General features: G+C 67.9%; 54 protein-coding genes and 2 tRNA genes (1 of these 56 running past the window's edge). 19 read left to right on the plus strand and 37 right to left on the minus strand.

What is annotated here, in order from left to right:
* The 5 genes from CBM2588_RS22760 to CBM2588_RS22780 all read right to left on the minus strand — a co-directional run.
* Window positions 1-1,050 carry the 5' portion of an ABC transporter ATP-binding protein gene (locus tag CBM2588_RS22760; RefSeq protein WP_115682606.1) on the minus strand. 693 nt of this gene lie to the left of the window's left edge, so 1,050 of the gene's 1,743 nt are visible here — the first part of the coding sequence; the start codon lies at window positions 1,048-1,050; the stop codon falls past the left edge of the window.
* Between the two features lie 16 nt (window positions 1,051-1,066).
* Window positions 1,067-1,615 carry a carboxymuconolactone decarboxylase family protein gene (locus CBM2588_RS22765; RefSeq protein WP_115682607.1) on the minus strand — a complete coding sequence of 183 codons (549 nt, stop codon included), beginning with the start codon at window positions 1,613-1,615 and terminating at the stop codon, window positions 1,067-1,069.
* A gap of 49 nt (window positions 1,616-1,664) precedes the next feature.
* The gene (locus CBM2588_RS22770) at window positions 1,665-2,522 is read right to left on the minus strand and encodes an ABC transporter permease (protein WP_115683696.1); all 858 of its coding nucleotides are present in this window, start codon (window positions 2,520-2,522) and stop codon (window positions 1,665-1,667) included.
* A gap of 112 nt (window positions 2,523-2,634) precedes the next feature.
* On the minus strand, window positions 2,635-3,666 hold the full coding sequence (locus CBM2588_RS22775) for an ABC transporter permease (protein WP_269462435.1): 1,032 nt from the start codon (window positions 3,664-3,666) through the stop codon (window positions 2,635-2,637).
* Window positions 3,667-3,675: 9 nt separating this feature from the next.
* Window positions 3,676-5,412, minus strand: coding sequence for an ABC transporter substrate-binding protein (locus tag CBM2588_RS22780; RefSeq protein ID WP_231942243.1), 1,737 nt, complete (start codon window positions 5,410-5,412; stop codon window positions 3,676-3,678).
* A gap of 230 nt (window positions 5,413-5,642) precedes the next feature.
* Here CBM2588_RS22780 and msuE point away from each other — a divergent pair, with 230 nt between their 5' ends.
* From msuE to CBM2588_RS22820, 8 genes are all read left to right on the plus strand, one after another.
* The gene (gene msuE, locus CBM2588_RS22785; protein ID WP_115682608.1) at window positions 5,643-6,206 is read left to right on the plus strand and encodes an FMN reductase; all 564 of its coding nucleotides are present in this window, start codon (window positions 5,643-5,645) and stop codon (window positions 6,204-6,206) included.
* Window positions 6,207-6,224: 18 nt separating this feature from the next.
* On the plus strand, window positions 6,225-7,463 hold the full coding sequence (locus tag CBM2588_RS22790; RefSeq protein ID WP_115682609.1) for an acyl-CoA dehydrogenase family protein: 1,239 nt from the start codon (window positions 6,225-6,227) through the stop codon (window positions 7,461-7,463).
* Window positions 7,464-7,690: 227 nt separating this feature from the next.
* Window positions 7,691-8,959, plus strand: coding sequence for an SfnB family sulfur acquisition oxidoreductase (locus tag CBM2588_RS22795; RefSeq protein ID WP_115682610.1), 1,269 nt, complete (start codon window positions 7,691-7,693; stop codon window positions 8,957-8,959).
* Between the two features lies 1 nt (window position 8,960).
* On the plus strand, window positions 8,961-10,211 hold the full coding sequence (locus tag CBM2588_RS22800) for an SfnB family sulfur acquisition oxidoreductase (RefSeq protein ID WP_115682611.1): 1,251 nt from the start codon (window positions 8,961-8,963) through the stop codon (window positions 10,209-10,211).
* Window positions 10,211-11,578 carry an LLM class flavin-dependent oxidoreductase gene (locus CBM2588_RS22805; RefSeq protein ID WP_115682612.1) on the plus strand — a complete coding sequence of 456 codons (1,368 nt, stop codon included), beginning with the start codon at window positions 10,211-10,213 and terminating at the stop codon, window positions 11,576-11,578. The genes CBM2588_RS22800 and CBM2588_RS22805 overlap by 1 nt, the downstream gene beginning before the upstream one ends.
* Before the next feature lie 36 nt (window positions 11,579-11,614).
* Entirely contained in the window at window positions 11,615-12,442 is an 828-nt protein-coding gene (locus CBM2588_RS22810; protein ID WP_115682613.1) for a MetQ/NlpA family ABC transporter substrate-binding protein, read from the plus strand.
* 16 nt (window positions 12,443-12,458) lie between these two features.
* Window positions 12,459-13,598: a methionine ABC transporter ATP-binding protein gene (locus CBM2588_RS22815; protein ID WP_115682614.1), complete on the plus strand. Its 1,140-nt coding sequence runs from the start codon at window positions 12,459-12,461 to the stop codon at window positions 13,596-13,598.
* On the plus strand, window positions 13,579-14,232 hold the full coding sequence (locus tag CBM2588_RS22820) for a methionine ABC transporter permease (protein WP_115682615.1): 654 nt from the start codon (window positions 13,579-13,581) through the stop codon (window positions 14,230-14,232). Before CBM2588_RS22815 ends, CBM2588_RS22820 begins: the two co-directional genes overlap by 20 nt.
* A gap of 72 nt (window positions 14,233-14,304) precedes the next feature.
* On the opposite strand, the gene CBM2588_RS22825 is transcribed toward CBM2588_RS22820, so the two are convergent.
* Window positions 14,305-14,862, minus strand: coding sequence for a DUF5625 family protein (locus CBM2588_RS22825; RefSeq protein WP_147298427.1), 558 nt, complete (start codon window positions 14,860-14,862; stop codon window positions 14,305-14,307).
* A 556-nt stretch (window positions 14,863-15,418) separates the two neighbouring features.
* On the opposite strand from CBM2588_RS22825, the gene CBM2588_RS22830 reads away from it, so the two are divergent.
* Together CBM2588_RS22830 and CBM2588_RS22835 are read left to right on the plus strand one after the other, a co-directional pair.
* Entirely contained in the window at window positions 15,419-15,802 is a 384-nt protein-coding gene (locus CBM2588_RS22830) for a hypothetical protein (RefSeq protein ID WP_115682617.1), read from the plus strand.
* Window positions 15,799-16,257 carry a DUF2846 domain-containing protein gene (locus CBM2588_RS22835; protein ID WP_115682618.1) on the plus strand — a complete coding sequence of 153 codons (459 nt, stop codon included), beginning with the start codon at window positions 15,799-15,801 and terminating at the stop codon, window positions 16,255-16,257. The genes CBM2588_RS22830 and CBM2588_RS22835 overlap by 4 nt, the downstream gene beginning before the upstream one ends.
* Window positions 16,258-16,521: 264 nt before the next feature.
* On the opposite strand, the gene CBM2588_RS22840 is transcribed toward CBM2588_RS22835, so the two are convergent.
* From CBM2588_RS22840 to ribA, 13 genes are all read right to left on the minus strand, one after another.
* On the minus strand, window positions 16,522-17,520 hold the full coding sequence (locus CBM2588_RS22840; RefSeq protein ID WP_115682619.1) for an alpha/beta fold hydrolase: 999 nt from the start codon (window positions 17,518-17,520) through the stop codon (window positions 16,522-16,524).
* 514 nt (window positions 17,521-18,034) lie between these two features.
* A complete protein-coding gene (locus CBM2588_RS22845) occupies window positions 18,035-19,066 on the minus strand; it encodes a LacI family DNA-binding transcriptional regulator (protein WP_231942244.1) in 1,032 nt (343 codons plus the stop codon).
* An 84-nt stretch (window positions 19,067-19,150) separates the two neighbouring features.
* Window positions 19,151-20,134 carry a tripartite tricarboxylate transporter substrate binding protein gene (locus CBM2588_RS22850; RefSeq protein WP_115682621.1) on the minus strand — a complete coding sequence of 328 codons (984 nt, stop codon included), beginning with the start codon at window positions 20,132-20,134 and terminating at the stop codon, window positions 19,151-19,153.
* Window positions 20,135-20,176: 42 nt separating this feature from the next.
* Complete coding sequence (locus CBM2588_RS22855) at window positions 20,177-21,271, minus strand: porin (protein ID WP_115682622.1); 1,095 nt, start codon at window positions 21,269-21,271, stop codon at window positions 20,177-20,179.
* A 114-nt stretch (window positions 21,272-21,385) separates the two neighbouring features.
* Entirely contained in the window at window positions 21,386-21,727 is a 342-nt protein-coding gene (locus CBM2588_RS22860) for a cupin domain-containing protein (protein ID WP_115682623.1), read from the minus strand.
* Entirely contained in the window at window positions 21,724-22,701 is a 978-nt protein-coding gene (locus CBM2588_RS22865) for a quinone oxidoreductase family protein (protein ID WP_115682624.1), read from the minus strand. The genes CBM2588_RS22860 and CBM2588_RS22865 overlap by 4 nt, the downstream gene beginning before the upstream one ends.
* A gap of 39 nt (window positions 22,702-22,740) precedes the next feature.
* Window positions 22,741-23,625, minus strand: coding sequence for a 3-keto-5-aminohexanoate cleavage protein (locus CBM2588_RS22870; RefSeq protein ID WP_115682625.1), 885 nt, complete (start codon window positions 23,623-23,625; stop codon window positions 22,741-22,743).
* Window positions 23,626-23,662: 37 nt separating this feature from the next.
* Entirely contained in the window at window positions 23,663-24,412 is a 750-nt protein-coding gene (locus CBM2588_RS22875; RefSeq protein ID WP_115682626.1) for an SDR family NAD(P)-dependent oxidoreductase, read from the minus strand.
* A gap of 42 nt (window positions 24,413-24,454) precedes the next feature.
* Window positions 24,455-25,297: a dioxygenase family protein gene (locus tag CBM2588_RS22880; RefSeq protein WP_231942322.1), complete on the minus strand. Its 843-nt coding sequence runs from the start codon at window positions 25,295-25,297 to the stop codon at window positions 24,455-24,457.
* 330 nt (window positions 25,298-25,627) lie between these two features.
* Window positions 25,628-26,998, minus strand: coding sequence for a serine hydrolase domain-containing protein (locus CBM2588_RS22885; protein ID WP_115682628.1), 1,371 nt, complete (start codon window positions 26,996-26,998; stop codon window positions 25,628-25,630).
* A 45-nt stretch (window positions 26,999-27,043) separates the two neighbouring features.
* Window positions 27,044-27,481: a MarR family winged helix-turn-helix transcriptional regulator gene (locus tag CBM2588_RS22890; RefSeq protein ID WP_439897462.1), complete on the minus strand. Its 438-nt coding sequence runs from the start codon at window positions 27,479-27,481 to the stop codon at window positions 27,044-27,046.
* A 138-nt stretch (window positions 27,482-27,619) separates the two neighbouring features.
* On the minus strand, window positions 27,620-28,984 hold the full coding sequence (locus CBM2588_RS22895; RefSeq protein WP_115682630.1) for a hypothetical protein: 1,365 nt from the start codon (window positions 28,982-28,984) through the stop codon (window positions 27,620-27,622).
* Window positions 28,985-29,042: 58 nt separating this feature from the next.
* Window positions 29,043-29,639 carry a GTP cyclohydrolase II gene (gene ribA / locus CBM2588_RS22900; protein WP_062802974.1) on the minus strand — a complete coding sequence of 199 codons (597 nt, stop codon included), beginning with the start codon at window positions 29,637-29,639 and terminating at the stop codon, window positions 29,043-29,045.
* Window positions 29,640-29,901: 262 nt separating this feature from the next.
* Between ribA and CBM2588_RS22905 the strand changes: the two genes are divergently transcribed.
* Complete coding sequence (locus CBM2588_RS22905; protein ID WP_115682631.1) at window positions 29,902-30,432, plus strand: riboflavin biosynthesis protein RibA; 531 nt, start codon at window positions 29,902-29,904, stop codon at window positions 30,430-30,432.
* Here CBM2588_RS22905 and CBM2588_RS22910 read toward each other — a convergent pair whose 3' ends face one another.
* Entirely contained in the window at window positions 30,433-30,903 is a 471-nt protein-coding gene (locus CBM2588_RS22910; RefSeq protein ID WP_115682632.1) for an Lrp/AsnC family transcriptional regulator, read from the minus strand.
* Window positions 30,904-31,055: 152 nt separating this feature from the next.
* On the opposite strand from CBM2588_RS22910, the gene CBM2588_RS22915 reads away from it, so the two are divergent.
* A complete protein-coding gene (locus CBM2588_RS22915; RefSeq protein WP_115682633.1) occupies window positions 31,056-31,397 on the plus strand; it encodes an AsnC family transcriptional regulator in 342 nt (113 codons plus the stop codon).
* A gap of 14 nt (window positions 31,398-31,411) precedes the next feature.
* On the opposite strand, the gene CBM2588_RS22920 is transcribed toward CBM2588_RS22915, so the two are convergent.
* Window positions 31,412-32,335 (minus strand): LysR family transcriptional regulator, encoded by a 924-nt coding sequence (locus CBM2588_RS22920; RefSeq protein ID WP_115682634.1) that lies wholly within the window; start codon window positions 32,333-32,335, stop codon window positions 31,412-31,414.
* Between the two features lie 130 nt (window positions 32,336-32,465).
* Between CBM2588_RS22920 and metE the strand changes: the two genes are divergently transcribed.
* A complete protein-coding gene (gene metE, locus CBM2588_RS22925; RefSeq protein ID WP_115682635.1) occupies window positions 32,466-34,856 on the plus strand; it encodes a 5-methyltetrahydropteroyltriglutamate--homocysteine S-methyltransferase in 2,391 nt (796 codons plus the stop codon).
* Between the two features lie 94 nt (window positions 34,857-34,950).
* On the opposite strand, the gene CBM2588_RS22930 is transcribed toward metE, so the two are convergent.
* From CBM2588_RS22930 to CBM2588_RS22945, 4 genes are all read right to left on the minus strand, one after another.
* A complete protein-coding gene (locus CBM2588_RS22930) occupies window positions 34,951-36,363 on the minus strand; it encodes a DUF1254 domain-containing protein (protein ID WP_115682636.1) in 1,413 nt (470 codons plus the stop codon).
* A gap of 260 nt (window positions 36,364-36,623) precedes the next feature.
* Window positions 36,624-36,908: a muconolactone Delta-isomerase gene (catC, locus tag CBM2588_RS22935; RefSeq protein WP_115682637.1), complete on the minus strand. Its 285-nt coding sequence runs from the start codon at window positions 36,906-36,908 to the stop codon at window positions 36,624-36,626.
* Between the two features lie 47 nt (window positions 36,909-36,955).
* Window positions 36,956-37,252, minus strand: coding sequence for a YciI family protein (locus CBM2588_RS22940; protein WP_115682638.1), 297 nt, complete (start codon window positions 37,250-37,252; stop codon window positions 36,956-36,958).
* A gap of 98 nt (window positions 37,253-37,350) precedes the next feature.
* Complete coding sequence (locus CBM2588_RS22945; RefSeq protein WP_115682639.1) at window positions 37,351-37,728, minus strand: short-chain fatty acid transporter; 378 nt, start codon at window positions 37,726-37,728, stop codon at window positions 37,351-37,353.
* A 256-nt stretch (window positions 37,729-37,984) separates the two neighbouring features.
* On the opposite strand from CBM2588_RS22945, the gene CBM2588_RS22950 reads away from it, so the two are divergent.
* On the plus strand, window positions 37,985-39,682 hold the full coding sequence (locus CBM2588_RS22950; RefSeq protein WP_115682640.1) for an MBL fold metallo-hydrolase: 1,698 nt from the start codon (window positions 37,985-37,987) through the stop codon (window positions 39,680-39,682).
* 81 nt (window positions 39,683-39,763) lie between these two features.
* Window positions 39,764-39,840, plus strand: a tRNA-Arg gene (locus tag CBM2588_RS22955).
* 84 nt (window positions 39,841-39,924) lie between these two features.
* Here CBM2588_RS22955 and CBM2588_RS22960 read toward each other — a convergent pair.
* Entirely contained in the window at window positions 39,925-40,845 is a 921-nt protein-coding gene (locus CBM2588_RS22960; protein ID WP_115682641.1) for a hydrolase, read from the minus strand.
* Window positions 40,846-41,096: 251 nt separating this feature from the next.
* Here CBM2588_RS22960 and CBM2588_RS22965 point away from each other — a divergent pair, with 251 nt between their 5' ends.
* Window positions 41,097-42,923 (plus strand): GGDEF domain-containing protein, encoded by a 1,827-nt coding sequence (locus tag CBM2588_RS22965; protein ID WP_115682642.1) that lies wholly within the window; start codon window positions 41,097-41,099, stop codon window positions 42,921-42,923.
* Window positions 42,924-43,162: 239 nt separating this feature from the next.
* On the opposite strand, the gene CBM2588_RS22970 is transcribed toward CBM2588_RS22965, so the two are convergent.
* The 9 genes from CBM2588_RS22970 to CBM2588_RS23010 form a co-directional block, all read right to left on the minus strand.
* Window positions 43,163-43,249: transfer RNA gene (locus CBM2588_RS22970), tRNA-Leu, on the minus strand.
* 96 nt (window positions 43,250-43,345) lie between these two features.
* Window positions 43,346-44,632, minus strand: a complete 1,287-nt coding sequence (locus CBM2588_RS22975) for an amidohydrolase family protein (protein ID WP_115682643.1) — start codon at window positions 44,630-44,632, stop codon at window positions 43,346-43,348.
* Window positions 44,633-44,674: 42 nt separating this feature from the next.
* Window positions 44,675-45,355 (minus strand): TetR/AcrR family transcriptional regulator, encoded by a 681-nt coding sequence (locus tag CBM2588_RS22980; protein WP_231942245.1) that lies wholly within the window; start codon window positions 45,353-45,355, stop codon window positions 44,675-44,677.
* Window positions 45,355-46,050, minus strand: a complete 696-nt coding sequence (gene upp / locus CBM2588_RS22985) for a uracil phosphoribosyltransferase (RefSeq protein WP_115682644.1) — start codon at window positions 46,048-46,050, stop codon at window positions 45,355-45,357. Before upp ends, CBM2588_RS22980 begins: the two co-directional genes overlap by 1 nt.
* A gap of 71 nt (window positions 46,051-46,121) precedes the next feature.
* Window positions 46,122-47,414 (minus strand): URC4/urg3 family protein, encoded by a 1,293-nt coding sequence (locus CBM2588_RS22990; RefSeq protein WP_115682645.1) that lies wholly within the window; start codon window positions 47,412-47,414, stop codon window positions 46,122-46,124.
* Window positions 47,411-48,649: a GTP cyclohydrolase II gene (locus tag CBM2588_RS22995; RefSeq protein ID WP_115682646.1), complete on the minus strand. Its 1,239-nt coding sequence runs from the start codon at window positions 48,647-48,649 to the stop codon at window positions 47,411-47,413. Before CBM2588_RS22995 ends, CBM2588_RS22990 begins: the two co-directional genes overlap by 4 nt.
* A 266-nt stretch (window positions 48,650-48,915) precedes the next feature.
* Window positions 48,916-50,040, minus strand: coding sequence for an acyltransferase family protein (locus CBM2588_RS23000; RefSeq protein ID WP_115682647.1), 1,125 nt, complete (start codon window positions 50,038-50,040; stop codon window positions 48,916-48,918).
* A gap of 161 nt (window positions 50,041-50,201) precedes the next feature.
* On the minus strand, window positions 50,202-50,342 hold the full coding sequence (locus tag CBM2588_RS23005; protein ID WP_172583653.1) for a hypothetical protein: 141 nt from the start codon (window positions 50,340-50,342) through the stop codon (window positions 50,202-50,204).
* Window positions 50,339-51,604 carry an MFS transporter gene (locus tag CBM2588_RS23010; RefSeq protein ID WP_115682648.1) on the minus strand — a complete coding sequence of 422 codons (1,266 nt, stop codon included), beginning with the start codon at window positions 51,602-51,604 and terminating at the stop codon, window positions 50,339-50,341. The genes CBM2588_RS23005 and CBM2588_RS23010 overlap by 4 nt, the downstream gene beginning before the upstream one ends.
* A gap of 172 nt (window positions 51,605-51,776) precedes the next feature.
* Here CBM2588_RS23010 and CBM2588_RS23015 point away from each other — a divergent pair, with 172 nt between their 5' ends.
* On the plus strand, window positions 51,777-52,709 hold the full coding sequence (locus CBM2588_RS23015) for a LysR substrate-binding domain-containing protein (RefSeq protein WP_115682649.1): 933 nt from the start codon (window positions 51,777-51,779) through the stop codon (window positions 52,707-52,709).
* Here the strand turns inward: CBM2588_RS23015 and CBM2588_RS23020 are convergent.
* On the minus strand, window positions 52,678-52,965 hold the full coding sequence (locus CBM2588_RS23020; protein ID WP_115682650.1) for a DUF2917 domain-containing protein: 288 nt from the start codon (window positions 52,963-52,965) through the stop codon (window positions 52,678-52,680). The two genes, CBM2588_RS23015 and CBM2588_RS23020, sit on opposite strands and share 32 nt — an antisense overlap.
* A gap of 248 nt (window positions 52,966-53,213) precedes the next feature.
* On the opposite strand from CBM2588_RS23020, the gene CBM2588_RS23025 reads away from it, so the two are divergent.
* Together CBM2588_RS23025 and CBM2588_RS23030 are read left to right on the plus strand one after the other, a co-directional pair.
* On the plus strand, window positions 53,214-54,146 hold the full coding sequence (locus CBM2588_RS23025) for an amino acid ABC transporter substrate-binding protein (protein WP_115682651.1): 933 nt from the start codon (window positions 53,214-53,216) through the stop codon (window positions 54,144-54,146).
* A gap of 185 nt (window positions 54,147-54,331) precedes the next feature.
* Complete coding sequence (locus tag CBM2588_RS23030) at window positions 54,332-54,649, plus strand: amino acid ABC transporter permease (RefSeq protein WP_115682652.1); 318 nt, start codon at window positions 54,332-54,334, stop codon at window positions 54,647-54,649.
* Window positions 54,650-54,743: 94 nt separating this feature from the next.
* Here CBM2588_RS23030 and CBM2588_RS23035 read toward each other — a convergent pair whose 3' ends face one another.
* Window positions 54,744-55,655, minus strand: a complete 912-nt coding sequence (locus tag CBM2588_RS23035; RefSeq protein ID WP_115683700.1) for a hypothetical protein — start codon at window positions 55,653-55,655, stop codon at window positions 54,744-54,746.
* Between the last annotated feature and the right edge of the window lie 29 nt (window positions 55,656-55,684).

The raw sequence follows: 55,684 nt of genomic DNA on the forward strand, positions 1-55,684 counted from the left end.
GCCGCAGCCCGATTCCCCAACCAGGCCCACGGTCTCCCCCGCAGCTATGGAAAACGAAACGCCCTGCACGGCAACCGTAGCGTGCGCGCCGGACCGGTGGGCCACGTGGAGATCCTCGACATCAAGCAGGGTCGGTGCCGACGCCGTGGCGTGGCCGCCAGCCGAACGCAGCGCCGGACGTTCGAGCCGGAATGCCGCCGGCGTGCCGTCGGCGCGACGATCCACGCGGATCTCGGACAGGCGGACCTGCCGATAGTGCGGCACCACGCCGTCCGCGGCGCTCAGCGACGCGCCGAGCAGCCCGCGCGTGTAAGCGTGCGCAGGCTCGCGGAACAAGGCGCGGGCAGGCTGCTCCTCCACCTTGATGCCGTCGTGCATGACCGCGACGCGATCGGCCCAGCGCGCCACCACGCCAAGGTCGTGCGTGATCAGAAGCATCGCCATGCGCAGTTCGCGCCGCAGTGTGTCCAGCAACTCCAGTATCTGGGCTTGCACGGTGACATCGAGCGCGGTGGTCGGCTCATCGGCCACGAGCAGCTTCGGTGTGCACGCGATCGCCATGGCGATCATCACGCGCTGGCGCTGTCCCCCTGACAACTGGTGCGGATAGGCATGGAAGCGCCGCTGCGGTTCGGGAATGCGTACCTGGTCCAGCAATTCGACCGCCCGCGCATGGGCCGCCTGCACGGACAGCGCCGTATGCAGCCGCAGCGTTTCGACTACCTGTGCCCCGACGCTCAGCACCGGGTTGAGCGAGGTCATCGGCTCCTGGAAGATCATCGACACGGCGTTGCCACGCAGCGCGGTCATGTCGCGCTCGCGCAGCGTCAGCAGGTCGCGCCCTTCCAGCAGCACGCGCCCGCTCACCTGCGCGGACGCCGGCAGCAGCCGCAGCAACCCCAGCGCGGTAGTGGATTTGCCGCAGCCCGATTCGCCCACGAGCGCGACGGTCTCGCCGGCGCCGACATCGAGGCTCAGGCCCGAGACCGCGGGCCGCGCGCCGCCGGGATAGCGGATGGAAAGATCCTGCAGGGAAAGCAACGGCGTCATGATGCCTCTGGGCAAATCAGGTGGCGTGGATTTCGGCGGCCAGCAGCTCGGGCTCGACCTGGATCTCCAGCGCCTCATTGAAGCGCGCGAAGAATGCGCACAGCGCCGCGCGCAGTGTCAGCTCCACGACCTGCGCTTCGGTGAAATGCTCGCGCAGCCGCGCTACCACCGTGTCGGTGACGCGTTGCGTCGTGACTTGCACGGTGTAGTCGCGCACCAGGCGCTCGACGGCGTCCAGTCCGGGCACGTCGGGCTCCAGGATCCGCTCTACCGTTTCGGACGCCACGCCCAGCGCTTCCAGCCTGGGCACGTGATGGCTGATGCAGTAGTGGCACGCATTCAGCCGCGATGCCGTGACCAGCACGATCTCCAGGTGCCGGCGCGTAACCAGGGCGTCGCGCGCGGAATCCAGCAGCAGGCCGAACAGGTGCGCTACCGCGGGCGGCCGGTGGCCGAGCACGCGCAGCATGTTGCCGAACGCGCCGTACTCGCGCTCCACGCGTTCGAAGGTGGTGCGGGCCTCGCCCTGCAGGGCGTCGGGATCGATGTCGTGAATGCGTGCCAAGACGCTCTCCTGTGATGAAGTCGGTTGATAACTGGGACAGTGAAGGCGTTCAGCGGCCTTCGCGCGGATCGAAGGCGGTGGCCAGCCCGTCGCCGAGCAGGTTCAGCGCCAGCACGGTCAGGACGATCGCCAGGCCGGGCAATGCGCACACATACCAGTCCGTGCGCAGCACCTCGCGGCCCGCGCCGACCATGTTTCCCCAGCTCGCGACGTTGGGATCGGCCAGGCCGAGGAACGCCAGGCTCGATTCGGTCAGGATGGCCGTGGCCACCATCAGCGACGCCGACACCAGCACGGGCGTAAGCGTGTTGGGCAGGATGTCCTCGATGATAATGCGCGCGTGGCTGGCGCCCACCGCCTCGCTCGCCAGCACCATGTCGCCGTGGCGCAGCCGCAGCACCTCGGCACGCACCAGCCGCCCGAGCGCGGGCCACGAGGTGATGCCGATCGCGAGCGCGATTTTCCATACCGAAGGCTGCACCACCGCCACGATGGCCAGCGCGAACAGGAACGACGGGATCGTCAGGAAAAATGTCGTCAGCGTGCCGAACAAGCGGTCGGCGCGGCCACCGAAGTAGCCGGCCGTCACGCCGCCCGCGACGCCAAGCACCACGGCCAGTCCCGTTGAGACACCCGCGATCAGCAGCGAGGCGCGCGCGCCATGGAACAGGCCGGCGAGAATGTCGCGGCCCAGCATGTCGGAGCCGAGCGGGAATGCGGCATCGCGCCCCGGCCACAGCAGCGGTTCTGCCGCCATTTCGAGCGGGTCGCCGGGGAATACCCAGCCTGCCGACAGCGCGGCAGCGAGAACCACGGCCAGCAGCGCCAGGCCCGCCACGGCGCTGGGCGACGACAGCAGCCGGCGCAGCCGCCGCCGGTCCGCGGGTGGCAGCACGGGCACCTTGATATCGGCCGCAGCGCCGTGCGCATCGGAATGAGCCGGCTGCAGAGGCGCCGGAAGGGAGGAAGAAGGCAAAGACAAGCGAATACTCCTGCAAAGGCCGCGGCCGCATCAGGCGTCAGGCCAGCCGGATGCGCGGGTCCACCCGCGCGTAGACGGCGTCGACGAGCCAGTTGACCAGCACCACCACCACGGCGCTGCACAGCAGGATGCCGAGCAGCAGGTTGTAGTCGCGCTGGTACAGCGCCTCGAACGCCATGCGGCCGAGTCCGGGCCACGAGAACACCGTCTCCACGAGCACGGCTCCGCCGATCACGGAACTGGCCTGCACGCCGACCATGGTCACCAGCGGCAGCAGCGCATTGCGCAGGACATGACGCGTCAGCACGCGGCCGGCCGGCGCGCCCTTGGCCACGGCCGTGCGCACGAAATCCTGCCGCCGCACCTCGATCATGCTGGCGCGCATCAGCCGCACATACACGGCCATGTAGAACAGGCCCAGTGTGGCGGCCGGCAACACCAGGTGCCGCGCCACGTCAGCCGCATACGCCCAGCCCGTGAGCCCGGCTTCCACGGTGAACATGCCGCCCACCGGCAGCCAGTCGAGGCGGACCGAGAACACCAGAACCAGCATCAGGCCGACCCAGAACAGCGGGGTGGCAAAGCACAGCAGCGCCACGGAGGAGACCAGCGTGTCGAGCGCGCGTCCGGCGCGCGCCGCCGCCAGCACGCCCAGGCCCGCACCGGTCACCACCGCGAACGCAATGCTTGCGCCCATCAGCAGCAGCGTGGCGGGCAGGCGCTGCAGGATCAGGTCCAGCACCGGCATGCCCTGCCGGAACGAAAAGCCGAGATCGAGCTGCGCCAGGTGCCACAGGTACTTGCCGAGCTGCACCCACAAGGGCTGGTCGAGCCCGAACTGCGCGCGCAGCGCCGCCAGGTACTCCGGCGTGGCGGCACCCGCCTCCCCCGCCAGCACCTGCGCGGCGTCGCCGGGTGCGAGCCGCAGCAGGAAGAAATTGACCACGGCCATGCCGGCGACGATGCCGGCCAACTGCAGCAGCCTGCGCCAGGCGGTCCGCCACGGCACGCGTGCCAGCCATGCCGGCTTGGGTCCGGGCGTGTCGCGCTGGGTCGTGGGCATGGTCATCGCCCGTCGTCAGCGCGCGGCCTGCGCCGCAGTGGCAGCGGGCGTGGTGGCCGTGGCCACGGCCGTGCCCGCCGGCGCCAGCCAGGCGCGCTTGAGCGACGCATAGACCTGGTCCACGCCGCTGACCGTATCGCGCAGGTTCGACGACTGCACCGTGAAGAAGCGCAGCTCGAGCAGCGGGATCGACGGCAGGTCGGTCTGCACCACGGACTGGAACTTGCGGAACAGCTCGACGCGTTCGGCCTGGCTTGGCGAGCCCTGCGCCTGGTCGATCAGCCGGTTCGCTTCGTCGCCGCGATAGCCCGAGCCGTTCGACCACGGGATATTCTTGCCGACCGTGTCGCTACGATAGGCGCGCGTCACGCCAACCAGCGGATCGGCAAAGCCCGCGAACCAGACCACCGCGAGGTCGAAGTCGCGATCGCCGTAGACACGCCTGGTATAGGTGGGGGTGTCCTGCGTGCGCACGGTCACGTCGACACCCACGCGCTTGAGCGCCTGCTTGATGTACTCCGCGCTGCGCTTGTAGTCGTCGCCATACGGCAGGTAGTCGATCTGGATCTTCAGGCGGTTGCCGTCAGCACCGCGCTTCAGGCCGGCAGCGTCGAGCAGGGCTTCGGCCCTGGCCGGGTCAAACGGATACTTCGGCACGCTGGGGTTGAAGAACTGCCCCAGCGTCGAGACCACCGGGCTCACCGCGGGCTTGCCAAAGCCGAACCACACCACCTTGTTCAGCGCGTTCAGGTCGATCGCATGGGCCAGCGCCTGGCGCACGCGCACGTCCTTGAAGTACGGACGGTCAACGTTGACATCCATGAACAGCCACGGCGACAGCCATTCGTAGCCGCGCGTCTCCAGTTTCAGCGAAGGCAGCTGCGACAGGCGCTGCGCATCCTTCAGCGGCACCGGGTTGAACGGTGCGTACTGGACTTCGCCCTTCTCCAGCGCCGCGGCGCGCGCGCTGGCATCGGGGATCACCTTGAAGACGATCTTGTCGAGGTACGGCTTGCCCTTGTCCCAGTAGTCGGGATTGCGCTCGAGCACGATGTAGTTGCCCTTGCTCCATTCCTTGAAGACAAAAGGCCCCGTTCCCACCGGCTTGTTGTTGTACGGGTTGTTGAGGATGTCCGTGCCTTCGTACAGGTGCTTGGGCAGCACCTGCGCGCCGTTGCTGTTCAGCGAGCTGAGCACCGCCAGCGACGGCTCGGAGAAATGCAGCACGACGGTCAGCGCATCGGGCGTATCGACGCGCGTGACCTTGCCGAACAGGATCTGGTTGCGCGGATGCAGCTTCTTCCACACGTTCTCGAGCGTCCACTTCACGTCGGCCGACGTGAACGGCTTGCCGTCATGCCACTTCACGTTCGGCCGCAGGTGGAACGTGAGCGTCTTCGAATCCTTCGAGATGTCCCAGCGCTGCGCGAGCGCCGGCTTGAGCTTGAAGTCGTTGTCGTACTCGATCAGGCCATCGAAGACGTTCGCGCTGAAAAAACCGGTCGGCGCGGCTGAATTGAGCGCCGAAGTCAGGATCACCGGCTCGGGCTGGATGATGGTCGTGAGCGTGCCGCCGGCCCGCGGCGCTTCCGCGGCCTGTGCTGGCGCAGCGGCGTTGGCCGGTGCCGCCAGCAGGCCGCCCAGCAGCGGCAGCGACAGCACGACTGGCGCCAGGAACGCGAACGGCCGGAATAGTTGCGAGGGCCGCGATGGCCGGAACGGGTTCTTCATGATGGTGTTGGGCGGCAACATGGGCCGATGTCTGCGAGGGTGACCAACTATAGAGACGCCCCTGCCTGCCCGGAACGAACGATTGCGCATGCCCTTATGCGCACGGATCGCCTATGGATAGAACGAACGCGTCGTTCGCACGGCGGCCGCGCAGCAGTATCGTCTTGGCACCCTCCAGGCTGCGCAGCAGGAAGACCATACCGGTGCAGCCCTCGACAACACCAACGCCATCACGCTCTCCGAAAGCCAACATGTCCAAGCCCCTGAAGATCGTTGCCGTCAACGGCAGTACCCAGCAACCCTCGCGCACGCTTGCGCTGGTCGAGGCGCTGATCGCCGAGCTCGACGCGCGACTGCATGTCGACGCTCATGTCATCAACCTGGCGGATATTGCGCGCCCGCTCGGCGGCGCGCTGTGGCGCACGGAACTGCCGACCGCGATTGAAGCGCAACTGCAGGAAATCGAATCGGCCGACCTGGTCATCGCCGCGTCGCCGGTCTATCGCGGCGCGTATCCGGGCCACTTCAAGCACCTGTTCGACCTGATCGGCCAGGAAGCGCTCGCCGACAAGCCCGTGCTGCTCGCCGCCACCGGCGGCAGCGACCGCCATGCGCTGGTGCTCGAACACCAGTTGCGGCCGCTGTTCGGCTTCCTGCAGGCACTGACGCTGCCTATCGGCGTTTATGCAACCCCTTCGGATTTCGAGAGCTACACCGTGCAGAGCCCCGCGCTGCGCGAGCGTATCCGGCTCGCGGCCGACCGCGCCGCGCCGTTGTTCGCGGCGCACCGCCGGGTTGCATTGAAGGCCGCGTGAGCGCTGAATCATTCGCCCATGCCACACCCTCTTCCTGCTTCACCTTTCGCCCAAGCGGCACCGGCGTTCTCATCGCTCGCCGAGCGCTTTCGGCCGGTGTTCGCACAGATCGCGGCCGGCGCACTCGAACGCGAACGCACGCGCACACTGGCCCACGACGCGGTTGCACTGCTGCGCGACGCCGGCTTCGGTGCATTGCGCGTGCCGCGCGAGCATGGCGGCCTGGGTGCTTCCGCGTCGCAGCTGTATGCGCTGCTGATCGAACTGGGCGCGGCCGACTCCAACCTGCCCCAGATCCTGCGCGCGCACTTCGGCTTTATCGAACGGCTGCATGCCGAAATCGCGCCGTCACGGCGCGCGCCGTGGCTCCGGCTCGCGGCGCAGGGCGCTATCTTCGGCAACGCCGCGATGGAGCGCGGCGACGGCCAGCTGGGCCGGTACCGCACCACGCTCGCGCCGGACGGCGCCGGAGGCTGGCGCCTCGACGGCGAGAAGTACTACAGCACCGGCACGTTGTATGCGGACTGGATCGCCGTGTCGGCCACCCGCACCGATGACGGCAGCCCGGCCTATGTGCTGGTGCGGGCCGATGCGGCGGGCGTCGACCGGCTCGACGACTGGCATGGCTTCGGCCAACGCCTGAGCGCATCGGGCACGACGCGTTTCCTGGACGTTGCCGTTCCCGACGAGCACGTGCTGTCGTTCTCGCGCACGGACCCGACCACGGTCACCGCGTGCTTCCAGCTCGTACACCTGGCCACGCTTGCCGGCATCGCGCGCGCCATCGAACGCGACGCTGCCGCGTTCGTGCGGCGGCGCAAACGCGTGTACAGCAATGGCAGCGCGGCGACGGCGGCGGAAGATCCGCTCGTGCAGCAGGTGGTCGGACAGTTGTCGGGCGTCGCCTTCGTGACCCAGGCAACGGTCAGTGCGGTTGCCGCGAAGCTTGACGAGATCGATGCGCTGCGCCAGCGCGGCGAGGCAGTGCCGGATGCCATGCTGCAGGACGTCGAACTCGATGCGTCGCGCGCCCAGGTCGGCATGCTCGACCTGGTCCTCGGCGCGGCCGGCCGGCTGTTCGACGTCGGCGGGGCCTCCGCGCTCGACGCCGCGCACCAGCTGGATCGCCACTGGCGCAACGCACGCACACTGGCCTCGCACAACCCGGCCATCTACAAGGCAAGAATCGTCGGCGACCATGCGATCAACGGCACGGCGCCGACGTATTACTGGTCGGTCGGTACGCGCGCTGCCTGACAAAGCGCGCGCCCAAGGTTCGCTCCCTCCCGCTTGCCGGACAGGGAGCGAGCATTGGTGGGGTTCCACGCCATCAACCACCTCACAGTCACCGCAGCCACGCTTCTAAGCATCCTCGGAAATATTCGTGGGAAAGCCGTGGACGCGCATGCTCCAATCAATCGTCAGCCCTTTTCGATGCGAGACACCACCGCCATGCCCGGTGCAACGCATCCTCACGACCTGTCATGACCGATCTCTCCGATATCTACGCAGCCAGGCAGCCCGCCGCTGCCGGGCGGGAACCCGCCCTGCCCGATCCCGCAAGCGTGCGGCGCATCTGCGACGACGCAGAAGCCATCGACGCGGCACGCGCGCTCGCCGAGACATTCCGTGCAGGCGCTTCGGTGCGCGATCGTGAACGCATCCTGCCGTGGGATGAACTCGAGCGCTGGTCCGAAAGCGGACTGGGAGGCATCACCGTGCCCAAAGCCTACGGCGGCGCCGGCGTCTCCTATGCAACGCTGGCCGAGGTATTTGCGGTCCTGAGCGCCGCCGATGCATCGCTGGGCCAGATTCCGCAGAACCACTTCGGCCTGCTTGGCGTGCTGCGCGAAGCGGGAACCGAGGCCCAGAAGCGCCGCTTCTACGCCGAGGTGCTGGCTGGGCAACGCCTCGGCAACGCCGGGCCCGAGCGGCGCTCCGCTGATAGCCAGACCATCCTCGACGGCACCACGCGCCTGCGTCGCACGGCGCATGGGCTGCGCCTGAGCGGCACACGCTTCTACTCCACCGGCGCGCTGTTCGCGCACCGCGTGCCAACGCGTGCGCTCGACGATGAGGGCCGCGCGGTCCAGGTCTGGGTGCCGCGCCATGCCGCCCGCCTGACCGTGGTCGACGACTGGTCGTCGTTCGGCCAGCGCACGACGGCGAGCGGCACGGTGGTGTTCGACAACGTGGCCGTCGCCGAGGACGACGTGATCCCCGTGTGGCAACTGGCTGACCGGCCCGGCCTCTACGGCGCGAACTCGCAACTGATCCAGGCCGCGATCGATCTCGGCATCGCACAGGCCGCGTTCGACGATGCCATCGGGTTCGTGCGCCAGCACGCGCGCCCGTGGATCGATGCAGGCGTCGCGCGTGCGAGCGAGGATCCGCATCTGATCGGCGACGTTGGCCGCCTGGCGATCGAACTCGACGCCGCGCGCGAAGTGCTGCGCGAAGCCGCGCTGACGCTCGATGCCATCGCGGAGCAGCCGGTCACCGAGGCAGGCAGCGCACAGGCTTCGGTCGCCGTGGCCGAGGCCAAGGTGCTGACCACCGAAGCGGCGCTGCAGGCCAGCGAGAAGCTGTTCGAACTGGCCGGCTCTTCCGCCACCCGCGCCGGGCACAACCTCGACCGCCACTGGCGCAATGCGCGCACGCACACGCTGCACGATCCGGTGCGCTGGAAGCTGCATCTGATCGGCAACTACTACCTGAACAACGCGCTGCCCAAGCGGCACTCCTGGAACTGATATGTCGTTGCTTTTCAATCCGCCGCCCGCCGATGGACGGGCGCAGCCAGCGCCCGCGCCTGCCGTGGTTCCGCATCTTGTCCGCGACGACGCCGAAGCGATCGCCATCGCGCGGCGGCTCGCCGCCCACTTTGCGCCCGGAGCGGCCCGGCGCGACCGCGAACGGCGCCTGCCCTGGGATGAACTGGAAACCTTCAGCGCCAGCGGCCTGTGGGGCATCACCGTGCCGCACGAATTCGGTGGCGCGGGCGTGTCCAACACCACGCTGGCGGAGGTCATCGCCATCATCGCCGCAGCGGATGGCTCGCTCGGGCAGATTCCGCAGAACCACTTCTATGCGCTGGAGGTGCTGCGTGTTGGCGGCACGCCGGCGCAGCAGGCATTCTTCTATGCGCGCGCACTGGCCGGCGAGCGCTTTGGCAATGCGCTGGCGGAGATCGGCCACAAGGACTTCCGCCGCCGCACGCGGCTGACGCCTGACGGCGATGGCTTTCGCATCGACGGCAAGAAGTTCTATTGCACCGGCGCGCTGTATGCGCACTGGATTCCCACGCTCGTGGTGGCTGAGGAAGCCGGACGCGAAGTCACGTGGCTCGCGTTCGTGCCGCGCACGGCCGACGGTGTCGGCATCACGGATGACTGGGACGGCTTTGGCCAGCGCGTCACCGGCAGCGGCTCGGTGACGTTCGAGAACGTCCGCGTCGAGGCCGACTGGGTGGTGCCGTTCCTCGCCTCGTTCGAGCGGCCCACGACCATCGGTCCCTTTGCCCAGTTGCTGCATGCGGCGATCGACCTCGGCATCGGCCGCGGCGCGCTGGCAGCCACGCTGCCGTTCCTGCGCGATCACGCACGGCCGTGGATCGATGCCGGCGTGGCACGCGCGGCGGACGACCCGCTGACGCTGCACCAGCTTGGCGAGGTCCAGGTACGGCTGCGTGCCGCCGAAGCACTGGTGCGCCGCGCCGGCCGTGCCACCGATGCCGCGCAGCGGGTGCCCGGCGAGCAAACCGTCGCGCAGGCGTCGCTGGCCGTTGCTGCTGCGCGGGCGCTGACGACGACCGCATCGCTGCTTGCCGGCACGCGGCTGTTCGAGCTGGGCGGCACCTCCGCCACGCTCGACAACCAGGGTCTGGACCGCTTCTGGCGCAACGCGCGCACGCATACGTTGCACGATCCGGTTCGCTGGAAATACCACGCGGTCGGCAACTTCCATCTCAACGACAAGCTGCCGCCGCGGCATGGAGCGATCTGATGGCGAACCATGGACCGCGCAAGCAGATCCTGCTCAACGCGTTCAACATGAACTGCGTGGGGCATATCAACCACGGGCTGTGGACGCACCCGCGCGACCGTTCGGCCGAGTACAACACGCTGGAATACTGGGTGGACCAGGCGCGCACGCTCGAGCGCGGCCTGTTCGACGGATTGTTCATCGCCGACATCGTCGGCGTCTATGACGTGTACCGCGGCAACGTCGATGTCACGCTGCAGGAATCGATCCAGCTTCCGGTCAACGACCCGCTGCTCCTCGTCCCCGCCATGGCCGCGGCCACCAGGCACCTTGGCTTCGGGGTCACGGTGAACCTGAGCTATGAGCAGCCGTACCTGCTGGCGCGCCGGTTTTCCACGCTGGACCATCTGACGCGGGGACGTGTCGGCTGGAACATCGTGACCGGCTACCTCGACAGCGCGGCGCGCGCCATGGGCCTCGAAGGACAGCTCGCCCACGACGAGCGCTACGACCGCGCCGACGAGTTTCTCGAGGTGCTCTACAAGCTCTGGGAAGGCAGCTGGCAGAACGACGCCGTGCTGCGCGACAAGGCCGCGCGCGTGTTCGCCGATCCCGCGAAGGTGCGCAAGGTCAGCCACAGCGGGCGCTATTACAAGGTGGACGGCTATCACCTGTCGGAACCCTCGCCGCAGCGCACGCCTGTGCTGTTCCAGGCCGGCAGCTCGGGCCGTGGCCAGCGCTTTGCCGCGCGCCATGCCGAATGCGTGTTCATTTCCCCGCCGAGCAAGGAAGCGGCGCGCAAGACGGTGGCCGCGCTGCGCGAGCAGCTGGTGGCAGCCGGGCGCCGTCCGGACGACGTCAAGGTCTTCATGGGCGCAGCCGTGGTCACGGGCCGCACCGAGGCCGAGGCGCGCGCCAGGCATGCCGAGTATCGCGACTATGCGAGCCGCGAGGCCGGACTCGCCCATTTCGCGGCCAGCACCGGCGTGGACTTCGCGCGCTACGGGCTCGACGACCCCGTGAACTATGAAGGCGGCAACGCCATCGAATCCGCGACAAAGACTGCCGCCCAGCATGGCTGGACGCGCCGCAAGCTGCTCGACCTGTTCGAGCTGGGCGGACGCTACCCGGCCATCGTCGGCGATCCGTCGCAGGTGGCCGACACGCTCGCCGGATGGGTCGACGAGACCGGCATCGATGGCTTCAACCTGAGCCGCACCGTGGTGCCGGAGAGCTACGAGGACTTCGTCGACCTCGTCGTCCCCGCACTGCAGGAGCGCGGCCGCTACAAGACCGCGTATGCCGACGGCACGCTGCGGCGCAAGCTGTTCGCCGAAGGCGACCGGCTGCCGGCGCGCCACGCGGCCGACGCGTTCCGTCACGCATGACGCATCCCTCCCTTGTCCGCATTCACCACTGACACCATGAAGATCTCCCGCCTCCTGCCGGCCACCGTTGCCGCCCTCTTTGCTTCGCTGGCGCTGCTGCCGGCCGTCCATGCCGCGCCGCTGCGCATCGGCGTCACACCGGGCGCACTCGCCGACTCCGTCGAAGTAGCGGCCGCCGAAGCTCGCAAGCAGGGCCTCGACGTGAAGGTCGTCGAGTTCACGGACTGGACCACGCCCAATGTCGCGCTGTCGTCCGGCGATCTCGACGTGAACTACTTCCAGCACCAGGCCTTCCTCGACAACGCCGTCAAGGAGCGCGGCTACAAGTTCCGCAGCGTGGCGCTCGGCGTGCTGCCGAACATCGGCCTGTATTCGAGCCACGTGAAGCGCTTCGACGAGCTGAAGGAAGGCGCGCGCGTCGGCGTGGCAAGCGATCCGGTCAACCAGGGCCGCGGCCTGCTGCTGCTGCAGAAGGCTGGCCTCGTCAAGCTGCGCGACGGCGTGGGCGCGAAAGGCAGCGTCAACGACATCGTGGCCAATCCGAAGAAGCTCAAGCTGATCGAGATAGAGGGACCGCAACTGGTCCGCGCGCTGGACGACGTAGACCTGGCGCAGGGCTACCCCGCGCACTTCGTCAACGCCGGCAAGCCCCAGGTGGCCGGTGCCGGGTTGCTGTACTCCGGCATCGACGATACCTATTTCGCGATCCGCTTCGTCACGCGCGAGGACAACGCCGCCGATCCGCGCGTGGCGCGCTTCGTGAAGATCTACCAGGACTCGCCAGCAGTGCGCAAGCAGCTCGGCACGTCCTATGCCAACAACGACAAGCTGTACAGCCTGCCGTGGCTCAAGGCGCAGCCGTGACGCACAGGGGACTGCCATGAGCATGACCACTGCTTTGCTGCGCCGCGGGTTCCTGCCCGCGGCGACACGCTCCGACGCCGCTGCCGCCACGCGTGGCGGCCATGCGCGGACCGCGACCGGCGCGGTTCGCTTCGAACGCGTGAGCAAGCGTTATGCGAGCGCCGCCGGTATCGTCCAGGCCCTCAGCGACATCGATCTCGACATACCGCCCGGCGGCATCTTCGGCATCATCGGGCGCAGCGGCGCCGGAAAATCCACGCTGCTGCGCACGATCAACCGGCTCGAGGCGCCGACGGATGGACGCGTGCTGGTCGACGGGCAGGATATTGCGACGCTCGACGAAAACGGCCTCGTGGCACTGCGCCGCCGTATCGGCATGATCTTCCAGCATTTCAACCTGCTTTCGGCGAAGACGGTACGCGACAACGTGGCGCTGCCGCTGAAGGTTGCCGGCGTGCCGCGCGACGCCATTGGGCGGCGCGTGGACGAGGTGCTCGCCCTGGTTGGCCTCGAAGGCAAGCACGATACCTATCCCGGCCGCCTGTCGGGCGGACAGAAGCAGCGTGTCGGCATCGCGCGCGCGCTCGTACACCACCCCGAGATCCTGCTGTGCGACGAAGCCACCTCCGCGCTGGATCCTGAAACCACGCAATCGATCCTGCAGTTGCTGCGCGACATCAACCAGCGCCTCGGGCTCACCATCGTGCTGATCACGCACGAAATGCGCGTGATCCGCGAAATTTGCGACCAGGTGCTGGTCCTGGAGCACGGCGCCATTGCCGAAGCCGGGCCCGTATGGCAGGTATTCGGCCAGCCGCGCCACGCGGCGACGCAGGCGCTGCTGGCACCGCTGACACCGGGACTGCCGCAAGACATCGCCGCGCGGCTGCTGCCCGAGCCGCCGGCGGGGCCGCACCGGCGCATCGCCGAACTGCACTATGCAGGCAGCGGCGAGCACGCGCCGGACCTCGCCAGCCTGGCCGCCGGACTCGGCACGGACGCGCAGCTGCTGCACGGCAGCCTGGACCGCATCCAGGGCCACACGCAAGGCCGCCTGCTGTGGTCCCTGGCAGGCACCGGCACGGATCCGGATTCGCTGCGCTCTCCCCTTTCCCCATACGTGAAAACACTGGGCTATGTCGCCGATTCTTATTGAACGCCTCTGGCAAGGATTCCTCGATACGTTGACGATGGTCGGCGCATCGGCCGCCATTGCGGTGCTGGCGGGCGTGCCGCTCGCGCTGGTGCTCGTGGTCACCGCGCCCGGTGGCATGCGGCCCGCGCCGCGCCTGCATCGCGTGCTCGGCAGCGTGGTCAACAGCTTCCGCGCCACGCCGTTCATCGTGCTGCTGGTGGCGCTGCTGCCGTTCACGCGGCTGGTCGTCGGTGCAACCATCGGCGTCTGGGCCGCGGTGGTGCCGCTGGCGGTCAGCGCCACGCCGTTCTTTGCACGCATTGCCGAAATCAGCCTGCGCCAGGTCGATGCGGGCCTGGTCGAGGCCGCACAGGCCATGGGCTGCCGGCGCCGGCATATCCTGCTGCACGTGCTGCTGCCGGAAGCGCTGCCCGGCATCGTCGGCGGCTTTACCATCACCGTGGTTTCGCTGATCGGTGCCTCAGCCATGGCCGGCGCGGTCGGCGCGGGCGGGCTTGGCGACCTGGCGATCCGGTACGGCTACCAACGTTTCGATACCACCGTGATGGCGGTGGTCATCGTGATCCTGATTGCGCTGGTCACGGTCGTGCAGGCAAGTGGCGACCGCCTGGTGCATCGCCTGCGAGAGCGCTAGATGCTGACGGCGCTGCCGCGAACGGACCACGCTATTAGCAAGCCCATGGGCAAAGATCCAGCACGAATTGGCTCACTTCCCCCGGTAAGCTCGGTGGACTGAAAAGCTGATCGGTGCGCCTTTCATCTCCGGTGCCGCCTTGGTAGTTTCGACGACAATCCGGTAGCGCCCCTTCTCTAAAGGAAGGGCGGCAATCTCTTTATCGAATTCGTCGTTGCTCCACGAAAACAGGGCAATCTCATCGACGTTAATCTCGCGGTCAATGACCGTACTTTCGCCTTCCGGCGCGGTTTTTACCACGGTCACTCGTAACGCAAAAGCAACGCCTGGTGTAATGATCTTCCCATTCCTATCGCGTTCATAGCTCCCCGACAGTCGCCTGGCTCTGGCTCGATCCGCCTGGTCCCTTTCTTGATACTTGAAGCCAACAATGAAGGCGTAAAGTTGTCGCTCGGGGATTCTAAATTCTCTTTCGATTCGACTTCCAGCCTTGCTTAGGTCCAACGGAACCGTGAAAGGCGGGGTGCCAAAGGCAGCCTGAACGGCATCGACCTGCACAACTGCCAACCAGGCTAACAAAAAAATCCGGAGTAGGCGCATGGTGCCGCGATCACGTTCCCTCGTTCCCATTTCCGTTACTCTCGCTTGCCATGTTCGAGGATCCATTTTAAGCGGCGGCCATGGTGGGCGGCTAAAGGCACTGCAGCAGCCTCTTGCGATAGTACGGCGGCGATACGGTTGACACTGGCTCCTCCGGATACGTCTTCGTATAGCACCATTTCGCGCACAAGGACCCAGCGCAAGAAAGCAGAATTGCGCAGCTTACTGCCAATCCCACTTTAGAGGGGGGCGGACGTCTGGCCAGGAAAATTGCGCAGCAAAGCCAGCCGATCCGACCATAAGGAACGTTATATCGGCACAGCGGGCGGCAGCTTTAGGCTGGCGCGGCCCGATATACGACCGACCCGCTTCCCCAGTCCGTCTGTAGCGATTTATTTTTTTTGGTAATGGTACTGAATGGAAAATGTTCGGCACCATTCAGGTACGTTGCGGTTTTCATACAAATCCCATCAGTCTGGGGTACGACGGCATTTTACGTGACGGTGTCATTTGCTATCTTTCTCGCCATGCTACGACCTGACGTCTACGCGATGGCCCGCAGGGGCGCACCAATAATAACCGACCCATGAAAAATCGACTCTTGTTGATTGCCTTGCTAACACTTGCAGGGTGTGCCCCGATGATCCAAACGGCACCGGTGCCACTGACGCCGCTCACAAATGATGCGGTGGTGCCAGCCATCCGTTTCGAGACCAGCGCCGACCTTCGCCTCGATACCGGCTACACCCGAACGCTTGCCCGCAGTTCGGTCTGGAAGCCGGCCGGGCGGTTGCCGCAGGGGACAGTCTATCGGCCCGCAGGCACGGTCTTCACGATCGAAGGCCGGCAGGTACATGAGGCGTATCTCGTCATTCAGGACAAGCGGCTTGTCGGCTTCTACCTTCCGGGTGAGCAGAGCTACTCACCTCTTTCTATGGCAGTTCCAATTACAACAGGAGAAATACAATGAAACAAGTCGCACGCATGCTGGTTGCCGCGGTAGCCGTTACGTCGCTGCTGGCTGGTTGCGCCTCCGGGGTCAAGCATAGCGAGATGGCCGCATCGATTCCGACTGTGAAGGCGGGCGAAGGGCGCGTCTACTTTCTGCGGTCCGCATCGATGCTCGGCGCTGCCATTCAGCCCGATATCCGTCTGAACAACGAAGTAGTGGGCGAATCGAAGCCCGGTGGCTTCTTCTTTGTCGATCGTCCGGCTGGCAAGTACGTCGCGTCGGCTGCTACGGAAACCGAGAAGACGCTCAGTTTCGTGCTTGATGCCGGCGAAACGAAATACGTGAGAAGCTCGCCTTCGCTGGGTCTGATGGTGGGCCGTGTCGTGCTCGAACTCGAGACGCCCGAAAAAGCGAAGGAAGAACTATCTTCGCTGAGCTACACCGGTGTGCCTGTCAAGACCGCTGCCAAGTAAAGTCCAGCCGCGCCGGAGGCGGAACGAGCCTCCGGCATTCTTTCCTTCCGCACTGAGGCAACGACCCGCCCGCCGGATGTCGGTTGAGCGTCTGGTTAGGTCGAAACCCATCAGGCCTTCAAGCGAGAAATTGAAGTCCCGCGTGCGGTTGTAGGCCCGGTGGAGCCGCTGCGGCGTGCCGTTCTGTGGCAGATTTTGCTCTGCGGCGTTCGATGGCCGTTATGCCATTGCCCGTGGGACGGCGATCGCTCCCTTGCCCTCACTTCATTGAACAGATTGGATGAACGGTGCACCTGAGGCGCCCGTCATTCGTTCCACTGTCCGCGCGATATCCTCCGTCGCCGCATAGTGGACCATGTGGCCCACGCCGGGAACGAGCACCAGCGTACTATTTGGCAATTCACGATGCAGTGCGGTCGAATGCGAGGCTGCGTCGACCATTTTATCCCCCGCTCCCGCCACCAGCGTCACGGGAACTTGCAGTCCGGCATACAGCTCGCGGAATTCTGAAACGGCTGGGATCATGAATGCCGCATCCTCCGCCGCAGCATTGATCTGCGACGGTCGCAGCAGCATCTCGCGGGAAATCAAGTCAAAAAAGATCGGGGGGGTCTGCGCCGGGGCGAACATTTGCCGCAACGCGCGCTTCAGAAGCAGTCGTCCGGCCAGGGGCGCCACGGTATAGCGGAGCGCGTCACCTACCACAGGGATGGCTGCAGGCGAAGTCAGCAGGACGTCCACCCTTGCGGATGGATAGTAGTAGCCGGAAATCAGCACAAGGCCGCGAACGTCAACTGTGGATTCAAGCGCCATGCCAAGCGCCACCAGTGTGCCCAGTGAATGCCCTACTACCAGGGGACGCTCGACCCCCAGCTGTGCCAAGGCTTTTCGCAACAAAGCCGCCTGCGCGCGGGGTGTCCACCGACGGTCCCGCGGGCGTTGGCTATGCCCAAAGCCGGGGCGGTCGAACAGGATGACCCGGTGCCGCCTGGATAAAGATCTTAGCAATCCACTGGCGACATAGTCCTGAAGCAGCACTGCATTGCCGTGAAGGAGCACCACAGCTGGACCTTCGCCTTCGTCGATGTAATGCAATTGCACCCCGTCGACCGTGAGAAAGCTTCCCTGCGGTGGATGGTCACGCTCTGCCTGGCGCGCGCGGTGATGCACCCACGCGGCGGTGCCAGCCGCTGCAGCGACGCTGGCCAAAGTAGCGAACACACCCTTTGACGATGCACGGGACTTGCTGTTGGACGTGGACATAGGATTCTCGGGTGGAAGAGAAGGCGTTGTGGCTTCGCTTGACACCAAAAAACGTCTGGAGAGATGACGTCATCGCGAAGGCAAACCGAATGATGGGGCTCGGGAACGCAATTCTCGTGCCGTCACGCGACAACAATTTCCTCGAGCCCCGTACTGGGTCCAAAAGGGGGCCACCCGCGGCTTTACCAGAGGCGGCGTGATCAGGCTTTCACCCGCCGCGCAGCAAACTGAAATCACCCCGTGGCGAAGGAGCAATTTAGGCGTGGAGTATTGTAGAAAGCAGCGTGCGAGCCATGGCTGACCGGTCGCGTACATAGCCCCGAGAGGTGTAGTCAATGCTGCCCCACGCGGAAAAGCGGTTCGTGACTGCAGACGCGCCTTGTCGTTGAGCAATCCTCTATCAATACCGGTCATCGAGGCTGAGACGTCTGGATGGCTGAGATGGGTCGGCAAGAGCCACTGAGCAGCCGTTGAGAAGTTGTGCAATGAGAAGTGCCCAAAATGGGCCGGCGTTTCACGCCTTGCGCGGCGCCGCCGTGGAACCCCGCACGATGAGGTGGGGCTGCAATTGCACGGTGACCGGATCGGAGGCCGGCTTGCTGATCTTCCTGAGCAGAAGGCGCGCCGCCTCCTCGCCCATCTCGTGCACGGCGATCCGGATCGTCGTCAGCGGCGGCGTCAGGGCATCGACGAATGGCATATCGTTGTGGCCGATGACCGAGATGTCGTCGGGGCAATGCAGGCCCTGCTCGCGCAGGTGGTCGTAGCAGCCCATCGCGACCAGGTCGTTGGCCGCCGCAATCGCGGTCAGGGCGGGAAACACGGTCATCAGTTGCGCGCAGGCGACCCGGCCCGCATTGCGGGAATAGCTGGATGCCTCGACCACGTGCCAGTCCGCGCGACGCAGGCGATGGCGCCTGACGGCCTGGATAAAGCCCTCGCGGCGCAGGTAGCCGGTTGACAGCGATGCCGGCCCGGCGATATGCCCGATGCGGCGATGACCGAGCTCCATCAGGTGATCGACGGTCAGCTGCATGGCCCGCACGCTGTCGCTCACGACCGAGGACACGCTGCCCGACCCTTCGCCGCGGTTGACTGTCACCACGGGGACGTGCCGTGCCAGGCAATACTCGAGCAACGGATCCTCGCGTTCGGCGGTGGCCAGCACCAGCCCTTCGACCTGCCGCCCGAGCAGCTGGTCGATCACGAACCGCTGCCGGCGCTTGTCGCTGCCCGCGTTGACCACGATCGGCACATAGCCCTGCTGCGCCAGCACCACCTCGATCCCGGCCAGGATCGGCGGAAACACGGGGTTGGCAATATCGGGCAGCACCACGCCGATCAGCCCGGAGCGCTGGGTGCGCAGGCCGGCGGCAATGCGGTTGGGGGAAAAGCCGCGCGCCTCGGCAACGGCCAGCACGCGCGCCGCCACGTCTTCTGCCACGAGATGCCGCGTCGCCGGGTTCATCACCCGCGACACGGTCGAATAATGCACGTCGATCTCGGCAGCCAGGTCTTTGAGGGTGAGGCGCTTGCGCTCGGGCATGTAGGGTGAGGGCCGGGAAGGATGGGAGTACGCCATTTTAAGCCAGCGCGCAATCCGTCTCCCGGCGCCCCGCTCCGCGCGGCGCTACTGCCCCGCAAGCGCCCCGGATTGGCGGATGACCGGCGCAAGCTTGCCGATCTCTGCCTGGATATACGAGGCGAATTCCTGCGGTGACGATCGCTTCGGCTCTGCGCCCTGCGCCGCCAGCCGATCGCGCACGTCGGGCGCCGCCAGCGCCCTGCCGATCTCGGCGTTGAGGGTATCGATGATCTCCTTCGGCGTGCCGGCCGGCGCCAGGATGCCAAACCACGAGTCGAAGGCGTAGCCCGGCAAGCCGGACTCTGCCACGGTCGGAATATCGGGCAGCGAACTGCTGCGCCTGGCCGTGGTGACCGCCAGCGCGCGCAGCTTGCCCTCCCGCACGAACGGCATGGCCGACACCGTCGGGGCGAACATCATGTCGCCGCGCCCGGCCATGACGTCGGTCAGCGCCTCGCCCGTGCCCTTGTACGGGATATGGACGATGTCGATGCCGGCCTGCATCCTGAACATCTCGCCGCTGAGATGCGTGGAGCTGCCGGAGCCGGCCGAATCGAAATTCAGCTTTCCGGGCGCCGCTCTGGCAGCCGTCACCAGGTCGTGCACCGATTTGTATTTGCTGCCGGCGCTGACCACCAGCACGTTGGGCACCGTCGCCACCAGCGACACCGGCGCGAAGTCCTTGACAGTGTCGTAAGCCAGCTTGGGATACAGCGTGGCGTTGATCGCATGGCCCACCGACACCAGGATCAGCGTGTAGCCATCCGGCGCCGCCTTGGCGACGCCGGTCGCGCCGAGCGTGCCGCCGGCGCCGGGGCGGTTGTCGACGATCACCTGGTAGGTGCCGCCTTCGCTCATCTTGGTGCCGATGATGCGCGCCAGGATGTCGGTGGCGCTGCCCGCCGAAAACGGCACCACCAGGCGGACCGGCTTGGCGGGGTACGGCGCCTGGGCCAACGCGGCGGGCGCGGCGGCAAGCATCAAGGACGAGCTCAGCGCCACCACGGCGCCTCGGATGGATCGAATCATGGTCTGTCTCCTCACTACCGGATCGGGTCGAAGCGGCACGCCTCAGAAGAAATGGCGCATGCCCAGGGCAAAGGTCTGTGGGTCGGCGCCGGCGCTGACACCCTGTTCATTGATGGCAAAGTCGTAGATCGCATTGCGCTTGTTATGGATGCGGCTGTAGTAGGCGTACAGCGCGGTGCGTTTGGACAGCGGATAGTCGTAGCCCACCGTCACCTGCGTGGCGCCTGTCTCCGCGCCGCTGCGGAAAAAGCCCACCGTCTCCGTGGCGCTGCCTGCGCCATTGCCGGCCAGCGCCACGCCCACGCGCACGCTGCCCGGGCCCAGCTTCTGCACCAGCGACGCGTAGTAGCCGTTACGCGTCAGGTCGCCGGTGGCGGTGCGGTAGTGCAGCCGTTCATAGAGCAGCGCGACGGTCGTGCTGGGAAACTTGTAGGACACGCCCGCCTTGATCGCATCGTCATTGCGGCCGGCGGTCTGGTAGTGCTGGTGGAGTTCGTATGCCAGCACCACGTTGAGCGGACCGTTGTCATAGGCCGCGGAAAAGGAGTACAGCGCCGGATTGCGCGGCACGCTGATCTTCTCCTCGTTGACACCCCAGGCCGCGGCACCGCTGAACCCCGCCAGCGAGGGCGTCTTGTAGACAATGATGTTCTTCTGGCGGCGGTCGAAGGCGCTGGTGTCCTGCACGTTGTCGGTGCTCGACGCCGACCCGTTGCCGATCAGCGCCATGTAACCGGCGGTGGTGGGGTAATACGGGTCATAGCCCGCGGTCGCCTCGGTATAGGGCGTCTGCCAGTGGCCCATGAACAGGGTGCCGGCCTTGCCCTGCAGGCCGATGCGCGAATTGCGGCCAGCGATCTGGCCCTGGCCGTTATCGAGCGACAGATTGCTCTCGATCTGCCAGATGGCCTTCAGGGTGCCGCCCAGTCCTTCTTCTCCGCGCATGCCGAACACAGAGCGGTTATTGGTCAGGCGGCCAGTACCGCCGAGATGCGTCCCGTCGGTGGCCGTGCTGGCCCGGGCATATTCCAGTGCCGTGTTAAGACGTCCGTACAGGGTCACGGTGGACTGGGCGCCGGCCTGCCCGGCCCAGCCGGCCGCGGCGCTGGCGGCCAGCAGCCAGGCCCTTCCGCGCATGGGGGCGATTGTCATGGGTGTCTCCCTTTGTTGTGGTTGTCGTGGTGTCGCGGTTGTCGTCTGGCAAGCGAACGTGACGTTTTTGCAATCGTTTGCACAACAGCGTCAAAAAAATCAGGTGGCCGGAAACGGCATCGCCAGCAGCAGCATTGCGGGCCGATTGCCCGGATTCGATACCTGACGCGCTTCCCCGGGCGCAAGCCGTACCGAATCGAACTGTCCCAGCAGCGCCGCTTGTTCCGACGTGCGAATGCAGACCTCGCCTTCCAGCACGACGTAGTGCTTTTCCACCGCCGAGGCATCCAGCGCGGTATGCCCGCCCGGCAGCAGCACCGAGACGCCGAGCCACAGCGACGCTGCGGGCCCCGCTTCATGGCCCTGCAGGCGCAGGCAATGCATGCCCTCATGATTCGCCGGAAAGTACGCCGGCGCCTGGGCGAACCGGGTAACGTTCATGGCTGGAGCACCACGCGTTCCGCCGCGCCCTCCAGCACGGCACGGTAGGCCTCCCTGGCCTGCGCCAGCGAATAGGTGTAATCGGGCAGTACCGGGAACGGCCACAGCTGGCCGCTGGCGAACATCGGCGCGAGCTGGTCCAGGATGCGCGCGCAGGCGTTGCTGTCGAGCGCCAGCGTGTCCACGCCCACATAGGTGTGCTGGCCGCGATAGAAGGCGAAGATGTCGAACGGCACCGGCTTCTCGATGGTCGAGATGAAGATCTGCGTGGCGCCGATTGCCATGCTGCGGTTGGCCTGCTCGAAGTACGGACTGCCGACGGTGTTGTAGACGATGTCCGCGCCGTGCCCGCCGGTCTCTTCGCGCACCACCTCGGCAATCGGCTCGCGGCTGGCATCGATCATGCGGACCGTGCCGCTCGCATGGCCGCGGTAAGGCTGAGCCGTCCGCTCCACGGCAAAGACACGCGCGCCCAGTGCCGTGGCGATCTGGATGGTGGCCTGCCCGACCTTGCCATTGCCGCCGCACACCAGCACGGTGCTGCCGGCCTGCGGCATGCCCGCGCGGCGCAGTCCTTCATAGGCCGTGATGAACGGCACGCCCACCGCGCCCGCTTCCAGCAGCGATACCGATGCCGGCTTGGCGCGCACCGAGGCCGCGTCGATGCGCAGGTACTTGCCATGGGTGCCGTCGCGGCGAATGCCCAGTTCGCCGCCGCTGCCCCACACCTGCAGCCCCAGCAGTTGCGACGGGCCATCGACCACCAGGCCGGCATAGTCGCGGCCGGGCGTGCGCGGCCAGACCGCATGCGGCATCAGGCCCAGCGTGGCTTTGACGTCGCTGGGGTTGACCCCGGCACTGGCGACTTCGATGATGCACTGGTCAGCCGCGGCTTGCGGACGCGGCATGCCTTGCAGTTCCAGCTGCAGGGTCTCGATATCGTTGGCTTTGTGGTTGACTCGAATGACGTTCATGATGGTTTCGGTTTGGTTGGAATCCGGTGCGGCGTTGCCTCAGGCCTCGCGCAGGCCCAGCGTGCGGCGCGCCTGCGCCGGCGAGGCCAGCTCGCCGCCGAGCGACCGCACAATATCGCTCGCCTTGGCGACCAGCGCGGCGTTGTCGGGCGCGAGCACGCCCTTCTCCAGGTAGATGTTGTCTTCCAGGCCGACGCGCACATGGCCGCCGGCGAGCCACGCCTGCGCGACGATCGGAAATTCCGCGCGGCCGATGCCAAAGGCGGACCAGTGCGCGCCCGCGGGCAGCATGTTGCGGGCGTAGAAGATCGTCTCCGGCGTGGGTGCAAAGCCATACTTGACGCCCAGCACGAAGGTCCAGAGCCCGGGGCCGTCCAGCACCCCTTCGCGGATGAAGTCGAGGGCCATGTTGAGGTCGCCCGAATCGAAGATCTCCAGTTCCGGCATCACGCCGGCGCCGCGGATGATGTCCGCCATCTTGCGCACGTTGGCGGGCGTGTTGATGACCACGTCGGCGCCGGAATTCATGGTGTTCAGGTCGAGCGAGCATACGTCCGGCCGCAACGCGGCAATGTGCTCGACACGCTTGGACGGATGCAGCAGCGTGGTCCCGGGCGCGGCCACGCGCGGCTCGTCCTCGCTCGGCACGAAGCGTCCGCCCGGCCCGGTGGTGAGATTGATGATCAGCTCGCGGTTGCGCTTGCGGATGCGGTCGATGACGTCAGCGTAGTAGTCGAGCGACATGGACGGGCGCCCGGTCTCCGGGTCGCGCACATGGATATGCGCGGCGGCGGCGCCCGCTTCGGCGGCCTCCAGCGCGGCATCGGCGATCTGCGCCGGCGTGACGGGCAGGCCGGGATGCTGTTCGGGGGTGACGATGTTGCCGGTCACCGCGCAGGTGATGATGGTCTTGCGTGCATGCATGGCGTGGTCAGTAGTTGCGTGATTGGCTCGGCTCGGCCTAGCCCAGCTGGCGGCCGCCATCGACGACGATGGTGGTGCCGGTGGCGAAGCGAAGTGAAGTGGCACAGGCGGCGATGGCATCGGCCACGTCTTGCGCCTGGCCGATGCGGCGCAGCGGCGTGGTCCGGGCGGCGCGCTCGTTGAAGCTGTCATCGCGCCCCGGCACGAAGCCAGTGTCGACCACGCCCGGAGAGACATTGAGCACGCGGATCGCCGGCGCCAGCGCGCGTCCCAGCGACATCGCCATGGCGTCCAGGCCGGCCTTGGCCGCGCAGTAGGCCACGTTGCTGCCCTGCCCGGTGCGGCCCGCGATGGAGCCGACATTGACCACCAGCCCGTCGCCGTTGGCGCGCAGCAGCGGCGCGAAGGCGCGGATCGCGGCGAACTGGCCGCGCCAGTTGATGGCGAACAGCGCGTCGATCAGGGCGTCGTCGAGCGCGTCGAGGTCGGCATGCGGAATGGCGCGTGTAAAGCCCGCGCTGTTCACCAGGATATCGACGCGACCGTAGTGATGGCTGGTTTCGTCGGCCAGCTTGCGCAGCGATGCGCTGTCACCGATCTCGGCCACCGCGGCCAGGTGGTTGCCGGCCGGCAGCGCGGCCGCGGCGCTGGCCGCCTTGTCGGCATCGCGGCCGGCCAGCACGATGCTGGCACCCAGGCGCGCCAGCGTCGCGCCGGCCGCCAGGCCAATGCCACCGCTGCCGCCGAGGATCACGGCTACCTTGCCGGAAAGAGAAGAGGCGCTCATTGGTTTCGATGTGATTAGTCAGGAATGGGGCGAAAGCCGCGCTCAGTCGATGGGCGGCTTGGGAAAGGTCTGCTCGCCCGGCTCGAGGGTGAAATCGAACGCGAGCGTAAAGAATGGCGCCGGCACGCTGCCCCACGGGCTGTACCCGTGGTCGTGCCGCTGCAGCTGGCCGACGAGTTGCCGGTGCACGCCAAAGGTGACATCGGATTCCAGCTGGGCGGGTTCGTCGGCGAATACCTGCGTCACCAGCGTGCGGTAGCCCGGCGCCGCGACGATGAAATGGATATGCGCCGGCCGGTACGGATGGCGCCGCTGCGCGGCCAGCAGCGTGCCCACCGGGCCGTCGGTCGGCACCGGATAGCCTGCCGGGCGCACCGAGCGGAAATGGTAGTGACCGCCCTCATCGGCATGGAAGCAGCCGCGCAGGTTGCGGTCGGGCTGGGCCGGATCCTGGTTGTCGTACAGCCCCACCGGCGAAGCCTGCCAGACTTCGACCAGTGCGCCCGGCAGCGGCGTGCCGTCGGTAGCGCGCACCGTGCCGCTGACGAACAGCGGCAGGCCGGGCGCGTTGTCCTGCACCACGCAGTCGCCGCACGCATAGCGCGGCGCGTTGGCGCGGTAGAACGGACCCAGCAGCGCCCCGGGCGTGCGTCCGAGCCGCGTGCCGTTGTTCATCACGGTCACCAGGGTCGACAGCCCGAGCACGTCCGAGGCCAGCACGACTTCGTTGTGCGTGGCATGCGTGGCCTGACCCAGCCGGGCCACGAACTCGAGCGCCAACTCGAATTCCGCATCGGTCAGGCGCGCCTCCCGCAGAAATGCATGCAGGTGCCTGACCAGCGCGCCCATGACAAAGCGCAGGCGCGGATCGGGCGTATCCGCCATCGCGGCCTCGACGATGCGGGTCACCGACTGCTCGTCGTCGACCAGTGAAAGCGCGCCGTCCAGGGAGCGCTGCTCGTGTTCCAGGTATGTATCCACCTGCCCTCCTTTGCAAACGTTTGCAGTGGTTTGCATTATCGTCGCCGGCGAAATCCGGTCAAGGCGATTTCGCTGCGAAGCGCGGGCCGGATGGCACGACAGCGTCGATTAGGTCAATAAATTCAAGGCGCTACGGCGCGAGGCTGGGACAAACCCGTAGGCGTGGCAAAGTGCGGAGATAGCAACCTGTTCCGGGACGTGGGCCGCGCGGCAGCCCCGCCCCGTTGCACCACGCTATCGCGACAGCGCTTCCGCCACCGCCCTGAAGGCCCGGAACGTAATGGCGTTGTTGGCGGCGTTGCCGGCCACCGGATGCGAGGCGTAGCGCACGATGGTCAGTTCGGCTTGCGGGTCGATGTAGATGCGCTGGCCGTGGATGCCGGCGGCCTGGAACATGCCGTGGCTGTCGTGCGAGACCCACCACATGTCGCGGTAGCTCCAGCCCGGCAACACCGCTGCGCTGCCGGACTTGGCAAACAGCTCGCGGCTGCCGCCGCGGCGGATATCGGCCACCACCGATGCCGGGATGATCTGCTTGCCGTTGAAGCGCCCGTTGGCGCGGATGGTCTCGCCAAAGCGCGCGAGATCGCGCAGGGTGGTGTTCAGCCCGCCGCCGCCGGATTCTGTGCCGATGCTGTCGACGGTGAAATACGCGTCCTGCTCCGCGCCCATCGGCTGCCAGATCCGCTCGGACAGCAGCTTCGCCAGCGACTGGCCCGAGGCGCGGCGCACGATCCACGCCAGCACCTCGGCATTGACGGTCTTGTAGGCAAACGCGGCATCGTGGCTGCCGTCTTTCTGCAGCGTCTTCAGGAAGTCATAGAACGTGCCGGGGCCGTTGTAGTTGGCCGGGCGCGCCAGCATGCCGCCGGCGCGCGCGTAGTCCCACACCTCGGCCCTGGGATCGGCATAGTCCTCGGAGTAGCGCACGCCGATGGTCATGTCCATCACCTGCCGCACCGTGGCATCGCCATACGCGGTACCGGCCATCTCCGGCAGGTAGCGCGTCACCGGCGCGGCCGGGTCGAGCTTGCCTTCCGCCGCCAGCATGGCGGCGAGCGTGCCGACGAACGACTTGGTCACCGACATCGCGATATGCGGCGTATGGCTGTCGAGCGCGCCGAAATAGCGCTCGTAGATGACCTTGCCCTGGTGCATCACCAGGATGCCGTCGGTATAGGTCAGCGCCAGCATCTCGTCGAAGGTGCGGCGCGTACCGTCGGCATCGGTGAACGGGATCGCGCCGATGGCCTGCTCAGCGCGCGGCAGCGTGCTGGCCGGGCCGGGTCCGCGCCATACCGATGCAGTCGGCCCCAGTTCGCGCACATGCGAAAACAGCCAGCGGTTGCGCGGAAACCGGTTGCCCCCCGGCACATGGGTGATGAGCTTGTCCGGCGGCGGCGGAAAACCCTGCATCCAGCCCATGAGGTTCGGATCGGTGGCCAGCGCCGCCGCCACCGTCGTCGCCGGTACGGCGGCCGGAGGCGCTGCGCTGGGCGCACTGGCGGCGGGCTGGCTCCACGCCGGCAAGCTCGCCGCGAACAGGGTCACGCCAGCCAGGCGGCGCCATGACCGCCGGGATTTCCAATGGGGTTTCAACGACATGCTGTCTCCTTGCATTATTTTTAATCGGGGGTCGCTGCCCTCGCCTCAGTCCGCCAGTGCCTGCGTGCCCTGCTGATGTGCGATCAGGGCGTTGGTGAGCTTGTCGATGCAGCGATCGAGCGTCTTCACCTCGGCCTCGCTCAGCACCGACAGGAACATCTTCTCCAGCACGTCGCCGCGCTGGTAGGTCTGGGCCACCAGCGCTTCGCCGGCAGGCGTCAGGTACAGGTTCAACTGCCGGGCATCGGCCTCTCCGACTTCCCGACGCAGCAAACCCCGCTTTGCCAGCGCGGTGACCAGCTTCGATGTCACCGTTTTTTCCAGCAGCACCAGTTCCATCAATCGCGTCAGCGTCAAGCCGGGTTCCAGCCCGGCAAAACGCAGCACGCGCAGTTCGCGCAGGCCAATGCCGAATTCCCGCTCGTAGAAGCCGGAGGCCGAATTCTTGGTCATTTCGCAGAGCCGGTTCAGGCGGAACGACATGAATTCGAGGATCGAATGGGTGGAGCCGGTTGCGTTGGACATGTAGGCAGTATGTGGGGCGGCCGATGGATTCTATGGGCAATAGTTGCCATTGGCAACTATCAGTCAAAAACACTGCCGCACGACCCCTGGGTCGGATCAGGCTTGGGCGCCGGATAGGTGCTGCATACGAGAATCCGTCGCGCATTGCGCCAGCGCAGCGCGCGGCACGGGCACCGTGCGCCGATACCAGTCCTCCACCCATCCCTCGATCAGGCTGAAATCACGGACCTGCGCCGGGCGGCGTAAGAACACGCCCAGCACACGCAGTTGCAGGAAGTCCGCCGAAGGCCGGCTGCGCCAAGCTGCAGGGCCGTAGAGCGTCAGGTCGAGCTGGAAGATGCCGTCGTCCGGGCAGACCACCGTCATCACGCGAGACGTTTCCGCACTGGTCTCGCTCCAGCTGGTCTGCACGCTGAGAAGCGTCGGGGATCGCACGAACTGGCTCAACTCCAGCTCTCCGTGCGTAAAGGAGATGCCATGACTGTCCTCCATCGGCACGCCGAACGTCGCGTGGCGCCACGCATATTCGATGGCGAGCACATCGCCCCGGCTCAATTGCAGGTAGTAGCGGAATAGGTGGCGTCGGTCGGCCTCCCAATCCGTGGTCGGGTCGCCAATGCCCGCTTCGTCCCAGGCTAGCTGCCGAGGGTCGAACAGCACTACGGCGCTGCGCGGCACCGACACTTGCTGGCGGGCCGGTATCGCGGCGCGGTCCAGCGCGGTGGATTCGTAGGTAATCTCGACGTGCCATTGGCCCGCTGCATCGCAGCGCCATGTGACACCACTCTGCTGCAGTGGCACGTTGCTTTGCGCCAATCGGTCGGGTGAGTCCGATTCCAGCCACACCTCGATCTCGCCGTGTTCCGCCCCGGTCGGGTCGCCCTGGCCCACGCCAATCTCATAGACGCCGTCATGCGGTATCGGTATGCAGGCGAAGCCCGCGGCGCTCACGCGGACCTCCTGGCGCGGCGGGCTGCCGTCGCGCCAGCGCCCCGAAACGTCGCAAGTCCAGAACTGCCCTGCCGGCGTGGCGCAGGGCGGCGCGTAGCGCAGCAGCATGCGGTCGCCACCGCGCAGGAAGTACTCGCGGGTGGTGCAGATGTCCGTGCGTGGCCAACGCTCGTTGAAGAAAATGCCGATGACTTCGAGCGGCAGGCACCAGCTATTGCCGTCCTGCGCCGAATTCGGCGTCGCGGCCGGCTCGAAGGAATGCGAAGCCGGTACAGGGAATGGAGAAGAGGCGGGTGCCACAATCAGGGGAGACGGCGCGGCAGGCACCGGACCGGTCACGCCCGGCGTGGCCGCAAGCGGGTGCACCTCGCGGTCGCCCGGCAGGCGGCCGGCCAGCATGATCAGCAGCACTCCGCCGGCCCAGACCGCAAGCGCCAGCAAGGGCGCCCACCAGCCCGACACCAGTTGGCTGGCCACCAGCACGGCTATCGCGGCGAGAATCCACTTCATGGGCGGTTCGCGAGAGATCGGCGTCCCGAGCGCCGGGGCAACACACGCACTAGCGCGTTCAGTCGAGCAGATGTCCCATCCGCGTACGCTTGGTCGCCAGGTATTTCTCGTTTTCGGCGTTGGACGGCACGATGTGGCGCAGCTGCTCCGAGACCGTGATGCCCGCCTTCTCGAGCGCGGCCGCCTTCAGCGGGTTGTTGCTCATCAGGCGCACGGACTTGACGCCCCACTGGTGCAGCAGGTCGGCGGCAAAGGCATAGTTGCGGGCGTCGATGGCCTGGCCCAGTGCCAGGTTGGCGTCGACGGTGTCGAGGCCGCCGTCTTGCAGGCGGTAAGCACGGATCTTCTCGGCCAGGCCGATGCCGCGCCCTTCATGGCCGCGCAGGTACAGCAGGATGCCGCGGCCCTCGGCGGCGATCTTTTCCATCGCGAGTTCGAGTTGCGGCCCGCAATCGCAGCGGCAAGAGCCGAACACGTCACCGGTCAGGCATTCGGAATGCATGCGGATCAGCACGTTGTCGCCCGCCACATCGCCCACGCTGAGGGCCAGGTGCTCGATGCCTGAATCGGCGCCCTTGAAGGCGTGCGCCGTAAAGTCGCCGAATCGCGTCGGCAGGCGCGCCGAGTCGATCAGCTCAATTTCTGTGTCGTTCATACCGGAATTCTTGGTCAAAAGGCGGGGGCGCAGCCCGGCACCGCCGACATTATGAGCGGAATCGGACATTCGCGCTGGAAATCCCCCGCCGGGCCTGGCTGCACGGGTGGTCGGCCAATTCCTACAAGCGCAAGCGACGTCGACTTATGCAGCCGCTTCAAACGGGTCTCTAGACTCGGTTTACAGGACATGGGTCGTCCCGGCGGGCACGGCAACAATGCGCAGCACCCGCCTCGCGGCACGGCCGTAGCAGGAGTTCGCCATGACAGCCAATCCATTGAGTGCCGAGGCCGCAGGCACCAAGCTCGCAGCATTGTTCGACACCAAGCTCGCGGCCAGCAGCGCCGCCGAGCGCGTTTGCTACGAGGCGCACCTGAAGCGGGGCCAAGTGCGGCTGGTGCACCCGTACGAGGCGCATTTCGGCCGCAAGCTCGAACCTGAAAACGACGGCATCGTCCACACCGCGGTGCGCTCGCACCTGATCATGGCCGCGTTGGGCGCCATTGTCGGCCTCGCCGTGGTCGGCATCCTGCACCGGCAGGAAGTCGACGCGGTGATGCAGAGCCCGGGCCTGGCGGCCGGCGCCGCGATCTTCCTGGGGGTGATGTTCGGCATGCTGCTGGCGGGCCTGATGACCGCGCGGCCGGACCACCAACTGGTGATCACGCCGGTACGCGAGGCCGTCCAGCATGGCCGCTGGGCGGTGCTGGTGCACCCCACCACGCCGCAGCAATGCAACGAGGCCCTGCGCGCACTGCGCAACACCACCAGCGAAGTGCTCAGGACCGCCTGATCAGGGCTCGACCGAGGTCTCGCGCTTGAGCGTGCGCAGCACGAAGGTCGAGCGGCTGTGGCGCAGCCCGGGCAGCTTGTACAGCTTGTGCCGCAGGAATTCCTCATAGCCCTGCGTGCCGGCCACCGCCACCTTGATCAGGTAGTCGTATTCGCCAGTCAGCAGGTAGGCCTCCATCACCTCCGGCAATTCCGCCAGCGCCTTGCCGAAGCGGTACAGCATGTCGTCGTCGTGCCGCTCCAGCGTGACTTCGATCAGCACGGTATCGGGCAATCCCAGCGCCTGCTGGTTCAGCAGCGCGGCGTAGCCCTCGATGACCCCACTTTCTTCCAGCGCGCGCACGCGGTTCCAGCACGGCGTGGCCGACAGGCCCACCTGCTCCGCCAGCCGCGCATTGGACAGGCGGCCGTCGCGCCGCAGTTCGCGCAGGATGCGGCGGTCGGTGTCGTCGAGTTTGGGTGACTGTGCCATCAAGCACCATCTATCAGGAATAATCTTCCGCAAATTCTACCAAACTAAGATACATCAACTTATATTTGGCGGGATATGAAGAAAATTAAAAAGCCAATTCTGCGGCACCGCTGGTAAATTTACCTGCATAGATCGACTGCCGGAAACGACACATGCCAGCCCCCCGCCCTCTCCCCACCCTGAGCCTGTCGCTGCGACTTGCCCCTGCCGACCTGTTCGGCGCCATGGAATGGGTGCTGGCCAATGCGCGCCGTACCGGACTGGCGCCACAGCAGCTGAGCTTTGACGCCGGCCCGCAGGCCGTGATGCATGCCACGCTGACGGCGGACGACGCCGGCCTGCTGTGGCTGTTCCTGCGCCGCCTCGACAACGGCTTCGACGTGGAATTGCTGGTGGCGGACGTAGAGGATCCGGACGATGACACGGTGGCGGAACCGGCGCCGCGCGCCGCCACTCGCCGCGACCGGCCCGCCGAACTGATGTTGACGGCCTGACCCGATCCTCGCCGCTACGCCGCCGGCGCCAGCAGTTCGATGCCGTCGAGCTGCGCCGCGCAGGTATCGCGCACGATCGCGACAAAATCCGCCACGTAGGGCCGCCGCGCCATCGCCGTCGGCACGGTCGCATACAGTTCGCTCCATAGCCCCCTGGCGCCGATGCGCTTGGCGAGCACGTAGTCGTGGTCGACGTAGTTCTTGACCCCCCAGTTGGGCAGCGCCGCAACGCCGCGGCGGCTCGCCACCAGTTGCAGCACGGCCACCGTCAGTTCGGCGGTGCGCCGCTCCAGGTGGATGCCGGCGGGTTCCAGCACCTCGCGGATCAGGTCGATGCGTGACTCGGGCACCGGGTAGGTGATGAGGGTTTCGCCGGCAAGGTCGGCGGCCTCGATGCGGCGCTTGTTGCGCAGCCGGTGTTCGTTGGCGATGACCGCGAGGATCTCGAAGCGGAACAGCGGCGCCACCTCCAGCCCGCGCCGCGCCGCCGGCTGCGACCCGATCACCATGTCGGCGCGGCCGTCGCGCAGCAGCGCGATGGGATCGGCATGGAAGCCCGCGACCAGATCCACTTCAACCTCCGGCCAGCGCCGGCGGAATTCGTCCATCACCGGCATCAGCCAGTCAAAGCACGTATGGCATTCCAGCACCACGCGCAACTCGCCGCGGGTGTCGCCCTTGAGCCGTGCGATATCGCGCTCGGCCGCGCTGACCGCGGCCAGCACCTCGCGCGCCAGCGCCAGCAGGCGCTCGCCCGCCGGCGTAAAGCGCAGGCCCTGGCGCGTGCGGTCGAACAGCGGCAAGCCGTAGTGCGATTCGATCGCCTTGATCTGGTGCGACAGCGCTGACTGGCTGACATGCACGCGCTCGGCAGCGGTGGCCAGCTTGCCAGACTCGGCAATGGCAACCAGCGAACGCAAATGGCGGACTTCGATCATGCACGGCTCCCGCGTCGCCGTCGTTCCGTCTTGATATGAAATGGATTCATATATTGTTTAAAACTTGTCGCTTGATTCATTTTACGGGCAAACCGACACTGTGCGCTAGACCTCTACCGGAGCAACATCGATGGCACGCACCCATATCCTCGGCTTTCCCCGCATCGGCGAACGCCGCGAACTGAAATTCGCGCAGGAAGCGTTCTGGCGCGGCGAACGCACCGAGGCCGAATTGCGCACGGTGGCCGCCGAACTGCGCCGCCGCCACTGGCAGCTGCAGGCCGAGCGCGGCCTGGACACCGTCGCCACCGGCGACTTTGCCTGGTACGACCAGATGCTGAGCCTGACCGCGCTGCTGGGCGCGCTGCCGCGGCGCTTCGGCTTCGACCCGGCGCAGCTGACGCTGGCGCAGTATTTCGAACTGGCGCGCGGCAACCGCGAGCAGCCGGCGATGGAGATGACCAAGTGGTTCGACACCAACTACCACTACCTGGTCCCGGAGCTGGACGCCGACACCAGCTTCGACGGCGGCCCGCAATGGTTCTTCGAGGAAACCGATGAGGCGCTGGCGCTGGGGCTGCGCGCCCGTCCGGCGCTGATCGGCCCCGTCACCTACCTGTGGCTGTCGAAGAGCCATGTGCCGGGCTTCGACCGGCTGTCGCTGCTGCCGCGGCTGCTGCAGGCGTATCGCCGCATCCTGGGCCAGCTCAAGGCACGTGGCATCGAGTGGGTGCAGATCGACGAGCCGGCGCTGTGCCTGGACCTGGAACCGGCGTGGCTCGACGCCTTCGACACCGCCTATGCCGCGCTGCATGAGGGTGGCCCGACGGCGCGCCCGAAGCTGCTGCTGGCGACTTACTTCGACAACGCCGCCGACCATGCGCAGCGCGCTTCCGCGCTGCCGGTCGACGGCTTCCATATCGACCTGGTGCGCGCCCCCGCGCAACTGGCGGCATGGCAGGCCGTGCTGCCCGCGCATGCGGTGCTGTCGCTGGGCGTGATCGACGGCCGCAATATCTGGCGCACAGACCTGCGCCGCGTGCTGGACCTGCTGCGCCCGCTGCACGGCGCGCTGGGCGAGCGCCTGTGGCTGGCACCGTCGTGCTCGCTGCTGCATGTGCCGGTGTCGCTGGCGCAGGAAGCGCGGCTCGATGCCGAGCTGAAGTCGTGGCTCGCCTTCGCCACCGAAAAGCTGGACGAACTGTCGGTGCTGGCCCGCGCGCTGAACCAGGGCGACGGGGCCGTCGCCGACGCCCTGGCCGCGTCGGACGCCGCGCAGGCGTCGCGCCGGGCCTCGCGACGCGTGGTCAATGCGCGCGTGCAGCAGCGCCTGGCTGGCGTGGATGATGCGATGGCGCACCGCGCCAGTCCCTTCGCCGAGCGCATCGAGCGCCAGCGCAAGGCGCTTGCGCTGCCGCTGCTGCCGACCACCACCATCGGCTCGTTCCCGCAGACCGCCGCGATCCGCCAGACCCGTGCGGCATTCAAGCGCGGCGAGATCGGCGCGCTTGAATACCTCGAGCGCATCCGCGCCGAGATCGCGCTGGCGGTGCGCAAGCAGGAAGCGCTGGGGCTGGACGTGCTGGTGCACGGCGAGGCCGAGCGCAACGACATGGTCGAATACTTCGGCGAGCAGTTGTGCGGCTATGGCTTCACCGAGAACGGCTGGGTGCAGAGCTACGGCTCGCGCTGCGTCAAGCCGCCGGTGATCTACGGCGACGTGTACCGCCCGGAACCGATGACGGTCGACACCGCCCGCTACGCCCAGTCGCTGACCGAGCGGCCGATGAAGGGCATGCTGACCGGCCCCATCACCATGCTGCAATGGTCCTTCGTGCGCGACGACCAGCCGCGCGCCACCACCGCGCGCCAGCTCGCGCTGGCGATCCGCGACGAGGTATGCGATCTGGAGCAGGCCGGCATCCGCGTGATCCAGATCGATGAACCGGCGCTGCGCGAAGGGCTGCCGCTGCGCCGCGCCGACTGGGACGCCTACCTGGACTGGGCGGTAACCGCGTTCCGCCTGTCGGCCAGCGGCGTGCGGGACCAGACCCAGATCCACACGCATATGTGCTATGCCGAATTCAACGACATCCTGCCCGCAATCGCGGCGATGGACGCCGACGTGATCACCATCGAGACCTCGCGCTCGGCGATGGAGCTGCTCGAGGGCTTTGGCGATTTCGATTACCCCAACGAGATCGGGCCGGGCGTCTATGACATCCACTCGCCGCGCGTGCCGTCGGTGCAGGCGATGGAACGGCTGCTGGACCGCGCCTGCGAAGTGGTGCCGCCGCAAAGGCTGTGGGTCAACCCGGATTGCGGGCTGAAGACGCGGGGCTGGGAGGAAACCGAAGCGGCGCTGGCCAACATGGTCAGCGCGGCCCGCGCATTGCGCCAGCGCCTGTCGGCGCCGGAAGTCCGGACGTGGCAGCGCGTCGAGCGCACTGCCACAGCCGGCACCGCACCGGTTCCGCATACGGCCAGCACCTGCACTGCCTGCGCCACGCACGCACACTGACCGCCAGCCGCCCGCAGAACACCGCGGCGTAAAAAAAAACAGGCCGCATGCCCGTCGGGGCATGCGGCCTGTTTGCCTGCCGGCGTCCGGCGGATCAGTTCACGCGCATCACCGGCGGCGGCATCCAGCTGCCGTCCAGCAACGCCTGTTCCGGCCAGTACGCGCGCAGCATCATGTTCAGGCCATCGGGCGGCGCCGGCAGCCAGTTGGCGGCCCTGGCGCCGGCCGGGCGCTCATGCTGGATGTAGATGTCGAGCGAGCCGTCGCGGTTGTAGCGCAGGCGGTCGCGGCTGCCGATGGCATAGCGCTGGATCGGGTTCGGGACGAAGGCCTGGCGCTCGTTGTACAGCGTCAGCGACCAGAACGCGCGCGCCGGCGGCAGCTGGTTCTTGTCGAAGTGCAGCACGTAGCGTGCCCCGCCCTGCAGCGGCTTGCCGTTGGCATCGGTGCGGGTGGAGGCGTAGATCGCGTCCTCCGGCAGGTTGGCACCCAGCCCCACCCACGCTGTGACCGCGCGGCGGCCGTAATTGGTGCCGTAGGTGCCCAGGTCGCGATGCATGACCCAGCCGTTGCCGGCATCGGCGTTGCCCTTGCGCGCCGCCTGCTCGATCGCCGCCAGCGCGGCCGTGGCGCCTTCCTGCACCGCGCGCGCGGTGGACGGCTCCATCACCGTGGTCTTGAACGGCACGCCCGGGCGGATGCCCATGCGGCGCAATTTCTCGACCATGGCGCTGTCGGCCGGCGCCGGCGGGTTGGCCGGCAGCAGCGCGGCGAAACGCGTGAAGAACGCCTGTGCGTCCATGGCCGCCACCTGCTCGACCGGGGCGCTGTCGGGGTCCAGCGCGGGCCGCGCCGCGGCCTTGTCCGGCACGCGGCGGCCGCCGCCCCAGGCCGACAGCGGTGTCAGCCGGTACTGGTCCTGCAGCCGGTGCACCGCCGCGAAATCCTGCTTGCCGCTGGCCTGGGTGCGGCCGATCAGCCAGACCATCGACGTGGGCGAGCGGATCTCCTGCACGCCCCTGGGCAGCGTGCCGCGCCAGTCCGGACCGGTGATGGCGAAATTGCCGCGGCGGGTGCCGGTGGTGCGCTTGCCCGGTGCGGCGAACACATTGGTCCAGGCATCCATCAGCGGCATCAGGTAATAGCGCCCGCGCGTATCCGGCACTGACAGGATCACTGGCTCGCGCGACAGGTCCAGCCACGCCGACGAGTACAGCGTGTCGGCATTGGGGCTGACCACATCGGTGAAGGTGGCGTCCGGGAAGGTGCGCTTGTGGCTGAAGGTGTTGGGGGGCGTGCGCAGCGTCATCAGCTCGCGCGTCACGTCCATCAGCACCATCGGATAGGCAAAGGTGAAGACCTCGGCGGACAAGGCCTTCATGGCCTGGTCGGAGGGCGGCTGCTCGGCCGCCGCCGGGTTGCCGGCATAGTCAGGCCCGCTGGCGCAGCCGGACAGCATGACGGCGAGCGTGACCGCGCCCGCCAGTTGACGAAAGATAGGCTTCATGACCCCGATTCCCAAAAGTTCTTGTGCGCTCAGCGGGCATTTCGGCTATGGCTGCCGGCATGTCGTCCCGGAGGCGCATCTGTCGGTCGCATCTTGTCCGCGTGCTACGACCCTGTCAATGACCCGGATGCGGGGATCCGAGACCGGGCGCACCAACGGCAGGACACTACGGAAAGGGGTGCATGATAAGCCACGCGGCCGGGCCACGGAAAGTGCCGGCACGGCCGGTAACTCGGCGGGCGGTGTTGCGGGTCGGCGGCTCAGTTCTGCGCGATGGCGGAGCCGTGCCGGGCCAGCGGCGTGACGTTGATCTCCATGTACGGGTACAGCGGCAGCGCGATCAGCAAGGTGTGCAGTTCATCGTTGTCGCTGACGTCGAAGATGCTGACGTTGGCGTACTGGCCCACCACGCGCCACAGGTGGCGCCACTTGCCTTCGCGCTGCAGGCGCTGCGACATGGCCTTTTCATCGGCCTTGAGCTGCTCGACCAATTGCGGGTCGAGCGATGCGGGAATCCTGACGGTCATTTCGGCCATGAACAGCATGGAGTCTCCGGGTGATGGGTGGCGATGGGCAGCGTGCGCGGCCCGGTTCAGAGGCGGCGGGTGCCGTCGAGATAGGCCTTGCGCCAGCGCACGATGCGCACCTCGGCAAACAGGCCCGCCGCGGCGAACGGGTCGGCGTCGATAAAACGCTGCGCGGCCTCGCGGCTGTCGACATCGACGATATAGACGCCGCCGCCGGCGTCGGAGCCGTCATCGTTGAGCTTGGCGCCGCAGGCCAGCAGCAGCGCCTTGTTGGCGTCGAGGTAGTCCAGGTGGCTGGCGCGGGTGGCCTGGCGCACGTGCTGGTGGTCAGGCTTGTCGACGGTTTCGATCAGGTACGGCATGCGGTTCTCCTGTCAGCCTTGCGGCCGGGTATCAAAGTCAGGCAATCTGCGCGCCCCACATCGGCATCGCAGCGATATAGGTGGAGCATAGCCGCGGCTCAGTACCGCATCTGGACATCGTCGACCTTGCCGGTGCGCGCGTTGTACAGGCAGACGTAGTGGAAGCCGATCGCGGACGAGCTGTCGTCCGGCTCGAACACGCCTTCGCCGTTGACCGAGGTCTGCGCGTTGGGACGCTGGTAATACTGCTCGCGGTCGGCCATCAGCATGACGCTGCCGGGTTGCGGATAACGGCGCTGGAGCGCTTCCGCCACCGCCGGCTCGCAGGCCGCGGATGCCGCCCGCGACATGGCCTGGGGATCGACGGTGATGCGGGTGGCGGGCGGCGGCACCGGGCGCGGAGCCAGCTGCGGCGGCGTCTCGCAGGCCGCCACCAGGCACGCAACCGTCAGGCACAGGTAAGAAGCTCGGATCACGCGGACCTCCTCCGATGGGAGCGCCGGCGGTGGCGCTCCGGAAAGTGAAGCGGAGCTATCAGGTTACTGCCTGTGGCCGGAAAAGCCAAAGCCGGCCCGCGCCCGCCTGCGGCTCGGAGCACCGCGGCGGCAGCCGGTGCGCCGGGATTCCCCGGGCTTTCGAATCCGCGAACGCGGCTAAACTAGCGCACGCGGCCGCGCCCTGCCTGGCCTGCCTGGCCCGGCGCGCCGCGCGTACAAACCACGATGCCGACCAATGACAACCACAGAGACAAACGGCAACCGCCCTGCCCATCCCGCCCCGCTGCTGCGCACGGCCGCCAGCCTGCTGGTGGTGCGCGACGCGCCCGCCGGCATGGAAGTGCTGCTGGTGCGCCGCGTCGAACGCGCCAACGACCGCAGCAGCGGCGCCTATGTTTTCCCCGGCGGCACCCTCGATGCGCAAGACCGGCACCTGCACGCGCACGCCCACGGCCTCGATGACGCGCTCGCCAGCGAGCGCCTGGGGTTGCCGGCCAGCGGCCTGGACTTCTACCTCGCCGCCGTGCGCGAATGCTTCGAAGAAGCGGGCCTGCTGTTCGCCTGCGATCATCAGGGGCGCCTGCGCGGGCCGCATGAGCTGGACGCCGCCCAGCAGGCGCTGCTGCGCGAGGCCGTACAACGCGGCGGCCCCGGACTGGCCCACGCCTGCGAGCAGCTGGGCCTGCGCCTGGCGGCGGACCGGCTGGCCTATCACAGCTACTGGCTGACGCCGCCCGGCCTGCCCAAGCGCTTCGACACCCGCTTCTTTGTCGCCATCGCTCCGGAGGGCCAGCTGGCCGTGCCCGACGGCACCGAGATCGTCGAGCACCGCTGGGTGCGCCCGGCCGACGCCGCCGACCCGGCCAGCGGCCTGCCGATGATGCATGTCACGCGCCGCACGCTAAGTTCGATCGCGCAATTCGAGACCGCCGCGGCCTGCTTTGCGTATTTCTCGCAGTTGCGCGGCATCGCCTGCATCATGCCGCGGCTTGCCACCGGCGCGGCGGGCGTGCGCCCGGTGATGCCGAACGAGCCCTGCTACGCCGAGATCGGCCGCATCGATCCCGACGGCAAGGTGCACGGCCGCTACGAACTGGCACCCGGCGTGCCGGTGCAGTTGTCGCAGCGGGTATGGCGCGTCACGGCCAACAACGGCAGCGTGATGACGGGCCCGGGCACCAACACCTACCTGGTCGGCGGCGGTGCGCGCAACGAATGGGCGGTGATCGATCCGGGCCCGGACGATGGCGAGCATGTGCGCGCGATCCTGGAAGCGGCGCCCGGCCCGATCCGCTGGATCCTGGCAACGCATACGCACCTGGACCATTCGCCCGCGGCGGCGGCATTGCAGGCCGCCACCGGCGCCACCGTGATGGGACGCGCGGCCCCCGCCGGCCCCTGGCAGGACGCCACCTTCGCGCCGCAGCGCGAACTGGTGCACGGCGAGCGCCTGGCCTTGGCCGAAGATTGCACGCTGCGGGTCTGCCACACCCCCGGCCATGCGTCCAACCACCTCTGCTACCTGCTCGAGGAAGAAAAGACGCTCTTCACCGGCGATCACGTGATGCAGGGATCGACGGTGGTGATCGGCCCGCCCGATGGCGACATGCGCGCCTACCTCGACTCGCTCGCCGCGCTCCAGGAAGAAGACCTGGAGTGGCTGGCGCCGGGACATGGTTTCCTGATCGCGCGCCCGCAGGACGCCATCCGCATCCTGGTGCGGCACCGCCTGCAGCGCGAGGCCAAGGTCGCCGGCGCGCTGCGCGAACTTGGCCCGGCCGCGCTCGGCGAACTGGTGCTGCGCGTCTATGACGATGTGCCGCCGCGCATGCATCCGGTGGCGCAGCGCTCGCTGCTGGCGCACCTGATCAAGCTGCGCGACGAAGGCAAGGCGCGCGAGGCGGATGGCGTCTGGTCGGAAGCCGCAGGCTGACGCCGACGGAGGCGGTCAAAGATTTTTGGCAGGGGGGGCTTGCGCAAATCAATAATTGCTATACAATTCCGCTTCTCGTGTGCGGCTGTAGCTCAGTTGGATAGAGTACTTGGCTACGAACCAAGGGGTCGTGGGTTCGAATCCTGCCAGCCGCGCCACCTATGCAGAAAGAAAAAGGGCTTCCGGAAACGGAAGCCCTTTTTTGTTGCCGCGCGCCTTGCGCGCGACTGCCCCCACCACCCCTACCATCGATAGCGCGCACCGACGGTGCCGCTCGGGTTGCGCCCCGCCCGGACCTTGAACCACAGCTTCACGCCGGTCTTGGTATTGCCATGCGCGCCGATATTGAACGAGAACAGTCCGCGCAGCAGGTCGGCATCGATCTTGGTGCCGTTGATATTGATGACCTGCTTGCGGCTTTCCTGCCACCAGTCGGCCTCGACGAACGGATAGATGCCGGCCAGCCGCGTCGGCTGCGCGCCGTACAGGCGCACGCCGATGCCGGTGGCGCTGGCATCGCCGGGCATCGCCTGCGCCAGCTTGTTCGGGTCCGCGCTGGTGCCGGGCTGGTAGGCCAGTTGCAGCCGCGGCTGGATGGTCAGTCCGCCGGCACGCGGCACCACGGCATCGACCGCCAGCGCCATGGTGCGCACGCGATTGTCGGCAAAGCCGCTGGCGCTGGTGATGTCGTCGAGATGCAGCGTCACCCGGCGCCCACGCTCGGGCATGGCCGTAGTCTCGCGGTCCACCGCGGCGAGGCCCGGGGCATCGTCATCGGGCCCGGCGCCGAGCGCGCGCGGCAAGGCGGAAGAAGATGAGGACGAGGATGGCGGCGGCACCATCGCGTATTCGACGACCACCGGCTCCAGCGGCTGCACCATCCAGCCGCTCGCCTCGGAGCCTTCGGCCGGCTGGCCGGAGACCTGCGCCAGCTCCGCCGGAGCGGCTTGCGCCAGGCTTGCCTGCAGCGGCGGATCAGCGGCGGAAACGCCGTGGAAATCCGGCAAGGCTTCGTCTGCGTGGGCCAGCGCACACATCAGCATGGCCAGCAGGGCGCAGTAATGCAGGTGATGGTGGACGATGCCGGGATGCGCGGCACAGCCGTGCCATCCGGGGTTCGTCCCCGCCTCCCTCGCTCTCGATGATGACAAGACCACAGTCATGGCAACCACCTTCGGGACGTTATAAATGCCTGCCCGATGAGCTTGAGCATAGGTCAAATGCCCCGCCAGCGTTAGCCGCCTATGTTCGGCTGCGCGCGCCCGTGAACACCTTCCGGGCAGCGGCCGGCGCCGGTGTCCCCCGCGCGAATCGCGGAAGATTTGGACAGGTGCCGCGGCCTTTTCGTCAATAATGTCGGGATTGACAGAAATTTCACGCATGGCCCGGCCACTGGCAGCCGGGTGGAGACAGCATGGCCCTGCGGCAACGCGCCCGACAGCTTGATCCCGGCAACCGCACTGCCCTGACCGCCGGCAACGGACCGCGCCGCAGCCTGCAGCGCAAGCTGGCGCTGGCGACCACGGTGGGCGGCCTGTGCACGGTGGTGCTGGCGGCGCTGGTGATCGCCGCCTCGTACGGCGACTTCGCCGCGGCCCGGCAGAACCTGTACGACATCTCGGCGTACCGCGAGGTGCTCGACGCCGCCAACACGCTGTCCGCCGAACGCGGCCCGGCCAACAGCGTGCTCGGCGAACCGCCCTCGCCCCACAGCGCGGCGCGCGAGCGCCTGCAGGCGTTTCGCGCCCGCAGCGACGCGGCGCTGGCGCGGCTGTCGGCGCCGCCGCCGGCCCCCTTCGGCTTGCACAGCCATCACCCGCCACCGCTGATGGTCGAGCGCGTGCGCGAGCGCCTGGCGCGGGCGCGCGCCGAGATCGACGAACTTGCCGCGCGCGCGCCGCAGCAGCGAGACATGGACGAGATCCGCCACGCCATCGAAAGCATGTTCGAGGTCGTCGACGCGCTGCAGCCCGCCATCGCCTGGCAGGTGCGCGAGCTTTCCGTTTGCGATGACGGCCTGGCCGCACCCGCGCTGACCGGCAAGATGCTGGGCGACCTGCGCGAGTACGCCGGGCGCATGGCATCGCAGATTATGGCGCCGGTGGCGGCGCGCCAGCCGATGCCGGTGCAGAGCCTGGTCGACGCGACGCGCTCGCGCGGACGGCTGCTGGCGCTATGGCAACTGGCCGGGCCGGCGTACAACATGTTCGGCGCCGCGCCGGCGCTGGAACAGGCCTATGCCGACGCTGGCCACCAGTTCTTCGGCCGCGGCGTGGCCATGGTCGACAGCCTGGTCGCGCAGGGGCGCATCTCGGGCAACTACTCGATGACGCCCACCGAACTGACCAACCGCTACGTGCCTACGCTCGAGCCGCTGGAGCGGCTGCGCAGCGTGTTCCTGGACGAGGTGGTGGCGCATTTCACCAGCACGCGCGAGCGCGCGTTGCGCCGGCTCGCGGCTGCGTGCGGCACCTCGGCGCTGATTCTCGCGGTGCTGGGCTACATGCTGGTGTTCGCCCGGCGCGCGGTGTTCCTGCCGCTGCTGCGCGCGCGCGCCGAGGTGATCGCGCTGGCCGAGGACCGCGGCCAGCGGCACGAGACCGCGCCATCCGAGGCTGCCGCGCAGGCCAGGCGCATGGGCCAGGCTGCCGAGATGCGGCGCCTGTTCGATGCCATCGACATCCTGCGCCGCAAGCTGCGCGAGCGCGCCGCGCTGACCGCGCAGCTGGAGCAGCAGGCCCGCACCGACAGCCTCACCGGCCTGCTGAACCGGCGCGCGCTGGAACTGGTGGCGGCGCGGTACGGCGCGCACGAGCACGCCAGCCTGGTGCTGATCGACGTCGACCGCTTCAAGCAGATCAATGACCGCCACGGCCATGCCGCCGGCGACCAGGTGTTGCGCAATATCGCCGCGCAGATGCGCGCGCTGGTGCCGGCCGAGGCCGTGCTGGCCCGCTTCGGCGGCGAGGAGTTTGCGCTGTGGCTGCCGCACGGCCGGCCCGGCGAAGCCGCGGCGCTGGCCGAAACGCTGCGCGCGGCCATTGCGTCGCGGCCGGTTTACCTGTCCGGCACCACGCGGCTTGGCGTGACCGCCAGCTTCGGCGTCGCCGTCGGCCATGGCGGCGCCAGCCACTGGCAGCGCCTGTTCGGCGCGGCCGACGCGGCCATGTACCGCGCCAAGGCGGAGGGGCGCAACTGCGTGCGCGAGGCACAAGACCTGGAGGGGATGCCGGGACGCTGAACCACTGCGGGCAATGTCCGAAGGCTACGGACAAAAAGATGCCCGCTCGCGCGGCAATACCGTTCAGTTAAGGCATCAAACACTACTGTCATTCCCGCGCAGGCGGGAATCCAGCGTCTTTTAAAGTCACTGGGTTCCCGCCTGCGCGGGAACGACGGGATTGACTCGCGCGGACGTGGTTGCCATGGAGCATGGCCCGAAACGAAAAAAGGCTCGCTTGCGCGAGCCTTTCCGAATTTTGGTGCCCAGAAGAGGACTCGAACCTCCACAGTGTTGCCACCGCTAGGACCTGAACCTAGTGCGTCTACCAATTCCGCCATCTGGGCTTCGTTTCGCTGCATTACTGCTGCGATGCGAAGAACGAAATTATGCCGAGTGCTGGGTGCACTGTCAACACCCGACCGTAAAAAACTTTGTGCGCGCTATGCCGCACTGCCGGCGCGCCGGAAATCCACCTGAGCCGGCCGTCCCGGCAGCGCCAGCGCCGCCGTCGCCGCCGGCATGGTGGCAATGGTCTTGCCGGCGCGCAGCACGCGCAGCCGCGTGGCGCGCAGCCGGATCGCCTCGACCGGATCGCGCGCCTGCAGCAGCACCAGGTCCGCGCGGCAGCCTGGCGCCAGGCCATAGCCGTCCAGCCCCAGGATGCGCGCCGGCGCGGCGGTGACCGCGTCGAAGCAGGCCCGCATCGCCTCCTGCCCGGTCATTTGCGCGACATGCAGCCCCATGTGCGCCACTTCCAGCATGTCGCCGGAACCCAGGCCATACCACGGATCCATCACGCAATCGTGGCCGAAAGCCACCGGCACGCCGGCCGCCATCAGCTCGGGCACACGCGTCATGCCGCGGCGCCGGGGGTAAGTATCGTGCCGCCCCTGCAGGGTGATGTTGATCAGCGGATTGGCAATCGCCGCCACGCCGGCCTCGCGCATCAGCGGGATCAGCTTGGACACGTAGTAGTTGTCCATCGAATGCATCGAGGTCAGGTGCGATCCCGCCACCCTGCCCTGCAGGCCCAGGCGCACGGTTTCGCTGGCAAGGGTCTCGATATGGCGCGACAGCGGATCGTCGCTTTCGTCGCAATGCATGTCGACGCGCAGGCCGCGTTCGGCCGCCAGCTCGCACAGCAGCCGCACCGACTCCGCCCCCTGCGCCATGGTGCGCTCGAAATGCGGAATGCCGCCGACCACGTCGACCCCCAGCTCCAGCGCGCGCTTCAGGCTGGCCAGCGCGCCGGGCGCGCGCAGCACGCCGTCCTGCGGAAACGCCACCAGCTGCAGGTCCAGGTATGGGCGCACGCGTTCGCGCACGTGCAGCAGCGCCTCCACCGCCAGCAGGCGCGGATCGCACACATCCACGTGCGAGCGGATCGCCAGCAGCCCGCGCGCCACGGCCCAGTCGCAATAGGCAAGCGCGCGCTCGACGATAGCCTCCTGCGTCAGCAGCGGCTTCAGTTCGCCCCACAGCGCAATGCCTTCCAGCAGCGTGCCCGACTGGTTCGCGCGCGGCAGCCCGTACGACAGCGTCGAGTCCATATGGAAGTGCGCATCGACGAACGGCGGCGTGACCAGCTGGCCGGCGGCGTCGATCTCTTCGCCCGCGCGCGCCGCCAGGGCCGGCTCGACTGCGGCGATGCGCCCGTCGGCGATGCCGATGTCGATGCCGGTGCGCCCGTCGGGCAGGTTGCAATGCCGCAGGATCAGGTCGAGCATGGGTCGTGTCGTGGTATCCGGTATGGGTACGGGCGTGGGATCTCAGGCCAGCGGCACCGGGGCCAGGCCGCAGCCGCGCAGCAGCATCACCACCACGTGCTCGGTGGCATGCGCATAGTCCTGCGGCTGCAGCCGGCTGATCCCCAGCACCGCGCAGACCTGCGATTCAAAGTCCGCGTAGGTCTGGGTAGCGGCCCAGATGGTGAAGAACAGGTGCTGCGGGTCGACCGGCGCCATCTGGCCGCGGTCGATCCACTGCTGCACCACCGCGGCCTTGCGCGACACCAGTTCGCGCAGGGCATGGCGCAGCACCTCGCCGATCTCGGGCGCGCCGTGCAGCAGCTCGTTGGCGAACACCCGCGACGCATCCGGATGGCTGGCCGAGAGCCGCATCTTGGCGCGGATGTACTGCTCCAGCGCCACCTGCGGCGGCAGCTCGGCGCGGATCACGTCGGCTTCCGACAGCCACAGCTGCAGCGTGTGCGCCAGCACCGCGCGGTACAGCGCCTGCTTGGTGCGGAAGTAGTAATGCAGGTTCGACTTGGGCACGCCGGCGCGCATGGCGATCTCCGCCATGGTGGCGCCGGCAAACCCGGCGCGCGCGAACACGTGCTCGGCCGCGCGCAGGATCATGGCCTGGTTCTCCTGCCGGATGCGGCCGCACGCCGCCGCGCGCGCGGGCGGCGCGCGCAGTGTCGGCGCAAGGCCGGTGCGCGGGTCCATCAGCGCGTGCCGTACAGGCGGTCGCCGGCGTCGCCCAGGCCGGGCACGATATAGCCGTGCTCGTTGAGGGTTTCGTCGATGGCCGCGGTGACGATGCCGACGTCCGGATGCGCGCTGCGCAGCGCGCGCAGGCCCGGGCGCGAGGCGATCAGGCACACATACTTCATGGTGGTGACACCGGCCTCCTTCAGCCGGTTCAGTGCCGCGATGGCCGAATTGCCGGTGGCCAGCATCGGGTCGACCACGATTACCATGCGCTCCTGGATGTCCTCGGGCATCTTGAAGTAATACTCGATCGGCTCCAGCGTCTCGGGATCGCGGTACAGGCCGATATGGCCGACGCGCGCCGCCGGCAGCAGGTCGAGCATGCCATCGATAAAGCCGTTGCCGGCGCGCAGGATCGACACCAGGCACAGCTTCTTGCCGGACAGCACGCGCGATTGCGTGGCCGCGATCGGCGTGCGGATGGCGATGGTTTCCATGGCCAGGTCGCGCGTGGCCTCGTAGGTCAGCAGCTGGCTGATCTCGCGCACCAGGCGGCGGAAGTTGTCGGTGGTGGTCTCCTCGCTGCGCACCAGCGTGACCTTGTGCTGCACCAGCGGATGGTCGACCACCATCACGCCGGACAGGCTGGCAGGGTCGGCGGGGTCCGGCGCGCGCGCCTCGACTGCGGGAACAGCGGTCATGTCGTTCATGGTGACGCTCCTGAAGCCACGTTGCACAAGCCTTCCCTGTTGCAACGCCGCCCGCGGCGCGGGCGGCGCGTTCAGAACACCGTGCCGTCGCTGGTGATGGCAAACGGCGGCGCGCCGCCGGGCCGGCGCTTGGCGGCGATGCGCCGCCCCGCCGCCCAGGTGCCGCCTTCCAGCACCCGCGCCAGCGGAAACTGCGCTTCCTCCAGCCCCAGCGCCTGGCGCACGCAATCGGCCACCAGGTCCAGGCCGCTGACGGTCAGCGCGCGCCACTCGACGATGACGGGCTCATCGACCGCATGCGGTTCGGCGGCAAAGCCGGGATCGCGCGGCACCATCAGCTCGAAGTCGTACAGCAGCCCGCCGTTGCGGTACTCGGGCAGGCCGGTCAGCGCGTCGAGGCCGGCCACGGTCAGGCCGGCGTCCTCGAGCGGCTCAAGCAGCGAATAGGTCAGCCACTGGGTCAGCTTGTGGAACGGCACCAGCCCGCCCGGCGCCGCCGGATGGCGCCAGCAGTCGCCCAGCGACACGCCCTCGACCACGATGCGCCCCGGCCACACCGGCCCGAGGCCCACCAGCAAGGTGCGCAGCAGGAAGCCGGCATCGAGCTGGCCGCCGACGGCGTGCGCCTTCAGGTAGTCATAGAGGTTGCCCAGCCGCGCCGGCCGGCCGAACAGCGCCGGAGTCGCGTCCATCACCTCGCCCAGCCGGCGCAGCAGCCCGGCGCGGCCTTCCAGGCCCACCAGCGGGTTGTGCTGCGCGACCTGGAAGGCATGGGCAATGCTGTCGGCATCGATGCGCTGCAGGCGCTCGGCATCGGCGCGCAGCGGATCGCCCGGCGCCGCGGAAAAGCCGCCGCGCGCGAACAGGTCGAAGCTGGCGGCGCCCAGTCCTTCCGAACGCGTCAGCACCAGGTCGCTGGCCGGATCGCGGTAGCGCCATTCCGGGCCGGCGCCCGCATCCAGCAGCACGCTGGGGATCACCAGATCGATGCCGATGCGGGCGCGCTCCTCGCGGTGTTCGGGCCCGCTCAGCGCGGCGCGCTCGCACAGCACGTGCCAGCGGTCCGTGCGCTGGTCGCCCGCGCCGCTTTCGAAATGGCGCCAGCGGCTGTGATACGGCACCTGCAGGTCCGGATAGCGCTGCCGGATGGTGCTGGCGACGTAATCGGCAATCGCATGCACGCGGTCCGGGTGCCAGGTGAAGAGCTCGGACGCGCCGCTGGCCACGTGTTCGGTGACCGCCGCGCAATGGGTGCGCACCGCCTCGGCGCAAAGCAGCGCCGCCGCGGGATGCCCTTCGGGCACCGGGCTCAGCCAGCCGTTGCCAGGGCGCTCGTTGGCACTGTCCTCGGGATACCTCGTCATTCGTTCAACCCCCTGCCCTTTGCCAGGGCCAGTTCGTTCGCATCCGGCGGCGTGTAGTGCGTGAAGTAGCCGGCGGCCACCTTGGCGTCGATCTCGACACGGGCGTCGGCGGGGATCAGCGCCTCGGGGATCGCCACCTGCTCGACCACCTCGATGCCCTGCGCCACCAGCGCGCCATGCTTCATGTTGCTCATCGACGCCCAGCGGTCGATGCGGCGGATGCCCAGCCAATGGAACACATCCGGCATCAGCTCCTGGAAACGCATGTCCTGCACGCCCGCCACGCATTCGGTACGGGCAAAATAAGTCTCGGCGCGGTCGCCGCCAACCTGGCGCTTGCGGGCGTTGTAGACCAGGAACTTGGTCACCTCGCCCAGCGCGCGGCCCTCCTTGCGGTTGTAGACCACCAGCCCGACACCGCCCTGCTGCGCCATCTCGATGCACACCTCGATGCCGTGTGCCAGGTACGGCCGGCAGGTACAGATGTCTGACCCGAACACATCCGATCCGTTGCACTCATCGTGCACGCGGCAGGCCACGCGGGTCTCGGGCTTGCCCAGCTGGCTGACATCGCCGAAGAAATACAGCGTCATGCCGCCGATCGGCGGCAAGAAAACCTTCAGGTCCGGCCGCGTCACCAGTTCCGGGAACATGCCGCCGGTCTGCTCGAACAGGCTGCGGCGCAGCACGCTTTCCTTGATGCCGAAGCGGGCCGCCATGCCGGGCAGGTACCACACCGGGTCGACCGCCGCCTTGGTCACGCGCACGTCGCCATTGGCATGCAACAGGTCGCCGTCTGGCTTTAGCCGGCCCGCGGCGATGGCCGAAACCAGTTCCGGCATGTTGATGTGCGCGCGCGTCACCGCGATGGTCGGGCGGATATCGACGCCGGCGGCGATGCGGTCGGCAAAGACAGTGGAGACCAGGTGCCCCCACGGGTCGAGCGAGACGATCTTGTCCGGGTCGCCCCACTGCGGATGCGGGCCGATGGCCTCGGCGGGCGCGGTATCGGTCAGGTCGGGACGGTGGTCGCGCTGCAGCGTGCCGGAAGCTACCGCCAGCGCACGGTAGATGGCGTAGGCGCCGGCGTGGGTGCCGATCACATTGCGCTGCGCCGGATTGCCAAGGCTGGCAATCACCGGTCCCCGCTCCGCCGCCGTGGCGGCGCCCCAGTGGATCGGCTCAGCCGGCTTGTCGCGGCGCGCGTGCGAAGTCAGGACGATATGGTCGGACATGACACCCTCGGTTCCCGATGGAATCCTGACCAATCGGTCAGGTTTACGATTCCATACTAGGCAACCTTTGTGCCATCACCCAATGCCCGTTTACGCCAGCGTTGCGCCACTGTGTGTGGCGTCCAACGCAAGTCCGCGGCAGGGCCATGCACGCCCGGCGTGCCGACGGCACCACGCCGGCCGCTTGCATGCACCGCCCGGATGCCGCGCGCATCCACGTAACGCAAGCGCGCTACACGTACGGCACGCGGCTAGGGTTGCAAGGGTTACATGGTCGGGCGGCTCGCCGAGCCCGGGCCCGAATCGCCTGCCGCGGCACCGCGGCCGCCCAGCAACGCCCGCAGTGCCGCGAGCGGCTGCGCGCTTTCGATGAAGCGGTAGAACAAGGCCCCGGCCACATTGCTCAGGGCCCAGGCCGCCGCCATGCCCAGGGCGTTCAGCACCGGCTGCCCCGGTGCCAGATGCGACACCAGCGCATTGACCACCAGGCACACCGGGAAATGAACCAGAAACACGGAATAGGAAATGCGCCCGAAGTAGCCCACCAGGCGCGCGCGCGGCCAGCGTTCCAGCCATTCGCCGCGGCGCGCCAGCGCCAGCAGCAGCGCGGTGGCCAGCGCCACGGCAATGCGCAGCCGGAAGTCCAGCAGCAGCGCGCCCAGCGCCACCGCGCCGAGCAGCGCCAGCGGCAGCAACGGCCGGCCGGGGGCGGACACCCAGTAGGCCAGCGTGCCCATGCCATAGGCACCGAAGAAATACACGGCCCAGATGTCCCAAGCGGCATCGCGGTTGAACCAGAACAGCGATGCCACGGCCGCAAGCGCGACCAGGCCGATGCTGACCGCCACGCCCGCCGCCGCACTGCCCCGCGACACCGCCCGCGCGGCCCACAGCGTGCCCAGCAGCAGCGCGAACAATTGCAGGTCGATGGCCACGTACCAGACCCCGGCCGACAAGGCGTCGACGTCGACGATGTCATGGAGCAGCGTCAGGTGCGCGAGCAACTGCCCCAGCGTGGGCGACGCGGGGATCGAGGCATGCGTCATCCAGTGCCGCGCCACGGCGGCGCCGGCAATGCTGAGCAGGATCGCCGCGGCAAACGGCACCACCAGTTTCTGGTAACGGCGCCACAGCAGCGACAGCGGGTGCTGGCGAATCTCCAGCCGTCCGTCGGGCGCCAGGCTGCGCGCCGCCAGGAAGCCGCTGATCACCAGGAACACCTGTACCGCGATGCGCGCGTAGTCATAGAGCCAGTCCACCAGCCCCGGCGCCAGTTGGTAGGCGGCGTCGGACATCGGTCCATAGAAGGCGAGGTGGTGCAGGACGATCAGTTGCGAACTGACGGCTTTGAGGGCGTCGATGCACGGCAGGCGCGACGGGCGGGAGCTCATTGTTATAGGGAGGATGCAAAAGGCACGGAAGGCGCGATTCTACCCGCTGCGCCATCCCTCAATGTGGCGCAATACATACATTGTGCGGGTTGGTTACACAGTGGCCCTGCTTGTTGCGAGTTCGACCTCCGCCGCGCCGTGGTAGCGGCGGTGGCCGGGGGTTACCGGCACAGCGCCAGCAGCGCGATCCACGCCTGGGCATGGGCCGGATCGAGCCACCCCGCCAGCGCCACGGCGCACACGACCGCGCCACCGAGTACCGACAGCCAGGCGGCGAGCGCGGTTGCGCCGGGCCGCCTCATGGCCGTGCCGGCGCCAGACCGGTGCGGGCGAGCTGGCGGTCGTCGATCGGCGAATGCAGCGCCGCGGCGACGATGCCCAGCGCCATGGCGCCGTACCAGACCGCGTCGTACGAGCGGGTCAGCTCGAACACCAGCCCGCCGAGCCACACGCCCATGAACGAGCCGAGCTGATGGCCCAGGAACACGAAGCCGAACAGCGTGGCGAGATAGCGCACGCCGAACACCTGGGCCAGGATGCCGTTGGTCAACGGCACCGTGCCCAGCCACAGCAACCCCATCGCCCCACTGAAGGCGTACAGCGTCGCCGGGCTCAGCGGCAGCAGCAGGAACATTGCCATCGCCGCGGTGCGCGCGAGGTAGATGCCGGCGAGCAGGTACTTCTTGCTGTGACGCCCGCCCAGCAGCCCGCACACATAGACACCGGCCACGTTGGCCAGCGCGATGATGGCGAGTGCCGCCATGCCGTCGGCCGCACGCATGCCGCGGTCCAGCAGATAGGCCGGCAGGTGGCTGGCGATGAAGGCAAGCTGGAAGCCGCACGCAAGAAAGCCCAGGTTGAGCAGCCAGAAGCCCGAATGGCCGAAGGCCTCGCGCACGGCGGCGCTCAGCGGCTGGCCCCCGGCCCCGTCCGCCGCGTGGTGGTCCGGCGCCGCCGCGCCGCGGTCCTGGAACGGAAGGGCCAGGGGCAACAGCACGGCCAGTGCCACGGCAAGCAGCAGCAGCGTACCCGCCCATCCTGTCCCCGCCAGCAGCGTCTGGACGCCCGGCACCAGCGCAAACTGGGCGACGCCACCGACGGCGCCGGCCAGCCCAAGCGCGCGGCTGCGCTGGTTGACCCCGGTCATCCGGCTGAGCGCGCCGTAGACCACGCCGAAGGTGGTGCCGGACAAGGCCACGCCGAGACAGAGGCCCGCCGACCACACCAGCGCCGTCGACGTATGCGCCAGCGTCATCCCATAGAGCCCCACGGCATACAGCGCCAGCCCGCCCGCCATCACCTTCCACGAGCCGTAGCGGTCGGCCAGCATGCCGGTGAAGGGCTGCGCCAGCCCCCAGGCCAGGTTCTGCACCGCCATCGCAAAGGCGAAGGTCTCGCGGGTCCAGCCGCGCTCGGCAATGATGGGCAGCATGAACAGCCCTTGCACATGGCGCACGCCCAGCGCCATCCCCATCAGCACGCCACCGGCCAGCACCAGCACCCACAGTTGCCGCCACCAGGGCGTGGCGCCGGAAGCGGACGAGCGTGGCAAATGGATGGTCATGGCAGCCTCTTGTCAATCCATGGCGCCTGCAGGCGCGATGGCTCTATTGCAAGCGACGGCAGGCCTTGCTTCAACCGATCTTTCGGTCGTCCTGCCATGCGCACCACGCATGGCAGGAGCATCCCGGATCGTGCTGTAATGAGGTCTCGCGCGTCTGCCCGGAGCTCACTGCATGTCCACCCCGCTGGTTCGCCTGTTCTCGCTCGACCTGCTCAAGGGCTTCGTCGCCGTCGGCCGGCGCATGAGCATTACGCAGGCGGCGGACGACCTGTGCCTGACCCAGTCGGCGGTAAGCCGCCAGATCCATGCGCTGGAGGCGCAGTTGAAGGTGCAGCTGTTCGTGCGCAAGCATCGCGGCGTCGCCTTCACCGCCGAGGGGGAGCGCCTGTTTCGCAGCGCCGACAGCGCGCTGCAGCAGCTGCAGGACGTGGTGGCCGAGGTGCGCCGCGGCGAGGGCCGGCAGCCGGTCACCGTCACCGCCAGCATCGGCGTGACCGGCCTGTGGCTGCTGCCACGGCTGGGCAGCCTGCAGCAGGCCCACCCGCACCTGGATGTGCGCCTGTCGGCCAGCAACCGTATCAGCGACCTGCGAGAAGAGGGCATCGACCTTGCGGTGCGCTATTGCCGCGACGCCGCGGCGCCGCCCGATGCCGTGCGCCTGTTCGGCGAGCACATCGCCCCGATCGCGCATCCGTCGCTGCTGGCCGCGCTCGGGCCGCACAGCGATGCGCTGCTGCAGCTACCGCTGCTGGAATTCGACGATCCGCGCCCGTGGCTGCAATGGCGCAGCTGGCTGGCCGCGCGCGACCTGCGCCAGGCCAGCCAGCGCGGCATGCTGCGCTTCAACCAGTATGACCAGGTCATCCAGGCGGCGCTGGCGGGGCAAGGCGTCGCGCTGGGCCGGCTCGAACTGGTGCGGCCGCTGGTCGACGGCGGCCAGCTGGCGCTGGTGCCGACCGCGCGGCAAGCGCCGCCAAGCCCGAACGCCTACTGGCTGATCCAGGCCGCCGCGCAGCCGCGCGCCGACGTCAAACGCGTGGCGCAGTGGATCTGCCAGGAAGCCGCGCACACGGTCAAGTCGCCCGCGCGCGCCGCAGCCAGCTGAACCGCAGCGGGCCAGCCCCGCGCGGTGGCGCTTCGATCCGGCACAGCGCCGGGCCCGCGCCGTGCAACGCCGCGACAAAGACCTCGGCGTCCGCTTGCAGCCTATGGCGCTCGCCTGGGGCCAGCAACACATCGGGCGACGGCCGCCCCGGCACCTCGAAGGTCAGCCACAGGTTGCCGCCGCGGCAGACCAGTTCCGTGCCGGCGCGCAACCGCAGGCCGAGGCATTCCGCTTCCAGGGAAAAAGTGCGTGACATGAAAGGCTCCGGTTAGGGCCTTTTCATTGTGCTGAGCGGCGTCGCGCCTCGCCATGAGCAATGCGGCGGGCAGCCATGCCCGCGGCGCATGCGTGCACGGCATGCGACGCACCCGGCTTCCGTGTCGCCGCGTGGACTCAGAATTTGCTTATGACGAGAATGTCCTTCGCCCCACCATGACTGGGGTATACCCTAGCGTCTTCGCCGCATTGCCGGCTGGTTTCCCCCTTTTCCCCCTTTTCCCCCGCATGTCTGCCTTTGCCCTGACCGCCCGCCTTCCCCGCGCCCTCCGCCCGCTCGCGGCAATCCTGCTCGCCGCCGGCGCCGCCGCCGCCATGCTGGCCCCGGCAGCGGCGCATGCCCAAAGCCCGGTGCTCGACAAGATCCGCGACGCCGGCACCATCGTGCTGGGCTACCGCGAATCGGCGCTGCCGTTCTCGTTTGCCGACGACAAGGGCCAGCCGGCCGGCTATGCCGTCGACCTGTGCCTGCGCGCGGCCGAGGCGGCGCGCCAGAAGCTCGGCCTGAAGGACCTGAAGGTGCGCTGGATGCCGCTCACGCCGCAGAACCGCATTCCGGCGGTGGTGAACGGGCTGGTCGACCTCGATTGCGCCCCCAACACCAACTCGCTCGAGCGCCAGAAGCAGGTTGCGTTCAGCGTCTCGCACTATGTGTCGACGGTGCGGATGCTGGTCCGCGCCGACTCGGGCATCCGCTCGTTCGGAGACCTGCGCGGCAAGACCGTGGTCACCAGCGCGGGCTCGACCGGCGACCGCCACGTGCGCCGCTTCAAGGGCCAGTACGGCTATCACGACGTCTACGCCAAGGACCACGGCGAATCGTTCCTGCTGCTGGAATCGGGCCGCGCCCAGGCCTTCGTGATGGACGACGTGCTGCTGGCCGGACTGCGCGCGCGCGCCAAGGATCCTTCGCAATACGTCATCGTCGGCCCGGCGCTGTCGGTCGAGCAGAACGCGCTGATGCTGTCCAAGGCCGATCCGGAGTGGAAGCGCCTGGTCGACCAGACCCTGGCCACGACCTTTGCCGGCCCCGAAGTCCAGGCGCTGCAGCAGCGCTGGTTCCAGCAGCCCATCGGCAGTCGCGGCATCAACCTGGCGCTGGCGCCTTCGGGCGAGGTGCGCGCGGCCTGGAAGCATCCGTCCGACGCGGTCACCGAATAAGCGCGCCGGCGGCGCCATGCGCAATCGCGCTGGCGCCGCAATTCAGGGTTTCCATGAGTTCGTCGCGCCGGGCAAGCCCCAAGTTGACAGTCGTGAAGGATGTTGGCGACACTGGCCCGAGCCATCCCTGTGCAGGGCAGGCCAAAGACACGACCGCCCGACGGCGGCATATCTCAGGAGAAACCATGAACAAGTTCGTCGCGACCGCGATCGCACTCTGCCTTGGCGCCGCTTCGCTGGCCGTGCAGGCACAAACCGGCGGCAAGCAGCAGTTCGATCCGTATTCCCAGGGTGCCAAGTCGGGCGAGAAGTTCGACCCGTACAGCCAGGGCGCCAAGGCCGGCGACAAGTTCGATCCGTACAGCCAGGGGGCGAACAAGAGCACCCGCACCGACCTGACCGACCCGTCCGCCGCCGACAAGAAGCCGGCCAAGCAAGGCACCAAGAAAAAGAACAACAAGAGCAGCAAGAAGAAAGCCACCCCCGCTCCGGCCGCCAGCTGAACCACGGCTGCCCCGGATACAAAAAAACCCGCCGCGGCGGGTTTTTTTGTGCCCTCGCGGGCTAGGTGGCCATGGCGCCGGCCACGGGCATCTGCTACGGCGCCTGCGTGTCGCGCTCCAGCGCGGTGACATCGACGCGCTGCACCTTGTCGTCCTGGCGCACCTCGGTGCGCAGCACGAAAGCCTCGGCCGGGCAGTACCAGTCGGTGACGTGCATCACGGTGGGCTCGACCTGCACCAGTTCGCCACCGATCATCAGCGGCCCGAGCGAGGTGCGCTTGTCGTAGGAAATCGGCTGGCATTGCTTGCGGCCCATCAGGGTGTCGAGCATCTGCAGCCTGCCCACGTGGCGCGAACCGATATGGATGGTGGCCCGCTGCGCGTCCATGGTGCTGACCGCTTCATCGGAGCCCAGCGGATAGACCTTCAGCGAGACGCTGGAACTGAACACTTCGCCCTCCAGCGTGGTGCCTTCGCGCAGGTCCAGGCCGGCGTAGTTGAACACCCCCTTGCCGCGGAACGCCGCCTCGCCATACATGCGTGCATAGCGGGCGCGCGCGTTGATGACGGCATGCTGGCTTTCGATGCTGGTCTGCGCCTCGGGCGCACTGCGCTCGATCACCACCTCGTGGACCTGGTTGGTGATCACCGGCGGCCCCATCAGCGCCGACAGCGCCGACTTGGAATTGACCTCGAGCTGGGCGCGGCACCCGGTCGGGCTGCGCTTTACATCGCGCAGGGTCATGCGAATCGACATCGGCATCACGCCGTCGCCTTCCATCTGCACATGAGAGCCGGAGCTGAACCACGGCGCGTTGCACAGCACCGCCGCGGCGGCGGCCTGCGCCTGGCTGGCCGCCGCCTGGGCGATGCCGCCGGTGCCGGGCAGCACCGCCATGCCCTGGGCGCCGGCGGGTTGGGCGGAGAGCGTCCCAAACAACGCCACGAACGCCGCCGCGCACGCCAACAGGCCGGCCTGCCGGATTTGCTGAACCCCTGTCTTCACGTCGATCCCCGTCTGGATTGTCCCGCGCC

The sequence above is a fragment of the Cupriavidus taiwanensis genome (assembly GCF_900250075.1).
GTDB classification, from domain to species: domain Bacteria; phylum Pseudomonadota; class Gammaproteobacteria; order Burkholderiales; family Burkholderiaceae; genus Cupriavidus; species Cupriavidus taiwanensis_C.

Coding starts and splice junctions, on each gene's coding strand:
- CBM2588_RS22915 (WP_115682633.1), top strand. CDS start 31,056: ATGCCAGCCCCCCGCCCTCTCCCCACCCTGAGCCTGTCGCTGCGACTT.
- CBM2588_RS22835 (WP_115682618.1), top strand. CDS start 15,799: ATGAAACAAGTCGCACGCATGCTGGTTGCCGCGGTAGCCGTTACGTCG.
- CBM2588_RS23025 (WP_115682651.1), top strand. CDS start 53,214: ATGTCTGCCTTTGCCCTGACCGCCCGCCTTCCCCGCGCCCTCCGCCCG.
- CBM2588_RS22840 (WP_115682619.1), bottom strand. CDS start 17,520: ATGTCCACGTCCAACAGCAAGTCCCGTGCATCGTCAAAGGGTGTGTTC.
- CBM2588_RS22815 (WP_115682614.1), top strand. CDS start 12,459: ATGAGCATGACCACTGCTTTGCTGCGCCGCGGGTTCCTGCCCGCGGCG.
- CBM2588_RS22830 (WP_115682617.1), top strand. CDS start 15,419: ATGAAAAATCGACTCTTGTTGATTGCCTTGCTAACACTTGCAGGGTGT.
- msuE (WP_115682608.1), top strand. CDS start 5,643: ATGTCCAAGCCCCTGAAGATCGTTGCCGTCAACGGCAGTACCCAGCAA.
- CBM2588_RS22805 (WP_115682612.1), top strand. CDS start 10,211: ATGGCGAACCATGGACCGCGCAAGCAGATCCTGCTCAACGCGTTCAAC.
- CBM2588_RS22940 (WP_115682638.1), bottom strand. CDS start 37,252: ATGCCGTACCTGATCGAAACCGTCGACAAGCCTGACCACCAGCACGTG.
- CBM2588_RS22950 (WP_115682640.1), top strand. CDS start 37,985: ATGACAACCACAGAGACAAACGGCAACCGCCCTGCCCATCCCGCCCCG.
- CBM2588_RS22875 (WP_115682626.1), bottom strand. CDS start 24,412: ATGAGCGCCTCTTCTCTTTCCGGCAAGGTAGCCGTGATCCTCGGCGGC.
- CBM2588_RS22895 (WP_115682630.1), bottom strand. CDS start 28,984: ATGAAGTGGATTCTCGCCGCGATAGCCGTGCTGGTGGCCAGCCAACTG.
- CBM2588_RS22860 (WP_115682623.1), bottom strand. CDS start 21,727: ATGAACGTTACCCGGTTCGCCCAGGCGCCGGCGTACTTTCCGGCGAAT.
- CBM2588_RS22775 (WP_269462435.1), bottom strand. CDS start 3,666: ATGACCATGCCCACGACCCAGCGCGACACGCCCGGACCCAAGCCGGCA.
- CBM2588_RS23020 (WP_115682650.1), bottom strand. CDS start 52,965: ATGTCACGCACTTTTTCCCTGGAAGCGGAATGCCTCGGCCTGCGGTTG.
- CBM2588_RS22850 (WP_115682621.1), bottom strand. CDS start 20,134: ATGATTCGATCCATCCGAGGCGCCGTGGTGGCGCTGAGCTCGTCCTTG.
- CBM2588_RS23000 (WP_115682647.1), bottom strand. CDS start 50,040: ATGAGCTCCCGCCCGTCGCGCCTGCCGTGCATCGACGCCCTCAAAGCC.
- CBM2588_RS23015 (WP_115682649.1), top strand. CDS start 51,777: ATGTCCACCCCGCTGGTTCGCCTGTTCTCGCTCGACCTGCTCAAGGGC.
- CBM2588_RS22890 (WP_439897462.1), bottom strand. CDS start 27,481: ATGTCGTTCCGCCTGAACCGGCTCTGCGAAATGACCAAGAATTCGGCC.
- CBM2588_RS22930 (WP_115682636.1), bottom strand. CDS start 36,363: ATGAAGCCTATCTTTCGTCAACTGGCGGGCGCGGTCACGCTCGCCGTC.
- upp (WP_115682644.1), bottom strand. CDS start 46,050: ATGAACGACATGACCGCTGTTCCCGCAGTCGAGGCGCGCGCGCCGGAC.
- CBM2588_RS22790 (WP_115682609.1), top strand. CDS start 6,225: ATGCCACACCCTCTTCCTGCTTCACCTTTCGCCCAAGCGGCACCGGCG.
- CBM2588_RS22820 (WP_115682615.1), top strand. CDS start 13,579: ATGTCGCCGATTCTTATTGAACGCCTCTGGCAAGGATTCCTCGATACG.
- CBM2588_RS22980 (WP_231942245.1), bottom strand. CDS start 45,355: ATGGACCCGCGCACCGGCCTTGCGCCGACACTGCGCGCGCCGCCCGCG.
- CBM2588_RS22795 (WP_115682610.1), top strand. CDS start 7,691: ATGACCGATCTCTCCGATATCTACGCAGCCAGGCAGCCCGCCGCTGCC.
- CBM2588_RS22880 (WP_231942322.1), bottom strand. CDS start 25,297: ATGGCGGATACGCCCGATCCGCGCCTGCGCTTTGTCATGGGCGCGCTG.
- CBM2588_RS22975 (WP_115682643.1), bottom strand. CDS start 44,632: ATGCTCGACCTGATCCTGCGGCATTGCAACCTGCCCGACGGGCGCACC.
- CBM2588_RS22810 (WP_115682613.1), top strand. CDS start 11,615: ATGAAGATCTCCCGCCTCCTGCCGGCCACCGTTGCCGCCCTCTTTGCT.
- ribA (WP_062802974.1), bottom strand. CDS start 29,639: ATGAACGACACAGAAATTGAGCTGATCGACTCGGCGCGCCTGCCGACG.
- CBM2588_RS22800 (WP_115682611.1), top strand. CDS start 8,961: ATGTCGTTGCTTTTCAATCCGCCGCCCGCCGATGGACGGGCGCAGCCA.
- CBM2588_RS23030 (WP_115682652.1), top strand. CDS start 54,332: ATGAACAAGTTCGTCGCGACCGCGATCGCACTCTGCCTTGGCGCCGCT.
- CBM2588_RS22885 (WP_115682628.1), bottom strand. CDS start 26,998: ATGTCGTTGAAACCCCATTGGAAATCCCGGCGGTCATGGCGCCGCCTG.
- CBM2588_RS22960 (WP_115682641.1), bottom strand. CDS start 40,845: ATGACTGTGGTCTTGTCATCATCGAGAGCGAGGGAGGCGGGGACGAAC.
- CBM2588_RS22920 (WP_115682634.1), bottom strand. CDS start 32,335: ATGATCGAAGTCCGCCATTTGCGTTCGCTGGTTGCCATTGCCGAGTCT.
- CBM2588_RS22905 (WP_115682631.1), top strand. CDS start 29,902: ATGACAGCCAATCCATTGAGTGCCGAGGCCGCAGGCACCAAGCTCGCA.
- CBM2588_RS23005 (WP_172583653.1), bottom strand. CDS start 50,342: ATGAGGCGGCCCGGCGCAACCGCGCTCGCCGCCTGGCTGTCGGTACTC.
- CBM2588_RS22845 (WP_231942244.1), bottom strand. CDS start 19,066: ATGCCCGAGCGCAAGCGCCTCACCCTCAAAGACCTGGCTGCCGAGATC.
- CBM2588_RS22855 (WP_115682622.1), bottom strand. CDS start 21,271: ATGCGCGGAAGGGCCTGGCTGCTGGCCGCCAGCGCCGCGGCCGGCTGG.
- CBM2588_RS22825 (WP_147298427.1), bottom strand. CDS start 14,862: ATGGGAACGAGGGAACGTGATCGCGGCACCATGCGCCTACTCCGGATT.
- metE (WP_115682635.1), top strand. CDS start 32,466: ATGGCACGCACCCATATCCTCGGCTTTCCCCGCATCGGCGAACGCCGC.
- CBM2588_RS23010 (WP_115682648.1), bottom strand. CDS start 51,604: ATGACCATCCATTTGCCACGCTCGTCCGCTTCCGGCGCCACGCCCTGG.
- CBM2588_RS22865 (WP_115682624.1), bottom strand. CDS start 22,701: ATGAACGTCATTCGAGTCAACCACAAAGCCAACGATATCGAGACCCTG.
- catC (WP_115682637.1), bottom strand. CDS start 36,908: ATGCTGTTCATGGCCGAAATGACCGTCAGGATTCCCGCATCGCTCGAC.
- CBM2588_RS22965 (WP_115682642.1), top strand. CDS start 41,097: ATGGCCCTGCGGCAACGCGCCCGACAGCTTGATCCCGGCAACCGCACT.
- CBM2588_RS22910 (WP_115682632.1), bottom strand. CDS start 30,903: ATGGCACAGTCACCCAAACTCGACGACACCGACCGCCGCATCCTGCGC.
- CBM2588_RS22995 (WP_115682646.1), bottom strand. CDS start 48,649: ATGTCCGACCATATCGTCCTGACTTCGCACGCGCGCCGCGACAAGCCG.
- CBM2588_RS22990 (WP_115682645.1), bottom strand. CDS start 47,414: ATGACGAGGTATCCCGAGGACAGTGCCAACGAGCGCCCTGGCAACGGC.
- CBM2588_RS22870 (WP_115682625.1), bottom strand. CDS start 23,625: ATGCATGCACGCAAGACCATCATCACCTGCGCGGTGACCGGCAACATC.
- CBM2588_RS22780 (WP_231942243.1), bottom strand. CDS start 5,412: ATGTTGCCGCCCAACACCATCATGAAGAACCCGTTCCGGCCATCGCGG.